At 56.3% G+C, this 46,606-nt stretch carries 51 protein-coding genes and 8 tRNA genes; 42 read left to right on the top strand and 17 right to left on the bottom strand.

Annotated elements, in window-relative coordinates:
* Positions 1-333 (top strand): transposase (locus LC093_RS19310; protein ID WP_226668831.1); only part of this gene is annotated, 333 nt, incomplete at its 5' end.
* 155 nt (positions 334-488) lie between these two features.
* Here the strand turns inward: LC093_RS19310 and LC093_RS19315 are convergent.
* Both LC093_RS19315 and LC093_RS19320 read right to left on the bottom strand, forming a co-directional pair.
* Positions 489-791 carry a type II toxin-antitoxin system RelE/ParE family toxin gene (locus LC093_RS19315; protein ID WP_226668833.1) on the bottom strand — a complete coding sequence of 101 codons (303 nt, stop codon included), beginning with the start codon at positions 789-791 and terminating at the stop codon, positions 489-491.
* Positions 788-1,030, bottom strand: a complete 243-nt coding sequence (locus tag LC093_RS19320) for a type II toxin-antitoxin system ParD family antitoxin (protein ID WP_066963070.1) — start codon at positions 1,028-1,030, stop codon at positions 788-790. Before LC093_RS19320 ends, LC093_RS19315 begins: the two co-directional genes overlap by 4 nt.
* Before the next feature lie 507 nt (positions 1,031-1,537).
* On the opposite strand from LC093_RS19320, the gene LC093_RS19325 reads away from it, so the two are divergent.
* The 5 genes from LC093_RS19325 to LC093_RS19345 all read left to right on the top strand — a co-directional run bounded on the left by LC093_RS19325 (position 1,538) and on the right by LC093_RS19345 (position 4,457).
* Positions 1,538-1,849 (top strand): hypothetical protein, encoded by a 312-nt coding sequence (locus tag LC093_RS19325; RefSeq protein ID WP_226668835.1) that lies wholly within the window; start codon positions 1,538-1,540, stop codon positions 1,847-1,849.
* A 966-nt stretch (positions 1,850-2,815) separates the two neighbouring features.
* Complete coding sequence (locus tag LC093_RS19330) at positions 2,816-3,079, top strand: hypothetical protein (protein ID WP_226668837.1); 264 nt, start codon at positions 2,816-2,818, stop codon at positions 3,077-3,079.
* 106 nt (positions 3,080-3,185) lie between these two features.
* A complete protein-coding gene (locus LC093_RS19335) occupies positions 3,186-3,485 on the top strand; it encodes a hypothetical protein (RefSeq protein WP_226668840.1) in 300 nt (99 codons plus the stop codon).
* Between the two features lie 140 nt (positions 3,486-3,625).
* Positions 3,626-3,958 carry a hypothetical protein gene (locus LC093_RS19340; RefSeq protein WP_226668843.1) on the top strand — a complete coding sequence of 111 codons (333 nt, stop codon included), beginning with the start codon at positions 3,626-3,628 and terminating at the stop codon, positions 3,956-3,958.
* Between the two features lie 115 nt (positions 3,959-4,073).
* Positions 4,074-4,457, top strand: a complete 384-nt coding sequence (locus LC093_RS19345; RefSeq protein WP_226668846.1) for a GFA family protein — start codon at positions 4,074-4,076, stop codon at positions 4,455-4,457.
* Between the two features lie 76 nt (positions 4,458-4,533).
* Here LC093_RS19345 and LC093_RS19350 read toward each other — a convergent pair.
* Positions 4,534-4,610 (bottom strand) — tRNA-Arg (locus LC093_RS19350).
* Between the two features lie 213 nt (positions 4,611-4,823).
* Entirely contained in the window at positions 4,824-5,849 is a 1,026-nt protein-coding gene (locus LC093_RS19355; protein WP_226668851.1) for a tRNA dihydrouridine synthase, read from the bottom strand.
* 275 nt (positions 5,850-6,124) lie between these two features.
* Here LC093_RS19355 and LC093_RS19360 point away from each other — a divergent pair, with 275 nt between their 5' ends.
* The 8 genes from LC093_RS19360 (at position 6,125) to LC093_RS19395 (ending at position 13,640) form a co-directional block, all read left to right on the top strand.
* Complete coding sequence (locus LC093_RS19360) at positions 6,125-6,373, top strand: OadG family protein (RefSeq protein ID WP_226668854.1); 249 nt, start codon at positions 6,125-6,127, stop codon at positions 6,371-6,373.
* A gap of 72 nt (positions 6,374-6,445) precedes the next feature.
* Complete coding sequence (gene oadA / locus LC093_RS19365; RefSeq protein WP_226668856.1) at positions 6,446-8,233, top strand: sodium-extruding oxaloacetate decarboxylase subunit alpha; 1,788 nt, start codon at positions 6,446-6,448, stop codon at positions 8,231-8,233.
* Positions 8,234-8,290: 57 nt separating this feature from the next.
* Positions 8,291-9,559, top strand: a complete 1,269-nt coding sequence (locus LC093_RS19370; RefSeq protein WP_264193217.1) for a sodium ion-translocating decarboxylase subunit beta — start codon at positions 8,291-8,293, stop codon at positions 9,557-9,559.
* 190 nt (positions 9,560-9,749) lie between these two features.
* Positions 9,750-10,532: a co-chaperone DjlA gene (gene djlA / locus LC093_RS19375; protein WP_226668862.1), complete on the top strand. Its 783-nt coding sequence runs from the start codon at positions 9,750-9,752 to the stop codon at positions 10,530-10,532.
* Positions 10,533-10,545: 13 nt separating this feature from the next.
* A complete protein-coding gene (locus tag LC093_RS19380) occupies positions 10,546-10,851 on the top strand; it encodes a BolA family protein (protein WP_226668864.1) in 306 nt (101 codons plus the stop codon).
* A 619-nt stretch (positions 10,852-11,470) separates the two neighbouring features.
* The gene (locus tag LC093_RS19385) at positions 11,471-12,232 is read left to right on the top strand and encodes an OmpW/AlkL family protein (protein ID WP_226668866.1); all 762 of its coding nucleotides are present in this window, start codon (positions 11,471-11,473) and stop codon (positions 12,230-12,232) included.
* A 95-nt stretch (positions 12,233-12,327) separates the two neighbouring features.
* The gene (locus tag LC093_RS19390; protein ID WP_226668868.1) at positions 12,328-13,320 is read left to right on the top strand and encodes a DnaJ C-terminal domain-containing protein; all 993 of its coding nucleotides are present in this window, start codon (positions 12,328-12,330) and stop codon (positions 13,318-13,320) included.
* Positions 13,320-13,640, top strand: coding sequence for a chaperone modulator CbpM (locus LC093_RS19395; RefSeq protein ID WP_226668869.1), 321 nt, complete (start codon positions 13,320-13,322; stop codon positions 13,638-13,640). Before LC093_RS19390 ends, LC093_RS19395 begins: the two co-directional genes overlap by 1 nt.
* 5 nt (positions 13,641-13,645) lie before the next feature.
* On the opposite strand, the gene LC093_RS19400 is transcribed toward LC093_RS19395, so the two are convergent.
* Positions 13,646-14,626, bottom strand: a complete 981-nt coding sequence (locus LC093_RS19400; protein ID WP_226668871.1) for a calcium/sodium antiporter — start codon at positions 14,624-14,626, stop codon at positions 13,646-13,648.
* 160 nt (positions 14,627-14,786) lie between these two features.
* On the opposite strand from LC093_RS19400, the gene LC093_RS19405 reads away from it, so the two are divergent.
* Complete coding sequence (locus LC093_RS19405; protein WP_226668873.1) at positions 14,787-15,710, top strand: tellurite resistance TerB family protein; 924 nt, start codon at positions 14,787-14,789, stop codon at positions 15,708-15,710.
* Here the strand turns inward: LC093_RS19405 and LC093_RS19410 are convergent.
* Positions 15,682-17,076 (bottom strand): serine hydrolase domain-containing protein, encoded by a 1,395-nt coding sequence (locus LC093_RS19410; RefSeq protein WP_226668876.1) that lies wholly within the window; start codon positions 17,074-17,076, stop codon positions 15,682-15,684. The genes LC093_RS19405 and LC093_RS19410 overlap by 29 nt on opposite strands.
* A gap of 290 nt (positions 17,077-17,366) precedes the next feature.
* Positions 17,367-19,205, bottom strand: coding sequence for a DNA helicase RecQ (gene recQ / locus LC093_RS19415; protein WP_226668883.1), 1,839 nt, complete (start codon positions 19,203-19,205; stop codon positions 17,367-17,369).
* 172 nt (positions 19,206-19,377) lie between these two features.
* Here recQ and LC093_RS19420 point away from each other — a divergent pair, with 172 nt between their 5' ends.
* Entirely contained in the window at positions 19,378-19,854 is a 477-nt protein-coding gene (locus LC093_RS19420) for a hypothetical protein (RefSeq protein ID WP_226668885.1), read from the top strand.
* Here the strand turns inward: LC093_RS19420 and LC093_RS19425 are convergent.
* A complete protein-coding gene (locus LC093_RS19425) occupies positions 19,842-20,669 on the bottom strand; it encodes a glutaminyl-peptide cyclotransferase (RefSeq protein ID WP_226668890.1) in 828 nt (275 codons plus the stop codon). The two genes, LC093_RS19420 and LC093_RS19425, sit on opposite strands and share 13 nt — an antisense overlap.
* Positions 20,670-20,761: 92 nt before the next feature.
* Between LC093_RS19425 and LC093_RS19430 the strand changes: the two genes are divergently transcribed.
* Complete coding sequence (locus tag LC093_RS19430; RefSeq protein ID WP_226668892.1) at positions 20,762-21,391, top strand: DUF502 domain-containing protein; 630 nt, start codon at positions 20,762-20,764, stop codon at positions 21,389-21,391.
* Here the strand turns inward: LC093_RS19430 and mnmC are convergent.
* The 4 genes from mnmC to LC093_RS19450 form a co-directional block, all read right to left on the bottom strand.
* Positions 21,388-23,457 carry a bifunctional tRNA (5-methylaminomethyl-2-thiouridine)(34)-methyltransferase MnmD/FAD-dependent 5-carboxymethylaminomethyl-2-thiouridine(34) oxidoreductase MnmC gene (gene mnmC / locus LC093_RS19435; protein WP_226668895.1) on the bottom strand — a complete coding sequence of 690 codons (2,070 nt, stop codon included), beginning with the start codon at positions 23,455-23,457 and terminating at the stop codon, positions 21,388-21,390. The genes LC093_RS19430 and mnmC overlap by 4 nt on opposite strands.
* Positions 23,458-23,469: 12 nt before the next feature.
* Positions 23,470-23,991 carry a flavodoxin FldB gene (gene fldB, locus LC093_RS19440; protein ID WP_226668898.1) on the bottom strand — a complete coding sequence of 174 codons (522 nt, stop codon included), beginning with the start codon at positions 23,989-23,991 and terminating at the stop codon, positions 23,470-23,472.
* 34 nt (positions 23,992-24,025) lie between these two features.
* Entirely contained in the window at positions 24,026-24,493 is a 468-nt protein-coding gene (gene trmL / locus LC093_RS19445; protein ID WP_226668900.1) for a tRNA (uridine(34)/cytosine(34)/5-carboxymethylaminomethyluridine(34)-2'-O)-methyltransferase TrmL, read from the bottom strand.
* Positions 24,494-24,612: 119 nt separating this feature from the next.
* Positions 24,613-25,143 carry a glycine cleavage system protein R gene (locus LC093_RS19450; protein ID WP_226668903.1) on the bottom strand — a complete coding sequence of 177 codons (531 nt, stop codon included), beginning with the start codon at positions 25,141-25,143 and terminating at the stop codon, positions 24,613-24,615.
* A 149-nt stretch (positions 25,144-25,292) separates the two neighbouring features.
* Between LC093_RS19450 and LC093_RS19455 the strand changes: the two genes are divergently transcribed.
* The 4 genes from LC093_RS19455 (at position 25,293) to LC093_RS19470 (ending at position 27,645) form a co-directional block, all read left to right on the top strand.
* On the top strand, positions 25,293-25,607 hold the full coding sequence (locus LC093_RS19455; RefSeq protein ID WP_226668906.1) for an MTH1187 family thiamine-binding protein: 315 nt from the start codon (positions 25,293-25,295) through the stop codon (positions 25,605-25,607).
* Positions 25,608-25,631: 24 nt separating this feature from the next.
* Positions 25,632-26,435 carry a class I SAM-dependent methyltransferase gene (locus LC093_RS19460; RefSeq protein ID WP_226668909.1) on the top strand — a complete coding sequence of 268 codons (804 nt, stop codon included), beginning with the start codon at positions 25,632-25,634 and terminating at the stop codon, positions 26,433-26,435.
* A 323-nt stretch (positions 26,436-26,758) separates the two neighbouring features.
* Positions 26,759-26,989, top strand: a complete 231-nt coding sequence (locus LC093_RS19465) for a YheU family protein (protein WP_226668914.1) — start codon at positions 26,759-26,761, stop codon at positions 26,987-26,989.
* Positions 26,989-27,645, top strand: coding sequence for an alpha/beta family hydrolase (locus LC093_RS19470; protein WP_226668918.1), 657 nt, complete (start codon positions 26,989-26,991; stop codon positions 27,643-27,645). Before LC093_RS19465 ends, LC093_RS19470 begins: the two co-directional genes overlap by 1 nt.
* Here the strand turns inward: LC093_RS19470 and LC093_RS19475 are convergent.
* Positions 27,623-27,907 (bottom strand): antibiotic biosynthesis monooxygenase family protein, encoded by a 285-nt coding sequence (locus tag LC093_RS19475; RefSeq protein ID WP_226668922.1) that lies wholly within the window; start codon positions 27,905-27,907, stop codon positions 27,623-27,625. The genes LC093_RS19470 and LC093_RS19475 overlap by 23 nt on opposite strands.
* 195 nt (positions 27,908-28,102) lie before the next feature.
* Here LC093_RS19475 and tusA point away from each other — a divergent pair, with 195 nt between their 5' ends.
* The gene (tusA, locus tag LC093_RS19480; RefSeq protein WP_226668924.1) at positions 28,103-28,336 is read left to right on the top strand and encodes a sulfurtransferase TusA; all 234 of its coding nucleotides are present in this window, start codon (positions 28,103-28,105) and stop codon (positions 28,334-28,336) included.
* Positions 28,337-28,433: 97 nt separating this feature from the next.
* On the opposite strand, the gene LC093_RS19485 is transcribed toward tusA, so the two are convergent.
* A complete protein-coding gene (locus LC093_RS19485; RefSeq protein WP_226668926.1) occupies positions 28,434-29,120 on the bottom strand; it encodes a hypothetical protein in 687 nt (228 codons plus the stop codon).
* A 456-nt stretch (positions 29,121-29,576) separates the two neighbouring features.
* Here LC093_RS19485 and LC093_RS19490 point away from each other — a divergent pair, with 456 nt between their 5' ends.
* From LC093_RS19490 to LC093_RS19510, 5 genes are read left to right on the top strand one after another with little or no spacing between them, the layout of a single operon-like run.
* Entirely contained in the window at positions 29,577-30,296 is a 720-nt protein-coding gene (locus LC093_RS19490; protein WP_226668928.1) for an elongation factor P hydroxylase, read from the top strand.
* On the top strand, positions 30,293-31,264 hold the full coding sequence (locus LC093_RS19495) for a 5'-3' exonuclease (protein ID WP_226668931.1): 972 nt from the start codon (positions 30,293-30,295) through the stop codon (positions 31,262-31,264). The genes LC093_RS19490 and LC093_RS19495 overlap by 4 nt, the downstream gene beginning before the upstream one ends.
* Positions 31,261-32,382, top strand: coding sequence for a 4-phosphoerythronate dehydrogenase (locus tag LC093_RS19500; RefSeq protein WP_226668934.1), 1,122 nt, complete (start codon positions 31,261-31,263; stop codon positions 32,380-32,382). Before LC093_RS19495 ends, LC093_RS19500 begins: the two co-directional genes overlap by 4 nt.
* The gene (locus LC093_RS19505; protein WP_226668937.1) at positions 32,379-33,569 is read left to right on the top strand and encodes an ATP-NAD kinase family protein; all 1,191 of its coding nucleotides are present in this window, start codon (positions 32,379-32,381) and stop codon (positions 33,567-33,569) included. Before LC093_RS19500 ends, LC093_RS19505 begins: the two co-directional genes overlap by 4 nt.
* Before the next feature lie 18 nt (positions 33,570-33,587).
* Entirely contained in the window at positions 33,588-34,535 is a 948-nt protein-coding gene (locus tag LC093_RS19510) for a class I SAM-dependent methyltransferase (protein ID WP_226668940.1), read from the top strand.
* Positions 34,536-34,784: 249 nt separating this feature from the next.
* On the opposite strand, the gene LC093_RS19515 is transcribed toward LC093_RS19510, so the two are convergent.
* On the bottom strand, positions 34,785-35,183 hold the full coding sequence (locus LC093_RS19515) for a hypothetical protein (RefSeq protein WP_226668943.1): 399 nt from the start codon (positions 35,181-35,183) through the stop codon (positions 34,785-34,787).
* 11 nt (positions 35,184-35,194) lie between these two features.
* Positions 35,195-36,409, bottom strand: coding sequence for a pyridoxal phosphate-dependent aminotransferase (locus tag LC093_RS19520; protein ID WP_226668947.1), 1,215 nt, complete (start codon positions 36,407-36,409; stop codon positions 35,195-35,197).
* Between the two features lie 279 nt (positions 36,410-36,688).
* On the opposite strand from LC093_RS19520, the gene msrB reads away from it, so the two are divergent.
* The 11 genes from msrB to queF all read left to right on the top strand — a co-directional run bounded on the left by msrB (position 36,689) and on the right by queF (position 41,629).
* Positions 36,689-37,081 carry a peptide-methionine (R)-S-oxide reductase MsrB gene (gene msrB / locus LC093_RS19525; protein WP_226668949.1) on the top strand — a complete coding sequence of 131 codons (393 nt, stop codon included), beginning with the start codon at positions 36,689-36,691 and terminating at the stop codon, positions 37,079-37,081.
* Positions 37,082-37,160: 79 nt separating this feature from the next.
* A complete protein-coding gene (locus tag LC093_RS19530; RefSeq protein ID WP_226668951.1) occupies positions 37,161-37,973 on the top strand; it encodes a DUF1499 domain-containing protein in 813 nt (270 codons plus the stop codon).
* A gap of 247 nt (positions 37,974-38,220) precedes the next feature.
* Positions 38,221-38,296 (top strand) — tRNA-Glu (locus LC093_RS19535).
* 2 nt (positions 38,297-38,298) lie between these two features.
* Positions 38,299-38,374: transfer RNA gene (locus tag LC093_RS19540), tRNA-Gly, on the top strand.
* Positions 38,375-38,482: 108 nt separating this feature from the next.
* Positions 38,483-38,558, top strand: a tRNA-Glu gene (locus LC093_RS19545).
* A 2-nt stretch (positions 38,559-38,560) separates the two neighbouring features.
* A tRNA-Gly gene (locus tag LC093_RS19550) sits at positions 38,561-38,636 on the top strand.
* 107 nt (positions 38,637-38,743) lie between these two features.
* Positions 38,744-38,819: transfer RNA gene (locus LC093_RS19555), tRNA-Glu, on the top strand.
* 39 nt (positions 38,820-38,858) lie between these two features.
* Positions 38,859-38,934, top strand: a tRNA-Gly gene (locus tag LC093_RS19560).
* 138 nt (positions 38,935-39,072) lie between these two features.
* Positions 39,073-40,014 (top strand): ABC transporter ATP-binding protein, encoded by a 942-nt coding sequence (locus LC093_RS19565; RefSeq protein ID WP_226668954.1) that lies wholly within the window; start codon positions 39,073-39,075, stop codon positions 40,012-40,014.
* Positions 40,011-40,784 (top strand): ABC transporter permease, encoded by a 774-nt coding sequence (locus tag LC093_RS19570; protein ID WP_226668955.1) that lies wholly within the window; start codon positions 40,011-40,013, stop codon positions 40,782-40,784. The genes LC093_RS19565 and LC093_RS19570 overlap by 4 nt, the downstream gene beginning before the upstream one ends.
* A gap of 14 nt (positions 40,785-40,798) precedes the next feature.
* A complete protein-coding gene (gene queF, locus LC093_RS19575; protein ID WP_226668957.1) occupies positions 40,799-41,629 on the top strand; it encodes an NADPH-dependent 7-cyano-7-deazaguanine reductase QueF in 831 nt (276 codons plus the stop codon).
* Between the two features lie 109 nt (positions 41,630-41,738).
* On the opposite strand, the gene LC093_RS19580 is transcribed toward queF, so the two are convergent.
* The gene (locus LC093_RS19580) at positions 41,739-43,133 is read right to left on the bottom strand and encodes an adenylate/guanylate cyclase domain-containing protein (RefSeq protein WP_226668967.1); all 1,395 of its coding nucleotides are present in this window, start codon (positions 43,131-43,133) and stop codon (positions 41,739-41,741) included.
* A 373-nt stretch (positions 43,134-43,506) separates the two neighbouring features.
* Between LC093_RS19580 and LC093_RS19585 the strand changes: the two genes are divergently transcribed.
* The 4 genes from LC093_RS19585 to LC093_RS19600 all read left to right on the top strand — a co-directional run bounded on the left by LC093_RS19585 (position 43,507) and on the right by LC093_RS19600 (position 46,593).
* Positions 43,507-44,073 (top strand): nitroreductase family protein, encoded by a 567-nt coding sequence (locus LC093_RS19585; RefSeq protein ID WP_226668959.1) that lies wholly within the window; start codon positions 43,507-43,509, stop codon positions 44,071-44,073.
* Between the two features lie 188 nt (positions 44,074-44,261).
* Positions 44,262-44,349, top strand: a tRNA-Ser gene (locus LC093_RS19590).
* 1,403 nt (positions 44,350-45,752) lie between these two features.
* A complete protein-coding gene (locus LC093_RS19595; RefSeq protein ID WP_226668961.1) occupies positions 45,753-46,208 on the top strand; it encodes a hypothetical protein in 456 nt (151 codons plus the stop codon).
* 127 nt (positions 46,209-46,335) lie between these two features.
* Positions 46,336-46,593: a hypothetical protein gene (locus tag LC093_RS19600; RefSeq protein ID WP_226668965.1), complete on the top strand. Its 258-nt coding sequence runs from the start codon at positions 46,336-46,338 to the stop codon at positions 46,591-46,593.
* Positions 46,594-46,606: the final 13 nt, after the last annotated feature.

A 46,606-nucleotide genomic window follows, 5' to 3' on the forward strand; every position in this document is an offset into this window, starting at 1 on the left:
ACAGACTGCCGACATTGCCCGCTCAAAAACCAGTGCATGCGTAATCCCGCATCGGCGGATACACGCGATGGACACGGCCGGCAGGTGTCTTTTACCTGGACAAACGGAAAGACGGCGACAGACTGGATGAAAAAGCGGATTGATAGTCTGGAAGGCAAAACAATATACAGTCATCGTATGTCTGTTGTCGAACCGGTATTCGGGAATATCGGCACCAACAAGCGATTGAATCGCTTCTCGTTGCGTGGCAAACACAAGGTACAGGGACAATGGCGGATGTTCTGTTTGGTGCATAACATCGAGAAGTTGATGAACTACGGTGCTATCCATTGATTAACAGGGTTATCCACACTGATGACGCCCAAATATCCGGAAAGTACGCACAAGTGTGATTATGTTAAAGAAGTGTGCTTAAATCCTGAGCGCATCAAAATAATCAGAAAGGGCCAAAAGTTGGCGACGACGGAAGTCGTTTTTCTACAGGCTCGTTAAGTGCTCGGGAGCTTCGATTTTACATCCATACTTTGGTGCAGAATTCTTATGATCTCAACGCAGTCATTCTCACCAATTTTGTAAAAAATAATATGAGCGCCGTGCGGAATTTTTCGATAGCCGGATTTAATATTTTCACTGCTCACACCAGATAGTGGAGACGCGGCGAGGTCGTGAAAGGCATCGTCGAACTGTTTGATGTAAACGTTTCGCTGGGCCACTCCCCAGCGCCGCTCAGTAAAATTGGCAATACCTTTCAAGTCACTTTTTGCTTTACGGCTTAGCTTAAATGAACTCATGGAGTTTTCTTTTCATCAAGCTCAGCAATAAATGATTCATAGGTATAATCGGTGAAACCGCTTTCCTCGCCTTCCTGCAACAGTGAGCGAAGTGTTTCCAGCTTGGTTTCGGTGTCTTCGAGTAACCGCAAGCCTGCACGAACCACCTCACTTGCAGAGCCATAGCGGCCGCTGGCGACTTCTTTGGCTATAAATTCATCAAAATGTGACCCTAGGGTCATGCTGGTGTTCTTGGCCATAGCGCCTCCTAGTACCAATAAGTACCTAAATATGGTATCGAGTGGGCGGGTTGTCAAGTACTCCGGACATGCACTTAACAAGGTGCTGCAGCCGACGCCTTGCTTTGCGCACTTTTTGCGCGGTCGCTGCGCTCCCATTTTCGCGCAAAAAGCGCCCAAAGTAATCTGCCGCTGCTCGTGACGTTATGTGAATCCGGTGCAAATTTGGCAAAGACATCTCGGTTGCGTCAATTCGACCAGTTACGTGCAAGAAACTCATCAGTACGGAACCTTGTTCCATAAGGTCAGGCGGGGGATTCGATATTGGAAATAGGTGAGACTTACAATGTTATCTTTGGTAGTCATGGATCGCTACAGCAGGAAGGTTGTCTCCTGGTCGCTGAGTGATAGAAGGGATGTGTCCGTTTTATCGGGGCAAGATCGCTTTCGGGGCAGGGACGGCCTTTCCGCTGCTCCGCAGGGCCAAGTTCGCCCTTAAACCGGGCGTTATGTGTTATCGAGAATAATATGATTTCTGAAGCAGACTGGAAAAAAGTAAAGAAGATAAAAGAAAAGGCGCTTGAAGTCTTTTGTGATAGAGCTCTGTCTGATATAGGTGAAGCTATTTCTAAAGATAGCTCCACTAGGCACGGAAAGTTTCTTTACGTTTATAAAATGGCCGAAACTCATCACAAAAGGTTAGCGTTGATTTTTGATGATTTGAGGCGCTCCAATGCAAGAGTACATCTTGCACTTATAGTTTCAGAAGGTCTCGTATCAACTGAAGACTTCTCTTCGCTTTCAGAGGAGTTACGAGCCTTCATCCAAGAACATGCATAACAACAAGGCGAGGCATTTCGTTCCGGCATTACAGGCCTCCATCCGGCAGCTTACTTTGTGCACTTTATGCACAAGTCGCTTCGCTCCTATTTTTGCGCATAAAGCGCCCAAAGCAAGCTGCCGCTGATCGCGGCGTTAATTATCACGGGCTATCACAGTGAAATTCGAAGTATCGAGTACTCTGGATATCAACTCTGATGACATTGTCGAGCTACTTACTATGGATGGTGTGAATACCGAGCTAAGTCCATTTGTTCATATGACTGCTCCTAGCGTCTGGTCGAAAAAACCGATTTTCGAATGGCCTGAAGGGCAGACACTTTTTACAAGCTGGATACTTCTGTTTGGGTTCTTCCCGATGGATAGACATAAGTTCTTTTTTAAAAATGTCGATCGTCAGCGAGGTTTTATGGAAGAGTCTAGTTCTCTGACAAATAGGTATTGGCGGCATCATCGGGTAATCTCGAGATACGGAGTATCGTACCGGATTACGGATAGTGTCGAGTTCTATTGTAGGTTACCGTTATTGGCATACATTCTTGGTCCTGTATACCGATTCATTTTCGCGCACCGGCATAAGGTACTGAGGTCACAGTACGGTGGTAGAGCCAGTTAACAAGGCGGGCAATTTCCTCCGGGCCATCGGCCCTCCGCGGGACAGCTTACCTTGTGCAAGTTTTGTACGGGTCGCTGCGCTCCCATTTTCGTGTAAACATACACAAGGTAAGCTGCCCCTGCCGGCGGTGTTATGTGTAAGACTTGCCCACGTTTATTAGACACCTTGTATAGTCCTGTTTCGGATTAACACGGAGATGTATCAGGGGTAATAAAAAGGAGCATACTCCTACTAGGCGAGTGCTGAAAGCTGGTGGTTGTCAGCCAGTAGCATAGCTAGGCCGCCGTTATTACGGCCGGTGCGGACTGGTGCGGTGATTGTTGTTAAATATCTAGGGTTAGCAGGATCTGATGGATAGCCTTTTTGAATATTATTTAGTTGATTGGATTGGGATTGGACTGAGCCTACTTTCAGTGTATATGTTGGGAAACAAGAATAAATGGGGTTTTATCGTTTTCGCTGTTTCAAATGTGGTGTGGATATTCCTGGGTTTAGCATGGATGGATAGCATTGGTATGGCTGTGGGGAATTTTATATTCATGCTTATTAATATTCGGGGTTTTACCCGCTGGCGAATGAATAGTGGGGCTGAAGATTTTGTGTCTAATAATTAGCGGCCCAAGCCCGGTCTGCGGGGCGTACATTTTCTGTCGGTTTGCTGCACAACGTAATCATTAGCCATTACTTTGAAACACTTAAAGTTAGGAAAAACTCAGTCATATGAAGGAAAAAATCATACTTTCGGTTCTGCTCGTAGGCATGTTAGCGGGTTGTGCTTCTCAAGGGTTGCTTGAAAGAGAGCGGCGAGTAAATTCACTGGAGCGTCAGGCGGAAGAGGCTAGGGAAAATAACAACTACAGCAGGGCGGAGGATCTTGAACGGCAAGCTAAAACAGCCAAAGATCGCGATGACTTTGATGATGCGAATATGGCACTTGGGGTGGTGCTTCTAGTAAGTAGCTGGGTTTCTAGTCTATTTTCAGAAGATGAGCCGGAAGTTGAGTCCAGTGGTTGGCCCTAATAAATTCAGCCCGCTTGTTTCGGGGCTTTGGGCTCCTGGTGCAAGGCTTGTTTGGCACTTAGTTCATCGCGTTCTTGTTTCACGTGAGATGCGCACACTTTAAATTGCCCGTTGGCAGCGTTTTGAGTCGGGGTGGAATAATGTTCATTGCAATATTGGGGTTCCTGATTTTAGCCGGTAGCGTTTTGCAGATTCGGTTCCCAGGGCTAGCTGGTCTGTTAAAAGAGTCCGAGCCGGAAACTTGGAAGAAAATTGGTTCACCTTCAGGCTTTTCGTTCTCGGATCTTGGAAATACTTTGTCGCTATTTAGCTGGATCCTGGCTGAAAAATTTGTGGATTCGGAGAATGCAGATGTTTTAGAAGAGGGTAGGAGGGCATTTGCCAAGGCGCGTCGAGTGAAGTTTGGCCTCATTTTGGGTGTGGTTACTATGGTTGCGGGGTTCGCGATCGCTCTGGTGCGAGCATTTGTCTGATAAGCCCGAGCAGCTTGCTCTGGGCCTATGTCTACCCGGGTCTGCGGCGTCTGTGTTTTGGGGGCGCGTGTAGGCGGAAAATTTATATTGATAAGCGCACTTTCAAGGAGCGGTCATGATATACAGGGGGAGTTGCCATTGCGGCGCGGTGGTATTCGAGGTTGAAGCTCCGGATAGGATTGAAGCGGATTACTGCAACTGTTCTATCTGCAGAAAATCCGGCTATTTGCACTTGATCGTGCCCAAAAGTCGCTTTTCTCTGGTTGAAGGTGAGCAGGCGTTGTCGACCTATACCTTCAATACCGGGGTGGCTCAACACACATTTTGTAGGACATGTGGCGTCAAGCCGTTTTATATCCCTCGCTCTAACCCGGACGGGGTGGACGTAAATGTGCATTGTTTGGATGATCAGCCCGTTTCGGTCACTGTCTCCGAGTTTGATGGTCAAAACTGGGAGCAGCACGCTCATACTTTGGTGCATAAAAGCCGGGAGGAGTAGGGGCGTGGCTTTTTTTGGGGGGGTAGCAGGGGGCAATAAAAAAACCCCGAACTCTTGCGAGTTCAGGGTTCCTGTATGGCGCGCTCGGGAGGATTCGAACCTCCGACCGCCTGGTTCGTAGCCAGGTACTCTATCCAGCTGAGCTACGAGCGCGTCGTTGTGGTTGCGAACTATAGTGACTCACTTGTGCTTCGTCAACTGTTTTTTTAAAGGAATTTTTCAAAAACTCTTTAAAAATCCGCAAGTTACCGAACTTGTTGGTTTCCAGCCTGGGGCTGGTTCAATTCGATAGGGCGCGCATTCTGCCGTTCCTCAGTCCCCTTTGCAAGAGGTTTGAAAAACTTTTTTACCTGAGGGGGCTAGGGGTTAGGCGGCCTCGATTTTGCGCAGGTCTCCCAACTGTTCAGCAAAGGCTGCTTCCAGTATCTCTGCCTCCCGGTGGCGCTTTATTTTGTCGAAGAAGATACCTGCTTCGGGATAGGTAAGCTTGAGGTAAGCAAGCCACTGTTTTACCCGGTTTCCCCGGTATTTGATCGGGTAGTGTGAACAGGTAGTCTGATGGTACTGGTAGAGCAGGGTAGCCACTTCCTGCCAAGTCATTGGTGTGTAAGGCTGGTCTTCACAGTAGGCGCGGATCTGAAGGCCGATATCAGGCCGGGCCAGCAAGCTGCGACCGAACATGAATGCCTTGCAATTGGTCACTTCCCGGCAGCGTTTGAAATCCTCAAGGCTCCAGATGTCGCCGTTGGCAACGACTGGAATAGTCAGTTGGTCGTTAATTTCTCCGACGTATTCCCAATAGGCCGGCGGGCGGTAGCCGTCTACCTTTGAGCGTGCGTGGACAGCGAGCTCTGAAGCGCCACCGGCCTCTGCGGCTCTTGCGTTGTCCAAATAGGTACTGCGATCCTCAAAACCAAGCCGGATTTTCGCGGTCACAGGGATCTCCGGGGGCACGGCGTTGCGTACGGCAGAGACGATGGCTTCCACCCGGTGGGGCGTGCGCAGCAGGCAGGCGCCGCCGTCGCTGTTGTTGACCGATTTGGCCGGGCAGCCGAAATTGAGGTCGATGGCCTTGGCGCCGGCGGCGACTGCCCGCGCTGCGTTTTCCGCCATGGGCAGGGGATTGCCGCCGAGAAGCTGCAGGCGCACGGGAATGCCACTTGGGGTGGTGGCGCCACTTTCCAGTTCTGGGCAAAGGCGGGTAAATACCCTGCGAGGCAGCCGAGTGTGGGTGACCCTGACAAATTCTGTCACGCAAATATCGATGCCACCTAGCTCCGATAGGAGTGCGCGAAGGTGGTGGTCAATAACGCCTTCCATGGGTGCCTGATATATGCGGGGAACCTCGGGGTGTGGCGCAGGTGCACTGTTACTGGGTATGGCAATAGTCATGAAAGCAATCTACAGCGGGGCTTTACGATAGGTCGATAATTGTACGGCTTTCCGGCCGTGGGCGTGAGTCTTAATTGAGGATCCCTGTAGGTTTATCCTGCGAAGGGCCGATTATCGAAATTGATAATCAAAATGATCGATTTGCCCACTTATATAGTGTTTCTTGGTTGCTTCTGTAACTAATAAGTGTTTGATTTTGAAGGGATCTTATATTGATAATAACGCCCGCTATTTTGAACCGAATAAAAATATCCTGAATAACAAAGGGGGTGATCGTGCAGGAGTCATTACTGCAGCAAGGGCTGGATATCACGCTGTACGGTATGGGCATCGTATTTACCTTTCTGCTCGTGCTGGTGATCTGTACCACCATCATGTCCCGTGTCGTTACCCGTTTATTCCCCGAGGCGGAGCCTGTGGCCGCTTCTCCAGTAAGCACGCCTGCGTCCGGTGCTGCCGGTGATCTTCGTCTGCGTAAAATCATTCAGGCTGCGATCGAACAGCATCGCAACAGACGTCGATAAATGAGTTTAAGTGATTTTTTATTCGCAATTCACTTTTAAATTTCCAAGAACATTTTCCGAGAGAGACGACCCATGACTGAGGTTAAAAAGCCATTGGGGATTACTGACGTAGTCCTGCGCGACGCCCACCAGTCGCTATTCGCAACCCGCCTGCGGCTGGACGACATGCTGCCCATTGCGGAGAAGCTGGATAAAGTTGGTTTCTGGTCTCTGGAGTCCTGGGGTGGTGCAACCTTCGATTCTTGCATCCGTTATTTGGGTGAAGACCCCTGGGAACGAATTCGCGAACTAAAGAAAGCGATGCCGAATACGCCGCAACAGATGCTGTTCCGCGGGCAGAATATTCTTGGCTACCGCCACTATGCGGATGACGTAGTGGAGAAATTTGTCGAGCGCGCTGCAGAAAACGGTGTTGATGTCTTCCGTGTGTTTGACGCAATGAATGATATGCGCAACCTGCAAACAGCATTGTCTGCCGTAAAAAAACAGGGCAAGCATGCGCAGGGTACGATCTCTTACACAGTAAGCCCGGTTCACACCATGGATATGTGGGTGGATCTCGGGCGCCAGCTGGAAGACATGGGTGCAGACTCGATTGCCATTAAAGATATGGCCGGCCTGCTGCGCCCGTATGAAGGCTTCGAGCTGGTGACAAAGCTGAAGGCTGCACTGGATATCCCGATCCATATGCAGTGCCATGCCACAACCGGTCTTTCAACGGCTACTGCGCTGAAATGTATCGAAGCGGGTATCGACAATATTGATACTGCGATTTCCTCCATGTCGATGACCTATGGACATAGCCCCACAGAAGCGGTGGTGGCAATTCTGGAAGGTACCGAGCGCGATACTGGTCTGGATATCAATCTGCTGGAAGAGATTGCCGCTTACTTCCGCGAGGTCCGCAAGAAGTACGCGAAGTTCGAAGGCTCCCTGCGTGGTGTGGATTCCCGAATCCTGGTGGCGCAGGTGCCCGGTGGTATGTTGACGAATATGGAAAACCAGTTGCGCGAACAGGGCGCAGGTGATCGTCTCGACGAAGTGCTGGAAGAAATCCCGCGTGTACGTAAAGACCTGGGTTATATCCCGCTGGTAACGCCGACGTCGCAGATTGTTGGTACCCAGTCGGTGCTGAACGTATTGACGGGCGAGCGCTACAAATCCATTTCCAGGGAAACCGCTGCGGTTTTGAAAGGGGAATACGGCGCGACGCCAGCTGACGTCAATAAAGAGTTGCAGGATAAAGTGCTTGAGGGCGCTGAGCCCGTAACTTGCCGCCCTGCGGATCTGTTGGCACCGGAACTCGACAAGCTTGCTATTGAACTTCAGCAAAAGGCCGTCGAAGACAATATCCCGTTGAGCGAAGGCGAAGGGCAGATTGACGATGTGCTGACTTATGCACTATTCCCGCAAATCGGTCTCAAGTTCCTTAAAAATCGTGGCAACCCGGCTGCCTTTGAGCCTGTTCCAACTGGCAATGAAGGTTCCGAGGTAAAGAACGATAAAGGGGAGGCGGTGTACACCGTTTCCGTGGAGGGTAAGAGCTACTCCGTTACTGTGTCTGACGGTGGCGATCTCACCGGTATGGTTGAGCTCGGAGGTAGTTCGAGCGCGACAGAATCAGCGTCTGCGCCTGCCACAGGTAGTGGCGAGCCGGTAAAGGCGCCGTTGGCAGGCAATATCTTCAAAGTGCTGGTGAAGCCCGGCGAGCAGGTCTCCGAAGGGCAAAACATCGTGATTCTCGAAGCGATGAAAATGGAGACGGCCGTGAGCGCCCCGCGCGCCGGCAGTGTGACTGGTGTCAGTGTCAAGGAAGGCGACTCCGTGGCGGTGGGCGACGACCTGCTGACCATCGCGTAATCGGGGGACGATGTGGAACATATAACAAACCTATGGCTGTCGTCCGGCGCCTACAAAATGTCTTCTGGCCAGTTTGTGATGATTCTGGTCGGTTTGGGCCTGCTGTTTCTGGCCATTCGTAAAAACTTCGAGCCTTTGCTGTTGGTGCCGATTGGCTTCGGCGGCATCTTGGCCAATATCCCGGGCGCCAACCTGGCGGTTCCGGCGGTTGAGGCGGCAATGCACTCCGGCGATGCCGGGGTGTTGGGGCAGATTGCGCAGGCGCTCGGTCTCGGCGGTTTCGAGTCGATGCAGGGGCTGAAGGCTGCGCTGGAGTCTGCACCTGCTGCGGCTTATGAGCGGGCGGCCCAGGTGGCCCAGGATGCCGGGTTTAGCAACGGTATGCTGTACAACTTCTACTCGGTGGCGATTGCCTCGGGTGTTGCGCCGCTGGTGATCTTTATGGGTGTAGGCGCGATGACCGATTTCGGTCCATTGCTCGCGAACCCGCGCACGCTGTTCCTTGGTGCGGCGGCACAGTTCGGCATCTTTGCGACAGTGCTGGGAGCGGTGGGTATGTCTGCCGCAGGGATCATGGACTTCTCCATCGCGGATGCTGCGGCTATCGGTATCATCGGTGGTGCGGATGGCCCAACGGCCATTTATGTATCCAGTCTGCTGGCGCCGGATCTGCTCGGGGCGATTGCGGTAGCAGCCTATTCGTATATGGCCCTGGTTCCGCTTATTCAGCCGCCGATTATGCGTGCGCTGACCACCGAGCAGGAACGCAAGATCGAGATGGTGCAATTGCGCGTCGTTAGCAAGCGCGAAAAAATCGTGTTCCCGCTTGTGCTGCTGATTCTGGTTGCGCTGTTCCTGCCGGATGCGGCTCCTCTGCTGGGTATGTTCTGCTTCGGCAACCTGATGCGTGAGAGTGGTGTGGTTAATCGCCTTTCCGACACCGCGCAGAACGCACTGATCAATATCACCACCATCTTCCTTGGTCTGTCTGTGGGCTCCAAGCTGGCAGCGGACAAGTTCCTTGATCCGAAGACGCTCGGGATCCTGGCATTGGGGATCGTCGCATTTGCGATCGGTACCGCGACAGGTGTTTTGATGGCCAAGCTGTTGAATGCCGTGAGTAAAACCAAGATCAACCCGCTCATTGGCTCCGCCGGTGTTTCCGCGGTTCCTATGGCGGCGCGGGTATCCAACAAGCTGGGGCTGGAAGCAAACCCGCATAACTTCCTGCTGATGCACGCGATGGGTCCAAATGTGGCGGGGGTGATCGGTTCTGCGGTTGCTGCCGGTGTCATGATCACGATGGTTCGCGCGATGACCGGCTGATGCCGTTGGCCTTCTGGGATCCATAGAGAAACCCCGCTTCGGCGGGGTTTTTTTGTGGTCATCATCAGTCTGTGACCGAGAGGTCGGAAGCTGTGTTCATACCGGCGGCTTAAAGTCCGGCGCCGTGGTAATATGATCGCCGTTTTTTTGGCCATTGGGCACCTTGGCTAAGGTGCGGGAAGGAGAGGTTATGTCCTGGTTGGGAGCCGGTATCGGAGCGGGCATCGGCATGATGTTTGGTGGGCCAATAGGTGCCGCGCTGGGTGCCTGGGTTGGCAGCTCGTTTGGATCCGGGCTGAAGAGAATGGCGGAAGCGGGCATAACCCTGAATAAGGATGGTGCGCAAACCGTATTTATTGTCGCGCTGTTTTCCATGTTGGCGAAAATGGCCAAGGCGGACGGACAGGTATCCAAGGCTGAGATCCAGCTTGTTGATGACTTCATCAAGAACAACCTGCGCCTCACCGGGGAAGATCGTGAGCAGGCGATCAAGATCTTCCAGAATGCCAAATCGGACAATTACACCATTTACGATTATGCGGAGCAGTATCGCCAGTTGATCCGCAACCAGGCCATGCGTGAGATGGTCTACCGCCTTCTATTTGCGGTTGCGTTTGCCGACGGTGAACTGCACCCGGCAGAAGAGCAGATCCTGCGCCGGATTCCAGCATCCCTGGGATTGCACGAATCCATTTTCACAGCGATGTTCCAAGAGTTCGGCCGTGGCGGTGCGTCCGGACAGGGCGGTGGGTTGCAGGCGCACTACGACATTCTTGAATGCAGCCCGGATGTCAGTGATCGTGAGCTCAAACTGGCCTACCGCCGCAAGGCCGCGGAGTTCCACCCGGACAAGCTGGCGGCGAAGGGGTTGCCTGACGAATTCATGCGCCACGCGGAAGACCAAATGAAGAGTGTGACGGTGGCTTACGACACTATTGCGGCCGCGCGCAAGCGCGAGGCGGCAGTTAATTAACGGAGTTCGACGTATGTCTTTGGCGGAAACCATTCAAAGCAAGCTCACCGAAGCTTTTGCGCCCACCCATGTGGAGGTGGCCTGTGAGAGCCATATGCACAATGTGCCGGAAGGGGCTGAGATGCATTTTCGGGTGGTGCTGGTGAGTGATGCATTCTCTGGTGTGCGCAAAGTTCAGCGGCACCAGAAAGTGTACGGGGTACTTGCGGATGAGATGGCCGGGCCGATTCACGCGCTGGCGCTGCATTTATTTTCGGCCGATGAATGGCAGGGGCAGGCACCTGAAAGTCCCCAGTGCCTTGGTGGAAGTAAGGTGTAAGTACTTATAAAGGTGTACTGGCAAGTGCCGGTGCGCCTTCTCTTTCTTTGTGTCTGCTGCTCTCTTACTTAAGGCCCTCTCCCCCTCAGGGCCTCGCTCTTCCTGAAACCCACTCATCCCGACGTCTTGTAGGCATAGGCGGCCTGTAATTCGGATTGTGTTATTTCGCCAAGATAAAAGGGATGCCAAAAGTTCGGGAGTCTGGTCGCGAGTTGAGGATTTTTCCGCCATTTTTCCCGGTTAAACACTTCTTTACTTTCGCGCTGGCCTTCCTTTCTCGACTTGAATGTCGCCTGAATGGGTGACGGAAAATTTCCTATCCTATTTCAAGCCGATGTTTTTCGTGGCGTTAAACTTTTCATTTCGGTTTATTTTGGCGTGAAATTATTTCTTCGTGGCGTGAAAATTTCCGTAAGCGGTTTGTTTTTTTGCAAAAAATAAAATGGCGCCAGTCGTTGTTCCCATCGTAATAGATAACTTGTACGACAACAGAACATATAAGTTCCCTTTATCGGCATTTTTTTTGGTTGTTTTTTCTACAGTGCTGCGATCCCGTGTCTAGACTGAGAAGTGATTGGGTTAATTGCTGTTTAATTTGCCGAATACGATGGAGTTCTCAATGAAAATGACACGCGTTCTGACACCGCTTGCAATCGCTGTAGCTGCACTCGTTAGTGCCCAACAGGCTGCGGCAGGCATGTGGGATGAGGGTGATTTTGTCGTTCGGGTTGGTGCCAGCTGGGTTGATCCGGATGACAGCGATAATGATCTGCGTTTTGATGACGGTAGAATTCACGAAGATTTCGATATCGATAGTGATACTACCTGGAATATTTCCGGAGCCTGGTTGCCAGTTGAACACTGGGGCGTTGAGCTGATGTATATCGGCGAAACCAACCATGACATGGATCTGGAGCGCATTCGTGATGGAAACATCATCTACGACATCAGCGATGTTGATGTTGGCGATTTTGATGCCAGCTATGCCAATGCATTTGTAAACTGGTATCCGCTGAGCCGTGATTGCCTGGGGCAGCCCTACGTTGGTATTGGTGTTAACTACACCGATTTTAGCGATGCAGGCTTCTCCCGCGCACTCAATGACGAGCTGATCGCCAACGACCTCGCGGTTAATGGTGTGGATGTTGGTATCGGTCACTCATGGGGTGTAACCGGTCAAATCGGTGTTGATTTCCGTTTTGGACGCGAAAGCGCATTCCTTGTGAACGCTGCCGTGCTCTACATCGATGCGGATACTGACATCGACTTCTACTACAAGGATCCGCAATCAAACGATCCGTCCATCACTCGTCGTGCAACCGTGAGCGATGTGGATTACAGCCCCTGGGTATTCAACCTGGGCGTAGGTTACTCTTTCTAAAAGAGTTGCTCGTTCAAGGATGAGCGGAAAAGGCACCCATTGGGTGCCTTTTTTATTGCTACCTTTATTAGCCGTTACAACGGCTTTTCGCAGTTATGGAATACAAGGATTACTACCAGATACTCGGGCTCAAACGCGATGCTGCGCAAGATGAAATCAAGCGGGCCTACCGCAAACTCGCGCGCAAATACCACCCGGATGTAAGCAAGGAAGAAGCAGCCGAAGATCGCTTCAAGGAAGTGAATGAGGCTTACGAAGTACTCAAGGATCCGGAAAAGCGTGCGGCCTATGACCAGCTTGGCGGTAAGTGGAATGCGGGCCAGGACTTCCGGCCGCCACCGGACTGGAACCAGGGGTTTGAGTTTCATGGCGGCGGCTATACGGAAGCCGACCCGGAAGCATTCAGCGATTTTTTTGAAAGCCTGTTCGGGCGTGGAGGATTCAGCCGGGGTGGTTTCCGCGGTGATGGCGCTGCGCGAGGGGGTTATGCTGGCGGAAGGACCTTCCACGCTCATGGCAATAATACCTACGCAAAAATCTTTATTGATCTGGAAGACAGTTACCACGGTGCCACGCGCCAGATCGCCCTCAAGCATTCTGAGCTGGGAGCGGATGGCAGACCACAAATTCGCGAGCGGAAGCTCAACGTAAAAATTCCCAAAGGGGTAACGGAAGGACAGCAGATACGCCTCGCCGGGCAGGGAGAGCCGGGAATGGGCGAAGGGAAGCCCGGCGACCTTTACCTGGAAATCCACTTCAATCCTCACGGGCGCTATAGCGTCGAAGGGGCTTCGGTGTACCTGGATCTTCCCGTTGCACCGTGGGAGGCGGCATTGGGAGCCAAGGTGAAAGTGGCAACGCCCTGCGGCGACGTGCACCTGACAGTACCGCCGAATAGCCGGACGGGCGGCAAGTTGCGTTTGAAAGGGCGCGGGATACCCGCGAAAACGCCCGGGGACCTGTATGTGGTGCTCGACATAGTGACGCCACCGGCGACAACGGAAGCAGAAAAAGCGGCCTACCGACAATTCAGCGAGGCATTCAGCTTTGATCCGAGGGGGCCGTCTGGCCAAAGGGGAGGCGCATAATGGATCGACAGCAATCCGATGAAATCATCCCGGCCATTCTGGACGAGTCCAGTGAACTGACACTGAGTGAACTCTGCCGCGCCTGTGGGTTACCGGCCGAGCATATTCTGGCTCTGGTAGAGGAGGGCGTGATCGAGCCTCAGGGGCGCGCCACGCGCTGGCGGTTCAGTGGCATTTGCGTGCGGCGGGTCAGGCGGGTTTATACCCTGGAGCGGGATCTGGGCGTGAACCTGGCGGGTGCGGCGCTCGCAATCGAGCTGCTGGAAGAGATCGAACGCCTCCAGGCGCGTTTACAGCGCCTGGAGAGTCGGGATGAGTGATGAACTTACTGCACCTGCTGAGTAATCTCCACAATCAGATAGGTGGTGTAGGCCACATACGCCAGTAACAGCGCCAGGCCCTCCCAGCGGTTGATCCGGCCCTGGCCCCGGAAGCCGTAGGCAAATACAAACAGGGCAATGGTCAGTCCGACCACCATTGGCCAGTCACGGGTGACGATTTCGTGGGGAACCTCCGGCATGGGCGCGATGACACCGGCGATGCCAATGACCGCGAGCAGGTTGAACATGTTCGAGCCGACAACATTGCCAATTGCGATGTCGTGTTCTCCCTTGCGTGCGGCCACTACGGTTGCTGCCAGCTCCGGAAGCGATGTGCCAAGAGCGACAATGGTAAGGCCGATGATCAGGTCACTGACGCCCAGTTGCTGGGCGATAGTAACCGCTCCCCAAACCAGCAGGCGGGAGCTCAGGATCAACAGAATAAGTCCTGCCACTACCCAAAAAATCGCTTTGCCGAGGGGCATGGCATGGGTTTCCAGCTCTTCCTCGATATTGCTTTCGATGATGTCGCCTTTGCCGGTCAGGGCAGAATAAATAGACCAGCCAATCAGGCCGAAAAAACCCGCCAGCAGTACGATTGCTTCCCAGCGCTCGAGCCCGCCGTTCCACAGGAAAGCGCCCGTCAGGCAGCTGATCGCCAGCAGCAAAGGCAGCTCTTTGCGCACGATCTTGGAGTGCACACTCAACGGGATCAGCATCGCGGTGATACCCAGGATAAGGCCGGTGTTGGTAATGTTGGAGCCGTAGGCATTACCCAGAGCCAGTCCTGGGCTTCCGTCCAGTGCCGCGATTGCGGAAACCACCATTTCCGGTGCCGAGGTGCCAAAGCCGACGATAACCATACCGATCAACAGTGGCGGCATACCCGCGTGGCCGGCAGTTGCAGCAGCGCCTTCTACAAAGCGGTCGGCACTCCATACCAGCAGGGCAAATCCGATGAGAATGGCAATGATTGGGAGGATCATAGTTGTCCTTGTTGTTCTTAATTCAGCCGCTTGGCGGGGTTGGCTATTTGCGGTGCGCATTGTAGCGGCTCTGGGAGCCAGTTGCAGCGCGGCAGTGGTGGGGTTTTTGGGGGGACCCTACAGTTTGGGCAGCTCTTGTTAAGCAAACAGGTGAACGGAGATGAACAAAAAACTGTTGCTCGGTGCGCTCATTGGAGCCGGTATTTCCATGCTGAATAAAAAAATCCGCGCGCAGCAGGCGCCGGCGCCCGGTACCCCTCCGCCTGATTTTAGCAAGGTTCCCGCACCTGATAGCGGGGATGGTCCCAGTCTGGATGACATCCTGGCCCGCGCTGGCAAGCCAGGGGGGCTGGGGGGCGGTTGGCAGGGGCAGACGCCTCCCAGTGGGCAGGCAGCGCCGCAAGGGCCGGGCGGTGGCGATATATTTGGCGGTGCGGTTCCAGCCGGTGCCGGGGCTGGCGGCGCGGCAGTCTTGATGGAGATGGCGCGGCGTATCTTTGAGCAGATGCAAAAGCAGCAACAACAGGGTGGCACACCAGGTGGCGCCACTGGTGGTGCAGCCGGCGGGGGGCTGGGTGATATTCTCGGCCAGATTTTCGGGCGCGCCGATGGCAAGTTCGGTCAGAAGGGGCCACAGGGACCGCAATCCAGCCCAGGCAGCTGGCAGCAGATGCAGCCCCGCGGCAAGGGTGGGTTATTCGGATTTGTGGATGCTGACTCCGGTGCGGAGGGCGGTGATGACCAGCAGGCGGAAACCATGCTGAAAGCCATGATTGCTGCGGCCCAGGCTGATGGACGTATCGATGCTCAGGAGCAGGAGAATATCTTGCAGGCGTTGCAGGGACAGGTGGATAGCAGCGATCTGGAAGGGTTGCGGAACCTGTTGACGAATCCGGTGGGGCTGGATGATGTGGTTGCCGAGGTCAATGACCCGGCCACCGCCTTCAACCTGTACCTGGTTTCGGCGATGACCATCAATCCTGACAATGCCCAAGAGCGCCAGTACCTGGATAGTCTGGCGCAGCGGCTGGGGATCTCCGAAGACGCCGCCCGGGTTATCGAGCAGCAGATTCCTCGGGGGTAGTGCTCGCGGAGGCCGGTAACAGCTGGGCGAAATTGGCGCCGGTAGGGTATTCGCCGGCGCTCCAACCGAGTCTTACCGCCACGGTGTTCGTGGATGGTGAGATCATTACGACCTGTTTGCGGTTGCCCAGCATGAAGTAGGCACCCGCAGGCAATTCCGGGAAGCGCAGCTCGTCGCCATTGCTGTTCAGCCAGAACTGGTAGCCGTAGCCGGGCTCATTCTCACTCGAATTCGGTGCTTGGGCGCGTGTCACCCAATCTTCACTGAGCAACTGCTGGTTTTGCCATTGCCCCTTGTTCAGCATGAGCTGGCCAAGGCGGGCCCAGTCACGGGCGGAAGCGTAGATATACGAGCTGCCCACGAACACACCGCTCGGATCGAGTTCAAACACCGTATCGCGCATTCCCAGCGGGCGCAGAATTTCATTGCGGAAAAAGTCCACGCTGTTTTGGGGACTTTCCCCCAGGCGTTTGCCGATCCAGCGTGCCAGCAGGTTGGTGGTGCCGGAGGAATAAGAAAAGTGCGTACCCGGTGCGTGTTCGGCTGGGCTTGCCAGCGCTACGCCTGAGGCACTGTCGGTATTGAACAGCATGCGGGTCGCGTCGCTACCGGGCGCATAGGTTTCGTCAAAGGCGAGACCTGAGGACATGTGCAGCAGGTCGTCCAGGGTGATTGCCGCCCGCGCATCATTCTTCCACTGAGTAAATACCGGTAAGGGTTCGCCGGTCACCAGGTCCAGCTGTTCCAGCCGTCCGATCATCATTGCGGTGAGGCTCTTGCCCATGGACCAGCCCAGCAATGGGGTGTGTGGGCCGATCCCCTCTGCATAGGACTCGGCCACCAGTTCACCATCCTGAATCAGTACCAGCGCGCGGGTCTGGAAACCGGCGGCGTTGTCTGCGGCGAGCAGCGCGTCGAGCTTTTGTTGCCACTCGGGATCTGTGTTGGGTGCGCCATTGCCGGCGGGCCAGGGTGCGTCCGATGGCGCCAGTTCGGTGAACGTGATCCGGTCCAGTGGCCCGGTATCGCCGATATCCAGGGTGCAGCCCAGGTCTTCCCGGTAGCTGGCACTGGTATGGCCGAGGCCAAGTAGCGAGGCGCTGACCTTCTGTGCGCTCTCGTCGTACTCCAGGTTCAGCAGCTGGTTGGCCGGTGAGTAGGAGGCGAGGTCCTCAAGGTTCTGTTCTGGAGAAAACCCGGATACAAAGCGCCCGGAACAGGCCAGTTTGGCGCCCATGCCAGTGGCGACTTCCACCGCTGCGCCTAGCTTGGTAATGGAGAAGCCGAGCAGGGTTGGCGCAAGCAGGGTAAGTGCAACGGCCAGGGTGGCAATGCCGGCGAGGGCGGTGAGCAGAATTTTTTTCATTGTTATTGTTTTCTCTCAAAACTCAAAGAGGGTGGTTCGGCGTGCATGACTTCGAGGATTTTAACAATCGGGATGTTGAAGTCGGCAGGTTAAGGGCGGCCAAGAATGTCGGTTTTAGGGGTAAGGTTTTCAAGGAGTTGGGTTGCCGCGAAGGTGCCGATACCGGGTATAGCTTTGTGAGACCGTCTGCGGCCAGGACGGCCGCAGCCGAGCCCCCAGGGATGGGTTCACGGCGTGTCTCACAAAGCTATACCCGGTAGCGGTACCGCCACCGACGATTAGGAGGTTACCTAGCTTTCGGCAAAGTCTGCCAAAAGCTGTAAGAAGTCGTCACCGAAGCGCTCCAGCTTGCTGTCACCGATGCCGGAAATCGCGAGCATTTCTTCGCGGTTGCGTGGCTTGGCGCTGAGCATTTCCCGCAGGGTTGCATCGTGGAATACGACATAGGGCGGTACGCCGCGCTCTTCTGCCAGTTGCTTACGCAGTGAGCGCAGTGCGTCCCAAAGGGGTTGGTCTTCCGGCGTCAGTTCCTGCTCTGCGTGCGCTCGCGACTGGGCTCTTGTTGTCTTGGGGGCAGGCTTTGGCAGAGTGCGCAGATAGAGCGGCTCTTCATCGCGCAGTACCGGGCGGCATAGCTCGGTCAATTGCAGGGCATTGAAGGCTTCGGCATTGACCCGCAGGTAACCCTGCACCACCAGTTGTCGGGTAATTGCTCGCCACTCATTGGCGCTCAGGCCGGTGCCAATGCCGTAGGTAGACACCTGCTGGTGCTCGAACTGGCGCACTTTTTCAGTATCTGCGCCGCGCAGTACATCGATCACATGGGCGGCGCCAAAGCGCTGTCCGGTGCGGTATATGCACGACATCAGCTTGCGTGCGGCCTCGCTGGCATCCCAGGTGGCGGGTGGCTCCAGGCAGGTATCGCAATTGCCGCAATCTGCGGCCAACTCTTCCTCGAAATAGCGCAGCAGGGCACGGCGCCGGCAACTGGTGATTTCACAGAGGCCGAGCATGGCATCCAGTCGTTGCCGCTCCTGGCGCTTGTGCTCTTCGCTACCTTCGGACATGGCTGCCATCTGGCTGAGTTTCACCACGTCTTCCAGTCCGTAGAGCAGCAGGGCAGTGGCTGGCTCCCCATCGCGGCCGGCGCGGCCGGTTTCCTGGTAGTAGGCCTCGACGCTTTTCGGCAGATCCAGGTGGGCGACAAAGCGCACATCGGGCTTGTCGATGCCCATGCCGAAGGCAATGGTCGCTACAACAATTACGCCTTCTTCACGCAGGAAGCGTCGCTGGTGATCGGCGCGCACATTGGTTGGGAGCCCCGCGTGGTAGGGCAGGGCATTGAACCCCTGTTCCTGTAACCAGGCTGCGGTGGACTCCACCTTGCTGCGGGACAGGCAGTACACCACACCGGCATTCCCCTCCTGCTCGCTGCGCAGAAACTGCAGCAGCTGGCGCTTCGGGTTGCTCTTGGCGGTAATGCGGTACTGGATATTCGGCCGGTCAAAACTGCTGACAAAGTGGCGGGCGCTCTGCAGGTCCAGGCGGCTGGCTATCTCGCGACGCGTGCGCTGGTCGGCGGTGGCGGTTAGCGCGACTCGTGGCACCTGTGGAAAGCGCTGGTGCAGGCAGGACAACTGCAGGTAGTCGGCGCGGAAATCGTGCCCCCACTGGCTCACACAGTGGGCCTCGTCGATCGCGAACAGGGAGATATTGGCACGGGTCAACAGGTCGAGCGTGCGCGGCTGCAGCAGACGCTCTGGCGCCAGATACAGCAGTTCCAGTTCGCCGCGCATCAGGCGCGCTTCAATATCCTGCGCTTCTTCGAACGCGAGGGAAGAGTTCAGGAACTCTGCCGCTACCCCGGCCGCGCGCAGGGCTTCCACCTGATCCTGCATGAGGGCGATCAGGGGGGAAATCACCACGCCGCAGCCGGGGCGGGCGAGGGCGGGGATTTGATAACACAACGACTTGCCACCGCCGGTCGGCATCAGTACCAGTGCGTCACCACCGTCGACCAGGGTTTCGATAATGGCCTGCTGGTCCCCCCTGAATCCGCTGTACCCGAAGGTGTGCTCAAGGATGTATTCGGGGGTGTTGGGCGCTGTGGCGGTGGCTGATTCTGTCATGGGGCGGGAGTATACCCGTGGCGGTAGTCATGGGCGAACTGGATATACTCGACTCGGAGTACCTGTCGGAAGGATCTAAAACATCCGTACCAACGGTTGGCGCGGCTTCCAGCACAGCGTACTTTACTTGAACTATAATCGCTGCACCGCAGACATAGACAAGGATGAAGCTATGCGCGCAGTAAAGACAACGTTGATAGGGGTGATCTACAGCCTGATTTGCCTTGGGGGTGCCGCTGGGATCGCGGCGACAGCCGGTTGCTCAACGGCCGCCCCAAGCCCGGTAAATCCTCGTGCTCTCGCACAGTCCGCCCTGGCGGATACCCACCTCGGCTGGAAGCCGGCGCCGGCCAACCAGCTCAGTTACTCACTTGCGACTTCAAGCGGTATCGCGCGGATGGAGATGCGCGAGCTGCCGCACGATTTGCAGGCGGTAACGATCGAATTGCCCGGCATGCGGAATATCGAGGGGGTCCAGTGGCAGGCGGCCAGTGGGGATCACGCACTGCTGTTTGACGGTGGCGAGGGCGCCGACGGCGTGACCGTCAAGCGTCGGCAGCGTGGCTATACCCTGGAGGTGCAGGGGGCTGCGCTGGATACCATTCGTACGGGCGGGTTCCTGACGGTGATTGACTATTACCGTAACTGATTGGCTGCTGGCGCCGGCAGTTCGAATCCGAGTCCCTGTGGGCGGATCAAATACAGGGCGGGCCAGTATTTCCCGGTGACCCAGAGGCCGTTTCGGGCCTGATCCCAGGCTATTCCGTTGGCCACAGCATCCACATCCCGTCTGGCGCCGAGCGACTTTCTCAATAGCTGTTGCAGATCCAGTACGCCTTTCACTCTTCCGCTTTGCGGGTCGATGGCGATGACCCGGGAATCCATCCAGATATTGGCCCAGATGAGCCCGTGGGCATATTCCAGTTCGTTCAGGCGCGTCCAGCGCTCGTTGCCGCCGTGTACTTTGAGTTGGCGGATTACCCGGAAATCTGTTGGGTCGCGAAACGTCAGTTCGTCACTGCCGTTGCTCATGATGAGCTGTTGGTCATTGCTGGTCAGCCCCCAGCCTTCGCCCTGATAGTCCCGGGTGTGCAGCAGCTTCAGGGTATTGCGGTCATAGACCTGTACTTCACCCGCGCGATAGGTCAAAAGAAAGACCTGATCGCCGAACACGGCGAGACCTTCGGCGAAGCGATTGGCTGCGAGCCACTTGCGCTTTACGGGTTGCCCTCCGGGGTCGGTATACTCAGCCAGCCAGGAGCGGCCATAGAGACCGCTGCTTTCCAGCCAGCGCTCACCGTCAAAAAACAGGCCCTGGGTAAAATGGTCTGCGGGACGATCGCGCTGATCCAGAATCTCATATTGGAATTCGCCGGGAGGAAGATCCTGTGCGAGTACCGTCCCTGATGGGACAGCGATTAGCACAAGGAAGAAGAGTTTCAGTGTCGACAGAGCACGGTTCATACACATTCAGTTTTTGTTTATTTATTAAGTGGTACGCTAGCGGCCACTTTGTCCCTCAATTGGCCGTGCTGTAACTTTTTGTAGTTTTACTTATGACCCGAATAAAAGCATTTGTGACCCTGACCCTGTTGGGGGGGCTGGCGGTGGTTCTGCCCATCGCCATTTTTATCCTGCTGTTCCAGTGGCTGTTCGGCCAGATCAGCGAGTTGGTGGCCCCGGTTACCCAGTGGATGGAAGCTCATACAAACTTCAAGGATACCTTCGCGCAGCTGCTGGTGATAGGTCTCATTATGGGGGTGTGTTTCCTGATCGGCCTGCTGGTAAAAACCAGTGTTGGCCGCTGGGCTCATCGCCACCTGGATTACTGGTTTGGCCGGCTGGCGCCGGGGTACAACACCATCAAAGATGTGGTGCTGCAGTTTATCGGCGGCGCCGGCAGTGAAGGGGTGTTATCCGGGCCGGTGGCGCGGGCGCGTATCCACGGGGCGGATAACCCGCTTTCCGTTACCGCTATTGTCACTTCCCAGCATGCCAATGGCGACTTCACCGTTTACGTACCCACCGCGCCGGTGCCAACGTCTGGCTTCGTATACCATTTGCCGCCGGAGTGTGTGGAGATCCTGCCGCATGTTTCGGTGGAGGCGGCGATGAAATCCATCGTGGCCTGCGGCTCGGGCAGCGGCAACCTGCTGCAACCGCCGGCAGCCGAGGCGACGGTTTAAATCGCCAGCGGCCTGTTTTTGCCCAGTGTGCGAATCGCAAAGCGCATCGGGTGCAGTGCCTGAACCATGTCCAGCGGTGCCGGCATCACTTCGCCGCTGACCCAGGCGGCCACCACTTCCGCCGCCAGCGGTGCGTAGGTAAATCCTCTTGATCCCAGGCCCGCCAGTACAAACAGGTTGTGCTGGTAGGGCGTGCGCTGATCGATCAATAGCTTGCGATTTTTTCGCAGCGCGCCGTAGGTGTCTTCCAGTTTCTCCCAGCTCGCCACCGGGCCGGCCATCGGCAGGTAGTCCGGGGTGGCGGCACGCAGTGCGGCGCGCCCCCGCAAGCCTTGAGTGGCATTCTGGGTGGCAAAGTCTTCGGCAATGCCTGGCAGCAGCTCTGCGAGGGTATCCAGGTTTTCCAGATGTTCCTCACTCCGGATTTCGGTTTCGGTCTGCTTAAGCTTGAACGTCGCCCCGAAACTGTGCTGCTGGTTATGGGCCGGTGCGATATAGCCTTCACCGCACAGGGCCAGCTTCAGCGCACGGGACTTCTCGGTTGCTTCGGCAAAGGACACCTGCCCGCGAATCGGTTGCAGCGGTAGTGGTGCGGTCTGGGGAAAGCGGTGATTAAAGTTGGCACTGCACAGGATCACCGCGTCCGCATGTAGCTCGTCAGTGACGGTTTCGATACGCCAGCCGTCGTCCGCCGGCGCGATGCTGGCTATCTCTGTGTTGCAATGCACTTCAATATTTGGGTGGTTCAGCAGCGTGCTGCACACCTGTCGCGGTTGCAGCCAGCCAGCATGGGGGAAGTACAGGCCGGGAACGCTGAGTTCGGTGCCGGCCAGTGCTGAAGCCTGCCCGGCGCTGACCGGGCGTGCCAGCGGGGAATCTTTATCCAGCGCCAAACGTTTGGTGATTTGCTGCTGAAGCTGTTCTTCCTTTTCGGACTGCGCCAGTTGCAGCAGGCCGTCAAAACTTACGGCCTTGGGGCAACGGGACGCGTAAAAGCGCTGTGCATACTGCAAAGCGTGCAGATTGAAGTCGCCGTTGGGGCCGGGCTTTGGCGACAGCTTGGCGTAAAGGATGCCCTGGTCATTGCCGGAGGCACCGCTGCCGGGGGCGTCGCCACGCTCGAAAACCCGAACGGAAAAATTGCGCTCCGCCAGCGCGCGGGCGACGGAAGCGCCGGCGATCCCCGCGCCGATGACAGCGATGCTTTGCGGTTTGTCCGATGGCTTGCCTGTATTTGCCTCTGGCAGGTGCCATGGGGTCGTACAGTGTGTGTGGTTGAGGGGTGTTTCCGGTTGCACCAGTTTGCCCCGTAACATCTCCCGCTTACGTCCGAATCCCGGGACTTTTTCCAGTTCGAAACCGACGCCTTTCAGGCCCCGTTTGACGATGCCGGCACAGGTGAACGTGGCAAATGTGGCCTCGGGTGCGCTCAGTGCTGCGATGGCCTGGAATAATGCTTCGCTCCACATATCGGGGTTTTTGGAGGGCGCGAACCCATCCAGGAACCAGGCGTCTACGGCAGCATCGCGCTGCGGGTCGTCGAGCAGCAGGCTGTGGAAGCCGGCACTGGCTTCGCCAATCACCAGGGTCAGGTGAATGCCTCGCCCCAGGTTGAGCCTGTGCACCCCGGATCCCAAAAAGTGCGGATATTGCGCGATCAGCTGCGCGCTAAATTCGGAAAGTTCCGGCCAGAGCGCGAGGGCGCGGGTGAGGTCTTCGTGGTGCAGGGGGAATTTTTCCACGCTGACAAAGTGCAGTTGCGCATCCCGAGGGGCGTGTTCCCACCACAGCTGCCAGGCGGCGAGAAAGTTGAGACCGGTGCCGAAGCCGGTTTCACCAATCGTGAAACGTTGCCCCGGTTGCAGTGCCTGCCAGCGTTCCGCCAGATCGTTTTGGGCGAGGAACACGTGGCGGGTCTCTTCCAGCCCGGACGCAGTGGAAAAATAGATGTCGTCGAATGCGCTGGAGACCGGTTGGCCATTCTCCCGCCACTCCAGTTCGGCGTGCTGCGTGCGGCCACCAGGGCCGGTTGAGTCGCCGCGCTTGCCTTGATCGTTTTCAGACATGGAGAATGCCGGTTACTTGAGGCCGAACTCGCGCATGATTTGCGCGCACCATTGGTCGAGGCGCTCGTCGGAGCGTTCGAACTCATTCTCTTCGTCCAGGGCGAGGCCGACGAAGTGACTGCCATCCGGCGTCAAACCCTTGGATTCTTCAAATTCATAGCCCTCGGCGGGCCAGTAACCCACGGCCTTGGCGCCAATGGCGATGGCCTGCGCGTGCAGATATCCGAGCGCATCCTGGTACCACTGAGGGTAGCCTTCCTGATCGCCGAGGCCATAGAGGGCCACGGTTTTGCCGCTCAGGTCCAGCTGTCCGAGTTGGTCCCAGCAGTTTTCCCAGTCTTCCTGGAGTTCACCGTAGTCCCAGGTGGGGATACCGAGAATCAGAAAGTCATACTCCTGCATCTGGGTAATGTCATCATCTGCAACATTGTGCAGGTCGATCCACTCCTCGCCGATACGATCGCGGATTTTCTCCGCGGCCATTTCGGTGTAGCAGGTGCTGGAGCCGTAAAAAAGTCCGATAGGTGCGCGCATAAACAGTACAGCGTTGATTCAGTCGCGGGCCGTGTCAGCCCTGAGCGTTAACGTAACCCAGCTGTCGCCAGGCTTCATAGATGACGATGGCCGCAGCATTCGACAGGTTAATGCTGCGGCTGTTGGCGCACATGGGAATGCGCAGGGTGTTTTCTTCACCGGTCATGGCGAGAAAGTCCGCCGGCAGGCCGCGGGTCTCCGGGCCAAACACGATGGCGTCGCCGGACTCGAACGCAACTTCCGAGTGCGGGCGGCGACCCTTGGTGGACAGGGCCAGGACCCGGGAGGGCTGTTCGGCGTCGACGAATGCCTGCCAGTCCCGGTGGCGTACTACACGGCTGTATTCCGCGTAATCGAGACCGGCCCGGCGCAGACGCTTGTCGTCCATGGCGAAGCCCAAAGGCTCGATCAGGTGCAGTTCGGCGCCAGTGTTGGCACACAGGCGAATGATGTTGCCGGTATTGGGGGCAATCTCCGGCTGGTAGAGCACAATTTTGAACATCGCTGGAATATCGGTTGCTGTTCGCGGGGCCCTGGCATCGGGCTACCGCGATGGTCCTGTTTGCCCTGGGGGCCGGTTTGGGCGCGCCCCGGCTGAGCTGGGGCGCAAATGGCGGGGGATTATAGCGCGGAGGCGGTCTCTTCGCAGTCGATCTCGACACCGAGTTCGTCGGCGATCTCATCCAGCTCGTCGTGCAGACCGTCAATGCTGACGTCCTCGGCGACGCTGATGGTGCATTCGGCCGTGAACAGTGGCTCGCCGCTCCAGGGGGTGCTGCTGTATCGGGTGTCGAGGCTTTCCATGTTGATATGACGCGCGGCCAGGGCGCGGGATATCTCTCGCACGATGCCCGGACGGTCATTGCCGACCAGTTTCAGGTAAAGCGTCTGGCGGCCGTCGGCGGCGACAGCGAGCGTGTCTTCGATCTGTAACTTGAAGTCGGGGCCGGCGAGGTTTTGCAGGGCTTCCTTCAGGCGTTCGCTGCCCTCCGCCGCCACGCTGACGCGCAGGATCCCTGCGAACTTGCCGGCAAAATGGGCCATGCGGCTGTCTTCCCAGTTGCCGCCGTTTTCGGCAACCGCGGCGGAGAGCATTTCCACCACACCGGGTTTGTCGTCGCTGATTATGGAGATGACGAAGTGTTGCTGCATAGGACTTCCTTTTTGGCTCTGCTGTTACACTGAGCTGAATTGTAGCCAGTGTGGCGGTGAGGGGGCAAAGTCCTTTGGCAAGTTCCTTGGCTGGCCCTGCTAGCAAGCACGTGAGCCATGACGGCCGCTGGAAGCGGATGGAGAAAGGGATGACGGAAATGAATGTGCATGCGGATCTGTGCCTGATCCCGATTGGCGTCGGAGTTTCAGTGTCGCGCTATGTGGCGGAGTGCCAGAAGGTGTTGCAGGAAGCGGGGCTGGAGCATCAGATTCATGCCTATGGTACCAATATCGAGGGCGAATGGGATACGGTGATGGCGGCGGTCAAACGCTGCCACGAACGCGTACATGCTCTGGGTGCTCCGCGAATCAGCACCAGTCTGAAGTTGGGAACCAGAACGGACAGGTCGCAGTCTTTACAAGACAAGGTCAGCAGTGTTGAATCACTGCTGAATGGAAAGTAGAACGCTAACAATTAAGGAGATTCCATGAAATTTGTTCATTGGTTGGCAGGCATGGCTTGCGCCGTGTCTCTGGCGGGTGCGGTTCAGGCTGAAGACCTGCAAAAGGCGATTGCGGCTGAAACCCGGAGCCCGGCAAATGCTGCGCGGGATGTTTATCGGCATCCGGAAGAAACGCTCACTTTTTTTCAGGTGCAGCCGGAGATGACGGTTGTTGAAATCTGGCCGGGCGGTGGCTGGTACAGTGAAATCCTTGCGCCGCTGATGCACGATAAGGGTACCTACTACGCGGCACACTTTGATAAGACCGCACCGGGATACTTCAAGAAATCCCGCGAGAACTTTGAAGAAAAGATCAAAGACAAGGAGAGCGTATATAGCGATGTCATCCTGACTGAATTTATTCCGGGCGGTGACGCGGAGATTGCGCCGGCGGGTTCGGCAGATGCAGTGCTGACGTTCCGCAATGTACACAACTGGATGAACCAGGATAAAGAAGCGGAAGCATTCAAGACGTTTTACGATACGTTGAAACCGGGCGGTGTGCTGGGTGTGGTTGAGCACCGTGCGAAGCCGGGCACCAGTCGCGAGGATATGGTCAAGAGCGGTTACGTAACCCAGGATTACGTGATCGGGCTGGCGGAGAAAGCGGGCTTTGTCCTGGAAGAAGCCAGCGAGATCAATGCGAACGCGAAAGACACTGCCAACCATCCAAAAGGTGTCTGGACCCTGCCGCCGTCACTGGGCCTCGGCGATGAAGACAAAAGCAAGTATCTGGCGATTGGTGAAAGCGACCGTATGACACTGCGTTTTCGTAAGCCCAAGGCCTGATATTTCCAGAACTTGAGCGCTAAAGTGCCCCGGAATATCTGCGATAGTGTTCACTTAACATAGCTGTGGGCTAAGGTGTCGGTGCCGGGTGCGGTCTTGCGAGACCTTCCGCGAGAGGGACCTCGCGGAAGAGCCCCCATGGATGGGTTTACGGCGTGTCTCGCAAGACCGCACCCGGTGGCGACACCGCCACCCAGTAACTTAGTGGACAGTGTTGCCGGATTCTCCGGGGCATTTTTATTTCCAGCCCCGGCAAGTCCTATGGCGTGATCGCACCCAGCGTTCACCTCGTCCAAATATCAATGATTGAGTCAGGTAGTCAGATGATCATTCCCCATCGTCAATTGGATCCCGCAACCTTGCAGAACCTGCTGGAAGAATATGCAACGCGGGATGGTACGGATTACGGTGAGCGGGAGGTGAGCTTGGAGGACAAGGTGGCGAGCCTGCGCCGACAGCTGGAAAGCAAGCATATTGTGATCTGGTTTGAACCCGGAGAAGAGTCGGTCAATATCGTGCTGGCAGAAGACCTTCCCAAAGACGGGGATTACTGATGTCGAACCGTATTGCGTGGCTGGTGGACAAGCCAGAAGCGGACTTCGGTCGCTGGTTTCTGTTTGCCCATGGTGCTGGTGCACCGATGGATAGTGATTTTATGCAGGCATTTTCAAGCATGCTGGCGGCGCAGGGCGTGGGGGTAGTGCGGTTCGAGTTTCCCTATATGGCGGAGCGCCGCCGCACCGGCGGTCGCCGGCCGCCGAACAAGATGGATGTGCTGTTGGCCTCTTTCCAGGAGCAGATTGACCGCGCTGTCAGTGAGCTGAAACCGCGCGCCCTGTTTATTGGCGGCAAGTCTCTGGGGGGGCGTGTTGCCAGTATGTTGGCCGAAGAAAACTTTGTCGGCGGCAAGGTTACCGGTGCGGTTTGCCTTGGCTACCCATTTCACCCTCAGGGCAAGCCGGAAAAGCTGCGCACAGAGCATCTTGCGGATTTAACCTGTCCGACCCTGGTGGTCCAGGGTACCCGGGACGCGCTGGGCAATCGGGAAGAAGTGGAAGGGTTTCCTCTTTCGGCGGCTATTCAGTGCCATTGGCTTGAGGACGGCGATCACGATTTCAAGCCGCGCCGCGCCAGCGGCTTCACCCAGCTGCAACACTGGCAATCGGCGGTGGAGCAGGCGGTTGCCTTTATGTCTGCTCGAGTATCGTAATACGTTCCTGATGGGCGAGCATTGGGGATAGTTGTGCCAATTGTTCATGGCGCTGGTCACTGCTGTACCACTGTTGCCAGTCCTGTATCGAGCGCCACTTGGACAGGGTAAAACGGCGTAGCGGGTTACCCATTTCGATATAGGTGTGCCCGTCCACGAAACCGTCTGTGTGGTATGCGTGTGTCAGTAACTTGCGCGCGGTTTCTTCGTACGTGGACTCCAGGTCTTCGGCAATCTCTCGCTCGATCAAAACGTAAATCATTGGTGAACAATTTCCTGTCCGGTCGGTCGCCAAGTGTTTTTGCAGCTTTCGTTTTGTCAGTTTAGCCTTTCCAGGCACCTTTCAGCTTCGCGGCATACCTCGCAGCCCGGTGTGCTGACTGGGCGTTATCCAGGTTTGCTGTATTCCTTTGAGTTAACTGGTGACCTGCCGACAGATTTCCCAGACAATATACCCATGAAGTCACAACATACCCTCGATGCCCGCGGCCTGCTGTGCCCGGAACCCGTCATGATGCTCCACGCTGCCGTGCGCAAGGTCGCCGAAGGCGAAGTATTGCAGATGCTGGCCACCGATCCCTCTACCCAGCGGGATGTGCCCAAATTTTGCCAGTTTCTCGGTTACGAACTGGTGAAACACGCGGAAGAGAACGATGAGTTTATCTACTGGATCAGGAAGGCGGATGACTGAGTTGGCGGTGCCATCGGCAGGGTGCGCCTGGGCAGAACGTGTGAAACAACAAGGGCGACCACTGGTCGCCCTTGTCTTACTTGGGTGGTAGTGGTTTTTATGGGGACGTGACAAGTGCCGCGATCGCAGCCAGGGCCTCCGGATCCTCGGATTTGATCTTGTTGGCAATGTGGTGTTGGAAGAAGTAACGGAAACACTCGGCTTCCTGCGCCGCATAGAGACATTCATCCCCAGGCAGTACCGGCGTGGTTTCCACACTATTGTGATCGATCAGCATGCCGTGAATCTCACCGCTGGCAAACAGGCGCCAGCTCACGACTTCAGTCAGGGTCAGGTTTTCCCGGTCGACATCCATAAATACCGCGTGGGTACCGATGGTATCGGGGATTTCCTGCAGTACTTCATCTGCCTGATTGCTTTCGTATTCGAAGTATTCCGCCGCAGTCTCCAGCTCGACGATTTTATGGATGGGAGGCTCGTGGAAAATTTCCTCGATGCCCGGGTCATAGTAGCCTTCGAACTTTCCATCCAGGGGGTCCTGGATATCGGGACAGGCCGTGATGGAGTTCAACCAGGGAACCAGTCCGACCACCTCGCCGTTGGCACGCAGGCCCCAGCAAAGTATTTTCAGACTGTAGAGATCATTTCCACTGGAATTGTTGGAGTAAAGCATTTCCAAGCCATCCAGCTCCGGAGACAGGCGTATAAAACGCAGGTTCTCAGAAGTCTCGATTGGCTTGCCGGTGAAGAGGTCAACCACGTTGCAGGTTTTGTGGTCGGTCATAGAGCACCTCCTTGCAGGGCCGGTAGTTGGGCGGGAAGGTCTTGTACTACTTATTGAGGTGCAACCGGTGCTGGGACACGCGGCGAAGGCCGCTTGGCAATCGCCTGGATCCAGACTCCGGGAGCGCCTTTTTTGCCCTCCCTGGGAAGCCGGTACCACAACCGAAAACAGCCGCTTCAAAACTACTCCCGGCGGCCGCAGGTTTCCGGTATCCCTGAGTTCAAAGGTATATTCTGATCCGCGGAAATACAACCGGCGGACGAGCGTTCTGGGGTGTATTTGCCTCCTTTCGGGTTGTTTTGAGTGGGAAAACGGCGGTGACTGTACAGACCGCGCCGCGTCCCCACTGCTGGAGGGGCCTTGAACGCCTGACGGTCGCTGTTATAGTCCGCGCCATTCTTGAATCCGGTCGCCGGGCGGTGCCAGAAACCCGTGCCCTGCGGCAGTGAACCTACGTTGGCCAATAGAACGGAGCGCCCGTTGTCCCAGATGCCCCAGACCTGCAGTCTCCCTACGCCGAGCAAGGTTGTCGATCCGCAATCAGACCGGATATCAAATAGCGAGCAAGTTCCATACCAGTTGCAGCCGCAAAGCGGGCTGGTGGCGCCTGTCGGTGGATTGCCGGAAGACGGCGTTGTGGCGCAGCAGATCGTGACGGTCTTCAACGGCTGTTTTGCGGGCGAAGACGGCCTGAATACACGCCTCAAGGGCGGTTTTAGCGAGCCCTATTACCGGCCAGCGGAGCAGGGGGGAGCGTCTTTTCATCAGGTGGAGTTTACCCGGGACTACCCGGCCAGCGCCCTGCATGAAGTGGCACACTGGTGTGTGGCAGGGAGCGAGCGGCGCCAGTTACCGGACTATGGCTACTGGTACGCCCCGGATGGGCGCAGCGCGGAGCAGCAGTCACTGTTTGAGCAGGTGGAAATCAAGCCCCAGGCACTGGAGTGGATCTTTGCCCGCGCCTGCGGCCTGCCATTCCGGGTAAGTGCCGATAACCTTGATGCGGGCTTGGGGCCCAGTGTGTCCTTCAAGCGGAACATCTGGCTGCAGGTTCAGCGCTACTGCGATCAGGGCGTCAATATGCGGGTCGCGCAGTTTGCGCAGGCATTGGCCAGTGCGTTCGGCCAGGCAAACCCGCTGCGGGCGGACCTCTACCGACTGGAGGCTCTCGGGTGAACAACAGTACATCTCCGTCGGAAGCCGGTGGCGCTGAGGCTTATCTGGTAGACGCCTCGGTATATATCTTCCGCTATTACTTCGCACTGCCGCCCAACTGGGAGAGCCGCAGCGGTTACAGCACCGAAGCGGTTTACGGGTTTACCAATTTCCTGCTGGACCTGCTGGCCCGCCGCCCCGCGTATATCGCCTGTGCCTTTGATGAATCCCTGGGCAGTTGTTTCCGCAACGAGATCTACGCGGACTATAAATGCAGCCGTGCACTGCCCGATGAGGCTTTGGCATTTCAGTTGGCGGCATGCCGGGAAATGGCGGAGGCGCTGGGCATCGCGAGTTTCGCCAGTGAGCGCTTCGAAGCCGACGATATTCTGGCTTCCCTGAACCGTATTTTTCGCGAAAGTGCGCCGGCTGTCCGTCCGATTATCATTACCCGGGACAAGGATCTCGGTCAGTTGCTGGACGCCGGGGCGCACAGTCTCTGGGATTTCGCGGCCGATCAGTTTCTGGATCGACCTGTGATCGAGGGCAAATTTGGCGTGCGGCCGGCACAGATCGCCGATTACCTGGCTCTGGTTGGCGATAGCATTGATGACATACCCGGCGTGCCCGGGATTGGTGCCAAGACAGCGGCGCGTCTTTTAAGTGAGTTCGACACCGTGGAAGACCTGATTGCCGGGGCCGACCGGGTGCCTGGGCTTGGCTTGCGCGGTGGGGCTGGGATCGCCAGAAAACTCGCGGAGCACGCCGACCAGATTCGCATGGCGCTGAAGCTCGCCCGGCTGCATGAGCAGGTACCTGTGAATGTCGCCGTGGCGGACCTGACGCCTGATCAGGTGGATCCGGATTTTGTTACTGCGCTGGCCGAAGAATTCGGTCTCGGGCGATTGGGATCGAAGATTCGCCGCACGTTGGCGCAACTTGAGTTAAGTCCGGGCAGGGAGTCACGCCCGGTAACGGAGACCGTATGAGCGAACGGAAATTTCAAATCGTCGCCGATGAAAATATTCCCGGCCTGGATGCCTGGTTTGGTGATCTGGGTGAAATCACCCGGGTACCGGGGCGCGGCCTGGCGCGTGAGCAGCTGGCACAGGCGGATATCCTGCTGGTGCGCTCGGTGACCGAGGTCAACGAGGCCTTGCTGGCAAATACCCCGGTGCGTTTTGTCGGCAGCTGCACCATCGGTATCGACCATCTGGATACCGGCTGGCTCGAGCAGCAGGGCATTGCCTGGAGTGCGGCACCGGGCTGCAACGCCAATTCGGTGGTGGAGTACGTATTTTGCGCGTTGGCGGCGCTCAATGTGGACTGGCGGGAGCGGCGCTTTGGCATTGTCGGCTGCGGTAACGTAGGGGGGCTGCTGCAGCGTCGCCTGCATCAGCTGGAGATCCCGGCTGCGGTTTACGACCCCTGGTTGCCGGACAATCCGGACGCCGCGGATCTCTCAACAGTTTTGCAGCAAGATGTTGTGTGCCTGCATGCGCCGCTGGTCAAAAACGGCCCTTACCCATCCTTTCATATGATCGGTGAAGAAGAGCTGGTGCGACTTAAACCGGGTGCTGTGCTGATCAGCGCGGGTCGGGGTGCGGTTATCGACAATGCGGCGCTGGGCCGGGTGATCACGCAGAGACCGGATCTCACGGTGGTCCTGGATGTATGGGAACACGAGCCGGATATTGATGTGCAGCTGTTGCCGCAGGTGGCATTGGGCAGCCCGCATATCGCCGGTTACAGTCACGATGGCAAGCTCGCCGGCACGCGGATGATTCGCCATGCGCTGGATACCGCGCTCGAATTGCCCGCCGCCGGGTCCTCAAGCGATAAAGGTACAACAGGTGACCAAACGGCATTGTCCACCGTTGAATCTGGTTTTTCGGCGATACGTGATCTCCTGCTGAAAATGTATGACCCGCGTGACGACGACCAGCGGCTGCGCAGCGCGGCAAAGCAATCTGCGCGCATGTCCGAGTCGTTTGATCTGTTGCGCAAGCGCTATCCCAAGCGCCTCGAGTTTTCCCACTTCCGCGTAGAGGCGCCGCAGCTGGATGTGGATATTCGCAATCAACTGGCAATTCTGGGGCTCAAGTGAAACTCAAAAAGCTCGGACTGATCATTAATCCGTGGGCCGGTATCGGTGGCCCCGCAGGGCTGAAAGGCAGCGATGGCGCAGACACCGTGGAGCGGGCCATGGCGGCGGGTATCAAGCCTCAGTCCCACAAGCGTGCGGCCATTGCGCTCGGCGCACTGCAACCATTTGCGGATCAGTTGCGAATCGTGACTTTCGCTGACGATATGGGAGAAGCAGCCGCGGTTGAGTTGGGCTTTCAGGTGTCGGTGGTTGGCTCAGCTGCGGGCGTGCGGTCTACGCCGGAAGATACTGAAGCCGCCGCGCAGGCGATTCGTGCGGCTGGTGCGGACCTGATTGTATTTGTGGGTGGTGATGGCACCGCGCGCAATATGGTCAATGCCCTTGGTGACAGCTTCCCGGTGCTGGGGATTCCCGCCGGGGTCAAAATGCACTCCGCATGCTTTGCGATTTCCCCGCGCGCCGGTGGTGAAGTGTTGCGCGGGCTGATGGCCGGCGAGCTGGTGGATCTGCACACACGTGAAGTGCGGGACATCGATGAAAAATCTTTCCGTGAAGGGCGTGTCAGCACCCGTTATTACGGTGAACTGCTGGTGCCGGAGGAAGGGCATTTCCTGCAGGCAGTGAAAAATGCCGGCCGCGAAGTCGAGGAGCTGGCTGTCGCGGATATCGCCGCGCAGGTCGTGGAAGAAATGCAGGAACTGGATCCAGAGACGCTGTATATCTTCGGCCCCGGTTCCACCACACTCGCGGTACTCAATGAGCTGGGCGAAAGTGGAACCCTTCTGGGGGTGGATCTTTGGAAAGACGGCGCCCCGATTGCTTTGGACGTCAATACGCTACAGATCCAGGAAGCCATAGCCGAGCACCGGGCCGCCGCTGCCGGCAGCCCGGTAAAAATCATCCTCACCGCCATCGGTGGCCAGGGCCATCTGATTGGCCGCGGTAACCAGCAGCTGAGCCCGCGGGTGCTCAAAGCGGTGGGGCGCGACAACCTGATTGTGGTGGCGACCAAGACAAAAATTACTGAGCTGGGTGGGCGCCCACTGTTGATCGACAGTGGCGAGCCGGAACTGGATGAAGCCTGGAGTGGTTTTATCCGGGTGGTCACCGGTTATCGCGACGAAATTCTTTACCCCCTGTCCAACGGCGCCGACGCGCCGGAATCCCAAGCAACACCGAAACCATAAACGAGAGCGAGAAAGAATTTGAACTGGGAACCCCTGCTGCAGGTAGTGCGCGGCAAACTCGAAGAAAGTCGGGAAAGTGAATTCCCCGAAGACAGTCGTCGCCTGTTTCACGGCCGCGGCCACTGCTATCCCGGTTTTGACCGGATCTGTGTCGACAGCTACGTTCCCGCAATGCTGGTAACCATCTTCGAAGCTTACGAAGATGAGGCAGGCCTGGTTGCCGGGCTCTGGGCGCTGGCGGAGCAGCACGGATATACCGGGCTGGCAGTGCAGCGGCGCTACCTGCGCGGTGCGCCGGTAGAGTGGGAGGCGGGCGAGGCGGTGCCGGAGCTGGTGGCACAGCGCGGCGCGCTGAAATTTCCGCTGACGTTCGAACGGCAGAATGTAGGCTTTTTCCTCGATATCGAACCCGGCCGCCGCTGGCTGGAGCAGCAGGTGCGGGACAAGGTGGGCAAGGTCGGGAATCTGAAGCTGTTGAACCTGTTTTCGTTTACCTGCGCGTTTTCCGTGGTGGCGCGGGCGGCGGGGGAGCTTGAGGTTCTGAATATCGACCTGAACAAGGGGGTACTGAAACGCGGGCAGATCAACCACCAGTACAACCAGTTGTCCACCAAGGGTATTCGCTTTCAGGCAAGGGACGCCCTCAGGGACTTCAAACGCTATGATCGCAGCGGCCCATTCCAGCTTGCGGTGATTGATCCACCGACCCGCCAAAAAGGTGCGTTCGATGTGGAGCTGAACTACGCGAAGCTGCTGGAGAAGTTGCCGGCCTGTCTGGCGGACGAGGCGGATCTGTTGTTTGTGCTGAATTCACCGGCGCACAGTGAGGCGTTTTTCCGCGAGCTGGTTGCCAATGCGAATCCGGGCTATTCAGTCGTCGAGCGCCTGCCGCAGAATCCGGATTTCCCCGACAGGGACCCGGATGCAGCATTGAAGATGTTGCATGTGAAATTTAAGCGGGCCTAAAAGTGGTAATCGGGTGTGGTGGCGGCAAAGCACTGGGTATTCGTTTTCAAAACCGGGCTAGGCGCCCCCCTTCAATACATCCCTGTAAGCTGCGTCGGCGCCGTGGCCCGGCCGCTCCATGTATTCACGGCGCCTTCGGCCCATGGCGCCGACGCTTTTGAAAACGAATACCCAGCACATTGCCTTCAATTCGAGTTTCGTACTTCGTGACTGTTATCGTCGGATAAGTGGGAGTTTTAAAAGTAGGCTTTATAGGCTGCCCAGCTTCCCCATCAACTCCACCATCAACGCTTCCAGCTGTGGCGATGAGCCATGGCGTACTGCTTCATCCAGTTTCTGGGCATTGCTAATACCATCTTCGCCGCGACTTACCAGCAGCAGGAAACTGCGATGGGAGAGTGTGGCTTCCTCAACCGCTTCCTGGCGCACCAGTTGCGCGAAATTGATATAGCCGCACTCTTTCAGCCACGTCATGGCACCGAGGCAGGCCAGGTGCCGGTGTGAATGCAGTCCGAACTCATCCGGCGTATCCGGGCCTGAGATATCTTCCACGTAAATGGTGGACGGGGCGGGAAACTGCTGGAACAGCGCCAGCAGAATACGCCCCGCGTCGCGGTAGAAATCATGAATGTGCAGATCGTCCAACATGGTTGCTCGCATTACCTCGCGTAGCGCTGCAGGAAATGGCCAAGGCGGGAAATCGCATTGGCCAGGTCGTCTGCGCGGGGCAGGGTAACGATGCGCAGGTGATCGGGGGAATCCCAGTGGAAGGCACTGCCCTGTACCAGCAGGATTTTTTCCTGGCGCAGAAACTCCAGCACAAATTTTTCATCGTCTTCGATGTTGTAGTGCGTGAGGTCAATACGCGGGAACAGATAAATGGCTCCCTGGGGTTTTACGCAGCTTACGCCGGGAATATCGTTCAGCATCTTGTGCGCGATATCGCGCTGCTCACGCAGGCGCCCGCCGGGCAGCACCAGATCCTTGATGCTCTGGTAACCACCGAGTGCTGTCTGCACGGCGAACATGGCCGGCACATTGCCGCACAGACGCATGGAGGAGAGGATATCCATACCTTCAAGGAAACCGCGCGCGCGGTCCTTGGCTCCACTCACCACCATCCAGCCGGAACGGAAACCCGCGAGACGATAGGATTTGGACAGTCCGTTAAAACTCAGACACAGCACATCGTGGGCGAGGCTGCCCATGGGGATGAACTCTGCATCATCGTATAGGATCTTGCTGTAAATCTCGTCGGCAAAAATGACCAGATTGTGCTGGCGGGCAACCTCCACGATCTGCTCCAGCAGTGCTTTCGGGTACACGGCGCCAGTGGGGTTGTTCGGGTTGATCACCACAATGCCGCGGGTGCGCGAGGTGATCTTGGATTTGATGTCGTCAATGTCCGGCAGCCAGTCCGCCTGCTCGTCGCAGCGATACAGCACCGGCTTGGCGCCGGTGAGGTTGGTGGCGGCCATCCACAACGGGTAGTTCGGCATTGGCAGCAGCATTTCGTCGCCGTCGTTCAGCAGCGCCTGGGTGGACATGGAGATCAGTTCGGAAACGCCATTGCCCAGGTAGATATCATCAATATCGACGCTGGGAATACCCAGGGTCTGGCACTCCTGCATAATGGCTTTGCGTGCGGCGAACAGGCCTTTGGATTCCACGTAGCCCTGTGCCTGGGACAGGTTGTAGATCACGTCCTGAAGAATTTCGTCCGGAGCATTAAAGCCGAACGGCGCCGGATTGCCGATGTTCAGCTTCATGATCCGGTGGCCTTCTTCTTCCAGGCGGGTGGCCTGCTCCATGACCGGGCCGCGAATCTCGTAACAGACGCCGTGGAGTTTTTCCGACTTGTGAATATCCTTCATTGCTGCATTCTTCGTACTGGAGCCGGTACCCGGCTCACTTTGGGCAAATTCTTCTCACTGTGGCTCGGCTTTTAGTAGGCTTTGCCCTCAGCGGCTGGTTTTCGGTTGCAGCCGGCTCGGTTGATCTTGAACGGAGGCCGGTTGTTATCACCGTGGGCTAACTGCGGGTTAGCTGAAGTATTTGGCACCCGGGATACAAAAAGGTGCTGCCGCTAAGCGTTGGACCGGGCAGGATAATGCCGCTGGATACTGACTTATCAGGCGAAAAGGAGCCACAGTATGGCAAAAGAAAAAGACGATAACTACTGGCGCGAGCGCCTGACTCCGGAAGAGTTTCACGTTTGCCGGGAAGCCGGGACCGAGCGTCCATTTACCGGCGAATACTGGGATGCGTTTGAAGATGGCCACTACCGATGTCGCTGTTGTGGTGAGGTGCTGTTCCATTCGGAATCCAAGTTCGAGTCAGGGTGCGGCTGGCCAAGTTTTGATGCGGCGGCCGCACCGGGCGTGATCGCAGAGCAGTTCGATGACAGCTTCGGTATGCGTCGCACAGAGATCCTCTGTGCCAATTGCGGTTGCCATCTGGGGCATGTGTTCCCAGACGGACCCACCGATACAGGACTGCGCTATTGTGTAAATTCGCTGTCGGTAAAACTGCATCCGAAAGAGTAGGGGCGTGGCGGTTATACGCCGGTCCTGTCACTAGCCGCTCCCGTCAGTTAAGTGGCGGTAATGAGGTCTTGATGAGCTGATGAAAGGTAGGGCCAGTCACATGGAAGCCCGTATCGGGCGGTCGCGTCGCCACTGGAGTCGTTGGCTTTACCGTATCCAGTGGACCCTGCTGGGTGCCATGTTCCTGGTCGCAGCCCTGCTCAGGGTGGGGTGGCTGAGCTATCCGCGCGCCTTCGACCTGTTTATGGTGGCCGGTATTGCGGCATTGGGCGTGACGCTGTTGTCCATGCTGGTCTTTATGTGGGGGCTGGTGAAAGGGCACCCGGAAGCGCGCGCGGCAGCACTCTGGGCCGCGTCGTTGGGGCTGGCGCCACTGGCGTTGCCCCTGCTGACGGTAGGCCGGCACAACTTCGAGGTGCCGCCAATCCACGACATAAGCACCGATCTCGATAACCCGCCAAAGTTCGATGCGGTGCTTTCCCTGCGCAAGCCCGGTGATAACAGTACCGACTACGGCGGCGCACCCGTCGCGCAACAACAGCGTAGTGCAGCGGTCTATAAAGATATCGAACCGTTGGTGTTGCCACTGTCGGTGGCGCAAGCCACGCAACTGGCGGAGCAGGTGGCCGGGGAGTTGGGTTGGCGGGTGATCGCCGCCTACCCTGTGCGCGGGCATCTGGAGGCGGTGGATCGAACCCGGTTGCTGGGTCTTTCTGAGGATATCGTGGTACGGATACGGCCTTCTGGAGATGAAAGTGCCAGCCAACAGGCCTCAAGGGTGGATATCCGTTCGGCGTCACGGGTGGGCATCAGCGACCTTGGAAGCAACGGGGAAAGGATCCGGGCCTTCCTTCGCGAGATGCGAAAGCGCGGTACTTCCGCCGAACAGTGAGTCATTGGGGCCCTGACAGGGTAAAATTCCGTGTGGAATTGCGGGAGCCTTGATCAAGTTGGTCACTGCTTGGCAGGTTTGGTTGAATTTCGGTAAGTGCCTGAACATAAAAGAAAAAAATCAAAGAAAAGTTGTTATCCGGGTGTTGACAGCCCCCGGGGGTGTCCATAGAATGCGCCCCACTTCTGACGCGAAGCATAACTAACTCCCACGGGAAACAAGTTGCGCAAGCGCAGGAGGATTCTGGGTCCCCATCGTCTAGAGGCCTAGGACACCGCCCTTTCACGGCGGTAACAGGGGTTCGACTCCCCTTGGGGATGCCACTGCGGGAATAGCTCAGTTGGTAGAGCGCAACCTTGCCAAGGTTGAGGTCGCCGGTTCGAACCCGGTTTCCCGCTCCAACTTCCGCCCACCGGCGCAAGCGGGTGAGCAGGCAGGTTGGAGGATGGTCGAAAGATTGTTTTCCGGTTTGCCAAACTCCAATCTCGTTGAGATTGGATATGTCCTGTGTCCCCATCGTCTAGAGGCCTAGGACACCGCCCTTTCACGGCGGTAACAGGGGTTCGACTCCCCTTGGGGATGCCATTGCGGGAATAGCTCAGTTGGTAGAGCGCAACCTTGCCAAGGTTGAGGTCGCCGGTTCGAACCCGGTTTCCCGCTCCAGTTTCTTGTTTACCGGCATCAGCGGGTAAACACGCAGGCTGGAGTAGGCTGAAAAGCCTGTTTACAGTTTGCTAAAGTCAATCTCATTGAGATTGCAAATGTTCTATGTCCCCATCGTCTAGAGGCCTAGGACACCGCCCTTTCACGGCGGTAACAGGGGTTCGACTCCCCTTGGGGATGCCATTTCGCTGGGGTCGCAACTGCGACCCCGGGACAGAAAAGGCGGGAATAGCTCAGTTGGTAGAGCGCAACCTTGCCAAGGTTGAGGTCGCCGGTTCGAACCCGGTTTCCCGCTCCAAGTTTTAAAGCCGCTCAATGAGCGGTTTTTTTTTGCCTGTTTTTTGGCGCTGGTCTTTATCCGGACCAGGCGCATGTTGAATTGTCGCCCTATAGGGCGTTGAATAAGCCCCCTCTATCACCGACACAGTTGGATTCCATGACAGCCGCATTATCCATACGCGATCTGCAGAAGACATACGACAACGGGTTCCAGGCGCTGAAAGGCATCAGCTTTGATGTGCAGCCCGGTGACTTTTTTGCCCTGCTGGGCCCCAACGGTGCGGGAAAATCCACCACCATTGGCATTCTCTGCTCTCTGGTGCGCAAGACCGGCGGCAGTGTGTCTATTTTCGGTATCGATATCGACAGGGATTTCCCCAAGGCCAAGCAAATGCTGGGCGTGGTACCGCAGGAGTTCAATTTCAGCCAGTTCGAGAAGGTGTTCGATATCGTCTGCACCCAGGGCGGTTTCTATGGAATGCCGCGGGAACTGGCGGAGGAGCGCACCGAGAAGTACCTGCGCAAGCTGGGGCTGTGGGACAAGCGCGATACCCAGGCGCGGATGCTGTCTGGTGGTATGAAGCGACGCCTGATGATTGCCCGCGCGTTGATCCATGAGCCCAGACTGCTGATTCTCGATGAGCCCACTGCGGGCGTGGATATCGAGCTGCGCCGCTCGATGTGGGAATTCCTGCAGGAAATCAATGAGCGTGGCACCACGATTATCCTGACGACGCACTACCTGGAAGAGGCGGAGAGTCTGTGCCGGAATATCGCGATCATCGACAAGGGCGATATCGTGGAAAACACCTCGATCAAGTCACTGATCAAGACGCTCAGCAAGGAAGTGTTCATTCTCGATACCCGTGAGTCCCTGAGCGATGCGCCGGATTTCGGCGAATTTGAAGGGCGATTGGTGGACGAGCACAGCCTGGAGGTGACGGTGGAAAAGGGGCAGTCCCTGAGCGACCTGTTTGCCCATCTGACTGCGCAGAATATTTCCGTGACCAGTATGCGCAACCGCGCTAACCGGCTCGAAGAGCTGTTTGTATCCCTGCTTGCTGAAGTGAAGCAGGGCAAAGAAGGAGAGCCATCGTGAATCCCGCTGCAATCTGGACCTCTTTCTCAACGATTTTCCGTCGCGAAGTGCGCCGGTTCACCCGTATCTGGCCGCAAACACTGGTACCGCCGGTGATCACCATGTCGCTGTACTTCGTGATCTTCGGTTCGCTGATCGGCCGTCGTATCGGCGATATGGGCGGCTATTCCTATATGGAATTTGTGGTGCCAGGCCTGATCATGATGGCGGTTATTACCAACTCCTACGCCAATGTGGTCTCTTCGTTTTACAGTGCCAAATTCCAGCGCAGTGTCGAGGAATTGCTGGTCTCGCCAACGCCGAACTGGGTCGTGATGGCTGGCTATGTTTTGGGTGGTGTGGCGCGCGGGCTGATCGTCGGATTTGTGGTGACCATCATCGCTATGCTGTTTACGTCCCTTTCGGTACAGCATATCGGGATCACCATCCTGATCGTATTCCTCACGTCGGTACTGTTTGCGCTGGCCGGTTTTATCAATGCGATTTTTGCGAACAGCTTTGATGATATCTCGATTATTCCCACGTTCGTGCTGACGCCGCTGACCTATCTCGGCGGAGTGTTTTACTCCATCGACCTGCTGTCGCCATTCTTTCAGGGGCTGTCGAAACTGAACCCAATTTTGTACATGGTGAATGCATTCCGTTACGGCGTATTGGGTGTGTCCGATATCAACGTAGTGTGGGCATTTGCTGGTGTGATTGCATTTATTGCGCTGCTGGCGGGCTGGGGGCTGCACCTGATGCGCCACGGCAAGCGCCTGCGCCACTGAGGAGAGTTTGGCCTATGGATCGCGAAGACTGGCAAAACCTGCCGCTGGGGCAGGAGACCCGTTACGAATCCAGCTACAACCCGAAGCTGCTGCATCCGATTCCGCGTGCGGTATCCCGTGCCCAGTTAGGCCTTGAAGGCGATACGCTGCCGTTCACCGGTGCAGATGAGTGGTGGGGGTTCGAGCTGTCCTGGCTGAGCCCGAAAGGGGTGCCGCAGGTGGCTGTGGCGCGGTTCCGTTTTGCGGCATCGAGCCCGTCAATGATCGAGTCGAAGTCGTTCAAGTTGTATCTCAACTCGCTCAATCAGTCCGAGTTTGAATCTGCGGAAGCTGTACAAAAAGTGCTGGAAGCCGACCTCAGTGCGGCGGCCGGCAGCGACGTAGTGGTCACCTTGTTTGACGTGGAAGATGCGGCACTGGCCGTGCACACGCCTGCGGGGTTCTGCGTGGATAAGCTGGATATCGAAGCCCGCCAGTACCAGCCGGACGCCAGTCTGCTAAAGCTGGCAGCCAATGGTGAGGTGGCCGACGAAACGCTTTACAGCCATCTGCTGCGCAGCAATTGCCCGGTTACCGGCCAGCCGGACTGGGCGACGGTTTCTATCGAATATGCGGGGCCGGCGCTGGATCGGGCGGCATTGCTTGCCTATATCATTTCTTTCCGTGAGCACCAGGACTTCCATGAGCACTGTGTGGAGCGGATTTTCTGCGACTTGCAGAAGCTGGCTGCCTTCGACCGATTGACAGTATGCGCACGCTATACCCGTCGCGGTGGCCTGGATATCAACCCGTTGCGTACCACCACGGGTGAGATCGTTTTTCCGGGGCGTTTTGCGCGGCAGTAATGTCGGGGAAATTGCGGGGGGAGGGGCTCGGACTTTGCCGGGCTCTTGCAGCCCGGCAACACTGGAAAGCTATCTGTAAACCTATAGCAAACCTATAGCAAACCTATAGCTAAATAATGACCTTGCTCTTCAGGCGCGCCTGCGCCTGTTGCAGCGCCTGCAGAACCTTTTCCTTGTCGTAGTTGCGCACCTTGTCCAGATCCAGGTGCATGGCAAAGCCGGGCGCGTGCTCTTCCAGGTAGCTCTGCTGGCCGCCCAGGTTCTTGCGCAGATCGGAAACGGAATAGACCTTCACCGGCGTACTGAAACCTTTCACGCTGACATGGCCCTTGTCGCGGCACATCACCGTCTGCTTGATCATGGCCCAGGTCTCGTGGCTGATCAGGATCTCGCCCGGCTCCGCGGCACTTTCCAGGCGTGCCGCCAGGTTTACGTGGGTGCCCATTACCGTATAGGTCTGGTGATCAGCAGTGCCGAACACGCCCACGGTGCAGTAGCCGGTATTGATGCCCATGCGGATCTGAAGGGGGTGGGAGATCCCCTGGTCATACCATTCCTGCATCATCTCCCGTACGCGTTTGCGCATGGCCAGCGCCATGGCTACACAACGCAGGGCGTCTGATTTCGGCCCCTTGCTCTGGTCATCCCCGAATACCACCATCACCGCATCGCCGATGAACTTATCAATGGTGCCGCCATAGTGAGCCACGATGCGCGACATTTCTGTCAGGTAGTTATTCAGCAGCCGGGTGAGGGTTTCGGCTTCCATCTCCTCGGTGAGCTGGCTGAAGTCCTTGATGTCTGAGAAGAAGACCGTGAGCAGCTTGCGCTCGGTGACGATCTCCTTCTCGCGGCCTGTAGTCACCGCACGCCACAGGCGCTTGGGCAGGTAGCGGGAAAGCTTGTAGCTCGCCAGGTTGGCAATGCGCTGTTCCCGTTGCAGCTGGTCGTTGCTGGTTTTTAGTCGGGCAATCTGCTTGTGGGTGTAAAACGCGTAGGCGCAAAAATAGGTAAACACGCCGATCAGGCTGGCGGCGCTGATGTTCAGGTCGGCATTTACCACCAGCGCCGGGCGATGAATGACATAGCCGACGCCCACGCCGAGGAGCATGGCTGTATTGTGCTCAAACCAGCGTCTACCGCCGCCCTGGGTCAGCGCGTTGAACTGGATCATGGTGAGGAACAGCAGGCTGGGCAGCAGGCTGAAATTCGCCATCGCCATGGCCATGCCGATCAGCAGTGCATCACCAAAAGCGAGCCAGCGGCGAACGGCTTCAGCGTTGTCCGGCAGGCTGCGGCGAGTAATCTGGTATGCGATCGGTATGTAAGCCAGCAGCAGGGCTGCCATGGCCAGTTGGATCAGAGAGCCTTCGCCGGGTAGCGAAGACCAGCTGACAGTGTTCAGCAGCGTTCCCGACGCGGCAAAACAGATCAGTGTTCGAAAATAGAGCGGGTAGCGGGATTCCGTATCGCGCCCTTCGGTTTCTGCGGCCAGATTCTGCATCAACTGGTGTTCTTTATATTCGGTATAAAACAGGGGGGGGGCGGAAACTGGGGAGGTTTCACTCGCAGCCCCGGTCGCAAGCCTGCCGTGTACTCTTGGCAAAGTCGCGGTCATACGCTTCGTTATCGTTAATGGCGGAAGAATTCCGCGCAATCTCCGTGCCGCTTTTTTTGATCATTTAGAGGTCTGCGTCACGGACAGGCGCAAAGTTTACCCTTCTGCGCATGGGAAAGCGACGCCTTCTTGGAAACTGGTTTCAATTGGTACTGTTGTAGAGGCCGGATGTTGCAGAGGTTGGGGTAAAATTACGCAACTATGCGTTACCGTTCACATTTTTACGGTACCGCGGCAGTCAAAGATAGAGGAGTAAAATATGGATGCGCTGACGGCGTTACATAACCGGGTATCAATTGGAGTTCTGGCGGATCCAGCTCCTACGCCCGCACAGCGAGAGAACATATTTCGCGCCGCCCTGCGCGCAGCAGACCACGGCAACCTGCGCCCCTGGCGCTTTCTGGTGGTCGAGGGCGAAGCCCGTGACCGGCTGGGCGAGATCTATCTTCGCGCCAGCGAGCAGGAAGCCCCTGATCCTCTGCCCGAGAGCCAGCGTGAGCGCACACTCTCTATGCCCCTGCGCGCGCCTCTGATCGTCGTGGCAGTCACATGTCTACAAGAGCACCCCAAAGTCCCATTCAACGAGCAGCGTATGTCTACCGCGGGTGCGGTACAGGCCATGCTCACCGCGGCATTTGCCGAGGGGGTAGGGGCCTATTGGCGTACAGGCCCGCTCGCAGAGAACCGGCAGGTGGCCAAAGCCCTGGGCCTGGCTGACAACGAAGAGATCAGCGGCTTCATCTACATGGGTACCCCCCAGAAAGCCCCTAGACCCGCACCAGCGCAGGCGGTTGAGGATTATTTTGCGGATTGGACCGAGGCGTAAATCGGTAGTCAGAAGATAACTGGCGTACTTTTTTTCGTTTTTCGCTTGCAAGCCCCCTCGGCTTTTTGTAAAGTGCGCGCTCGCTGAACGGGGCGCTATGTCACTGATTAGCAAGGCAAAAAGCCGACGAGCACGCAGGCGTGCGGACGGGAAGCTCGAAAAACTCCGTCGTTTACGCAATACAATTTGGTGAGGTGTCCGAGTGGCCGAAGGAGCACGCCTGGAAAGTGTGTATGTCGAAAGGCATCGAGGGTTCGAATCCCTCCCTCACCGCCATTTAAACAAAAAAGCCCAGCTTATAGCTGGGCTTTTTTGTTTAACCGCGATGCGGGCGGGTGAGAACCCTCACGGTTCGATCAGCTCGCGCAGCGAGTTGAGACCGAGGCGCCAGCCGAGCCCGCAGGGTCGAAACACGCAAAAGCGTGTTTTGAGTCCATCCCTCCCGTATCCCTTCCCCCAATCCGACCTTCAAAAACACCTGCTGGGCATTTTGACTTAATGACCCCGACCGCAGAGCAAAGACTCCCAATGACCCTGTCGCTGCTTTCAATATGATCCTAGCGCAAAGTGGTCAAGGTGCCCCCTATCCTGTATTTACATGCAAAATCGTCAAGAACCTATTTAATTTCAATAGGTTAAAAAGAGTTTGCCTGAGCGGATAGTGGGCAGAGTGAGCATTTTCGGTATTCAAGCTGCGAGCGTGAAATTTGCTCTTGGCTTGACGCTGCGGCGCTATCGCCACATTCTTGGCTTCTAAATTTGAGTTGGATAGTGGGCAGTAGAATATGTTTCACGTTGCCCACGATATAACTGTTAGCGTAGGCAATGTTCGCGTTCAGTTGAATGTTCTGTGTTTGAAAATCGCCAGGTCGGAGTGTGGCTCAGGAAGCCAATGCGCATGAGATCCGGAAGGTCTATGGAGGAGGCATCAGATAACCTTCATGGCCTCTTCGGAATAAGAGTAAGGGTTTCTAGCCGACTGAAATTTAGTTCTTAAAAGTAGAAGTGAAAATTTCCAGAATAAACTAATGAAATGCAATGATCTCTGGGTAAAAGGGTTGCCTTTTTTGTGTATAAATACAGTATAGAATAAATGATTTCGAGGGCGCGCGTGCCGGCGGGTGGTGTGGAGTATTTCCGTTACCAAATAGCGAGGTTTACGCTAACAAGGCACTGCAGCCGACAGCTTACTTTGTGCACCTTTTGCGCGGTCGCTGTCGCTCCCATTTTCGCGCAAAAGGCGCACAAAGTAAGCTGCGGCTGAGCGCGGCGTTAAGGCTCAAGTCAAATGAAAGTAGCAATTATCATAGCGGTATTTATTTCGTGCTTTGTATGGTTTGTTGCTTTCTGGAGTATTGATGCATGTTTGGATTCAGGGGGCTCATATGAAGCTTGGGGGTTCATTTGCAGCGGTGCAGAACCGCTGTATAGAAGGGCATCCTTCGAATTTTGGTGTCTAGCAATAGCAATTCCAGCTTTAGTTTCTGCTCTACTGTTTAAGGTGCTCCCGAGTGCAAAGCCTTAACAATCACAGGCAGTATGCTCCGGCCCTTCGGGCCTCCGCGGGACGTCTTACCTTGTGCACATTTTGCGCGGGTCGCTTCGCTCCCAGTTTCGCGCAAAAGGCGCACAAGGTAAGCCGCCCCTGCTGTGGGCGTTAAGCGTAAGGAACAATAAATATGGCAGGAAAGTCAGCGGCAGTAATTTTTAAGGCGATTTTTGATTCACTTAAAGATGAGGTCGAACCAGGAAAAAGCCGGATTCAAGTTGCAGTTAGAAAAATCACTAGTTATCCAATCAAAGTCCTTGGGGCATTCTTCGCTGCACCTTTTCTGATTATTAAAGTTGCAAAAAAAGTAGAGAATCCAACTCGAAGAAAATTTGCCTTGGCCGGTATAATCTTGGGTTTAATTTGCAGCTATATTGCTGGCACTGCTCTTGGCTCATTTTTCGGCCTTATTTTTATTGCATCTTCATTTGGCTTTTTAGCAGCGCTTGGATTTCTAATTGGAACGTTCATGAGTGTCGTTTTCACTGTGGGGTTTGCTTTTCTAGTATTTAATTTCGTGTGCTATGTATTCCTGAAACTGAGTAGTGATGAGGTTGCAAAGTACCTCGAAGAACTATCCGCTTAACAAAGCAATGCAGCCGACGTCTTACTTTGTGCACTTTTTGCACGGTCGCTTTGCTCCCATTTTCGTGCAAAAAGCACACAAAGTAAGCCGCGGCTGATCGCGGCGTTATGCGTCATAAAGGAATACCATGAGCGCATCTGAAATGTGTCGTTGGATCATCGGTGGTAGCTGGATCTATCATGGCCTTGTGCCAAAGATTATTCAGATCGCTCCACTAGAACAAGCAATGACCAAAAAATTTGGCTTTGGTGAGGAAGTATCGTATTTAATTACTAAGGCGGTAGTGTTCAGAATTCTGTGTCATTTCTTTACCATTGACCGAAAAGAGATGACCCATGACCAAACCAACTTTCGATATGGATGCCGCGATCAAGGCGCTGCGTGAAGGCAAAGACCTC

Source organism: Microbulbifer aggregans (assembly GCF_020524005.1).
GTDB classification, from domain to species: Bacteria; Pseudomonadota; Gammaproteobacteria; order Pseudomonadales; family Cellvibrionaceae; genus Microbulbifer; species Microbulbifer aggregans_A.

Excerpts from the sequence above, each read along its gene's own strand:
- fldB (WP_226668898.1), bottom strand. The coding sequence starts at position 23,991 with ATGCGCGCACCTATCGGACTTTTTTACGGCTCCAGCACCTGCTACACC.
- LC093_RS19340 (WP_226668843.1), top strand. The coding sequence starts at position 3,626 with ATGTTCATTGCAATATTGGGGTTCCTGATTTTAGCCGGTAGCGTTTTG.
- trmL (WP_226668900.1), bottom strand. The coding sequence starts at position 24,493 with ATGTTCAAAATTGTGCTCTACCAGCCGGAGATTGCCCCCAATACCGGC.
- LC093_RS19455 (WP_226668906.1), top strand. The coding sequence starts at position 25,293 with ATGACGGAAATGAATGTGCATGCGGATCTGTGCCTGATCCCGATTGGC.
- LC093_RS19370 (WP_264193217.1), top strand. The coding sequence starts at position 8,291 with ATGTCTTCTGGCCAGTTTGTGATGATTCTGGTCGGTTTGGGCCTGCTG.
- LC093_RS19515 (WP_226668943.1), bottom strand. The coding sequence starts at position 35,183 with ATGTTGGACGATCTGCACATTCATGATTTCTACCGCGACGCGGGGCGT.
- mnmC (WP_226668895.1), bottom strand. The coding sequence starts at position 23,457 with ATGTCTGAAAACGATCAAGGCAAGCGCGGCGACTCAACCGGCCCTGGT.
- LC093_RS19325 (WP_226668835.1), top strand. The coding sequence starts at position 1,538 with ATGATTTCTGAAGCAGACTGGAAAAAAGTAAAGAAGATAAAAGAAAAG.
- LC093_RS19460 (WP_226668909.1), top strand. The coding sequence starts at position 25,632 with ATGAAATTTGTTCATTGGTTGGCAGGCATGGCTTGCGCCGTGTCTCTG.
- LC093_RS19530 (WP_226668951.1), top strand. The coding sequence starts at position 37,161 with ATGAAAGGTAGGGCCAGTCACATGGAAGCCCGTATCGGGCGGTCGCGT.
- LC093_RS19405 (WP_226668873.1), top strand. The coding sequence starts at position 14,787 with ATGAACAAAAAACTGTTGCTCGGTGCGCTCATTGGAGCCGGTATTTCC.
- oadA (WP_226668856.1), top strand. The coding sequence starts at position 6,446 with ATGACTGAGGTTAAAAAGCCATTGGGGATTACTGACGTAGTCCTGCGC.
- LC093_RS19450 (WP_226668903.1), bottom strand. The coding sequence starts at position 25,143 with ATGCAGCAACACTTCGTCATCTCCATAATCAGCGACGACAAACCCGGT.
- LC093_RS19420 (WP_226668885.1), top strand. The coding sequence starts at position 19,378 with ATGCGCGCAGTAAAGACAACGTTGATAGGGGTGATCTACAGCCTGATT.
- LC093_RS19465 (WP_226668914.1), top strand. The coding sequence starts at position 26,759 with ATGATCATTCCCCATCGTCAATTGGATCCCGCAACCTTGCAGAACCTG.
- LC093_RS19500 (WP_226668934.1), top strand. The coding sequence starts at position 31,261 with ATGAGCGAACGGAAATTTCAAATCGTCGCCGATGAAAATATTCCCGGC.
- tusA (WP_226668924.1), top strand. The coding sequence starts at position 28,103 with ATGAAGTCACAACATACCCTCGATGCCCGCGGCCTGCTGTGCCCGGAA.
- LC093_RS19410 (WP_226668876.1), bottom strand. The coding sequence starts at position 17,076 with ATGAAAAAAATTCTGCTCACCGCCCTCGCCGGCATTGCCACCCTGGCC.
- LC093_RS19395 (WP_226668869.1), top strand. The coding sequence starts at position 13,320 with ATGGATCGACAGCAATCCGATGAAATCATCCCGGCCATTCTGGACGAG.
- LC093_RS19585 (WP_226668959.1), top strand. The coding sequence starts at position 43,507 with ATGGATGCGCTGACGGCGTTACATAACCGGGTATCAATTGGAGTTCTG.
- LC093_RS19595 (WP_226668961.1), top strand. The coding sequence starts at position 45,753 with ATGGCAGGAAAGTCAGCGGCAGTAATTTTTAAGGCGATTTTTGATTCA.
- LC093_RS19390 (WP_226668868.1), top strand. The coding sequence starts at position 12,328 with ATGGAATACAAGGATTACTACCAGATACTCGGGCTCAAACGCGATGCT.
- LC093_RS19335 (WP_226668840.1), top strand. The coding sequence starts at position 3,186 with ATGAAGGAAAAAATCATACTTTCGGTTCTGCTCGTAGGCATGTTAGCG.
- LC093_RS19565 (WP_226668954.1), top strand. The coding sequence starts at position 39,073 with ATGACAGCCGCATTATCCATACGCGATCTGCAGAAGACATACGACAAC.
- LC093_RS19355 (WP_226668851.1), bottom strand. The coding sequence starts at position 5,849 with ATGACTATTGCCATACCCAGTAACAGTGCACCTGCGCCACACCCCGAG.
- LC093_RS19320 (WP_066963070.1), bottom strand. The coding sequence starts at position 1,030 with ATGGCCAAGAACACCAGCATGACCCTAGGGTCACATTTTGATGAATTT.
- LC093_RS19470 (WP_226668918.1), top strand. The coding sequence starts at position 26,989 with ATGTCGAACCGTATTGCGTGGCTGGTGGACAAGCCAGAAGCGGACTTC.
- LC093_RS19520 (WP_226668947.1), bottom strand. The coding sequence starts at position 36,409 with ATGAAGGATATTCACAAGTCGGAAAAACTCCACGGCGTCTGTTACGAG.
- LC093_RS19380 (WP_226668864.1), top strand. The coding sequence starts at position 10,546 with ATGTCTTTGGCGGAAACCATTCAAAGCAAGCTCACCGAAGCTTTTGCG.
- queF (WP_226668957.1), top strand. The coding sequence starts at position 40,799 with ATGGATCGCGAAGACTGGCAAAACCTGCCGCTGGGGCAGGAGACCCGT.
- djlA (WP_226668862.1), top strand. The coding sequence starts at position 9,750 with ATGTCCTGGTTGGGAGCCGGTATCGGAGCGGGCATCGGCATGATGTTT.
- LC093_RS19425 (WP_226668890.1), bottom strand. The coding sequence starts at position 20,669 with ATGAACCGTGCTCTGTCGACACTGAAACTCTTCTTCCTTGTGCTAATC.
- LC093_RS19430 (WP_226668892.1), top strand. The coding sequence starts at position 20,762 with ATGACCCGAATAAAAGCATTTGTGACCCTGACCCTGTTGGGGGGGCTG.
- LC093_RS19485 (WP_226668926.1), bottom strand. The coding sequence starts at position 29,120 with ATGACCGACCACAAAACCTGCAACGTGGTTGACCTCTTCACCGGCAAG.
- LC093_RS19580 (WP_226668967.1), bottom strand. The coding sequence starts at position 43,133 with ATGCAGAATCTGGCCGCAGAAACCGAAGGGCGCGATACGGAATCCCGC.
- LC093_RS19385 (WP_226668866.1), top strand. The coding sequence starts at position 11,471 with ATGAAAATGACACGCGTTCTGACACCGCTTGCAATCGCTGTAGCTGCA.
- LC093_RS19400 (WP_226668871.1), bottom strand. The coding sequence starts at position 14,626 with ATGATCCTCCCAATCATTGCCATTCTCATCGGATTTGCCCTGCTGGTA.
- LC093_RS19330 (WP_226668837.1), top strand. The coding sequence starts at position 2,816 with ATGGATAGCCTTTTTGAATATTATTTAGTTGATTGGATTGGGATTGGA.
- LC093_RS19345 (WP_226668846.1), top strand. The coding sequence starts at position 4,074 with ATGATATACAGGGGGAGTTGCCATTGCGGCGCGGTGGTATTCGAGGTT.
- msrB (WP_226668949.1), top strand. The coding sequence starts at position 36,689 with ATGGCAAAAGAAAAAGACGATAACTACTGGCGCGAGCGCCTGACTCCG.
- LC093_RS19315 (WP_226668833.1), bottom strand. The coding sequence starts at position 791 with ATGAGTTCATTTAAGCTAAGCCGTAAAGCAAAAAGTGACTTGAAAGGT.
- LC093_RS19475 (WP_226668922.1), bottom strand. The coding sequence starts at position 27,907 with ATGATTTACGTTTTGATCGAGCGAGAGATTGCCGAAGACCTGGAGTCC.
- recQ (WP_226668883.1), bottom strand. The coding sequence starts at position 19,205 with ATGACAGAATCAGCCACCGCCACAGCGCCCAACACCCCCGAATACATC.
- LC093_RS19600 (WP_226668965.1), top strand. The coding sequence starts at position 46,336 with ATGAGCGCATCTGAAATGTGTCGTTGGATCATCGGTGGTAGCTGGATC.